This is a genomic window from Vibrio sp. 10N.247.311.12, assembly GCF_041467515.1.
GTDB classification, from domain to species: domain Bacteria; phylum Pseudomonadota; class Gammaproteobacteria; order Enterobacterales; family Vibrionaceae; genus Vibrio; species Vibrio crassostreae_C.
The window spans coordinates 1-57,671 of record NZ_JBFSUV010000025.1 but is presented as its reverse complement, the minus strand read 5'-3'; the positions used below and the strand labels follow the sequence as shown (position 1 = coordinate 57,671).

Sequence of the window (57,671 nt, the reverse complement as noted above, 5' to 3'; positions counted from 1 at the left end):
GTTTCGACTCTGGCTGAACTTGAACTGACTACCAGTCGTGGTGCGATTACTCGTCGTAACGGGCAGCGTGTGAATACCATTGAGGGCTACATTGAAGCGGGAGTCTTGCCTCAAACCGTGCTTAATGAATTCCAAAAACGCCTAGAAAACTATCAGATGCCATCGGGTTACACGATTGGTTTTGGTGGTGAATCCGCTGAGCGTGACAATTCAGTTAACAGCCTTATCTCGAATGTCGCCGTTGTGGTGGTATTGATGGTGTTGGTGGTGGTGATGTCATTCAACTCGTTCCGAATGAGCAGCATCATCTTCATGGTAGCAGGGTTGGCTGGTGGACTAGGGCTGTTGTCGGTATGGATCTTCGGTTATCCGTTCGGCTTTACGGTGATTATCGCGATGCTTGGGATTGCGGGCTTAGCCATTAACGCGGCCATTGTGATTTTGACCGAATTGAAACTCGATAAAGAGGCTTCCTCCGGGAATGTAGATGCAGTCGTTGAAGCTGTGATGTCGTGTACTCGCCATATCAGCTCAACCACGATAACGACTGTTGGCGGCTTTATGCCATTGATCATCGCTGGCGGTGGTTTCTGGCCTCCGTTCGCGGTCGCGATTGTTGGCGGTACCGTATTAACCACGCTTATTTCGTTTTACTTTGTGCCGGTGGTTTATCATTTAATGACTAAAAATCAGCGAAAAACCATCGCGACTCAAGCGGCATAACTGTTTTTCAATTTAACGCATCTTTAATTTAACTACTCTTCAATTTAGCTACTCTTTAATTGCCCATAATCGAGCCGTATCTGGCTCGATTATGGTGTTGTTATTCTCGATAAATTCATCCCAATTCCTACCATTGTGTTGTTCTTTTCACCGCTATAACGTTCTCAATTAGTCAAATTATCCTTTCTGTTAGTCATAATATTCTTTCAATTCGTCACAGTAGTACATCGATGAATGCTTGGTTATCTTGCTGGTGAATGAGTGGGTATTTTGAATAATCTAACCAGTGAATACCTTGTAAATGGTATGTGAATTCACAATCTTGATGGGCGTCACACTTCTATTTATTCGCTCTTTCTAATGTACCTTGAGCTTGCCCCGAGCTTTAGTGGTGAGTGAGTGTTTATCTACTTTTTCTAAATCCCTTGTCAGTACTGGCTCTATCCGTGTAGCACGCTATTGATGTGTGTCTTAATCGCTTACTGCTTCTTAGTTTTCGTCTTCATAAATGGAAGGTTAGTTTCCAAGTTTGTTTGGTGAGCTTTCAATTTCGACTCCTCATAATGCGCCAAATGTAACAATGCATTTCAAAGTGTAACAATTAAGTCATATTTTTTGTGTGGTTTTAACCCAGCAGTAACGGGCTTTATTGCATTGCTTTTTGAGATGCGGCGTTTCACATGCTCAACACATAAATATTCTAATGATCATGACAACCAGTACTTAGGCATTCGTTCTGAGGCTGGATAACCATCGAGAAAGTTAATGGAAGCTTCAAGATATAAACGCATTTTATCGAGGACAAATTTGTCGAAGATTGGTTTGGTGGGAACCGTCCTGATGCTCGAAGGATGTAACTCCGCATTGCTCGACCCAAAAGGTAGCGTTGGCGTTCAGGAAAAGGAGCTGATTATTACGGCTCTGTTGCTGATGCTGATTGTCGTCATCCCCGTGATCCTGATGACCATCTACTTTGCTTATAGATACCGTGAAAGCAACACCACAGAAGAGTATGCACCTGACTGGGCGCACTCAACCAAGATTGAAGTGGTGGTATGGACGATTCCAATCATCATCATCGCGATTCTAGCCACCATCACTTGGCGAACAACACACGAATTAGAGCCATCAAAGCCTTTGGTGAGTGACGTTAAGCCTATGGTGATCGAAGTGGTCTCTCTGGACTGGAAATGGCTGTTCATCTATCCGGAGCAAAACATTGCGACGGTTAACTATGTTGCGTTCCCGAAAGATGTACCGGTGACGTTTAAGCTAACTTCAGACAACATCATGAACGCGTTCTTTATCCCGCGTCTTGGCTCGCAGATCTACGCGATGCCGGGAATGGTGACCAAGCTGAATTTGATCGCGAACCACGAAGGTGACTTTAAAGGTTTTGCATCGAACTACAGTGGTAAAGGGTTCTCTCAAATGAAATTCACCGCATCAGCCATGCCTGATCAAGTGGCGTTTCTAAACTGGGTGGAAAAAGTGAAAGCAAGCCCGGACCGTATTGAAGATTGGGAGCAATTCCGTTCTTTGGCTGCGCCGAGTGTGGCTGAGCCTGTGACTCTGTTCTCCAGTATCCCACCATTTTTATTCACTGATGTTGTGACCCAGCACCCTGGTTCAATGAACTGTTTGCCGGAAACCCAAGGATAATCGTCATGTTTGGAAGATTAACTCTAGACTCAATTCCCTACCACGAACCCATTATTTTGTTCACGTTAACCATGATCGCTTTAGTGGGTGGTTTAGTGGTGTATGCGGTAACAAAAGCCGGTAAGTGGCAATACCTTTGGAATGAATGGTTTACTTCTGTAGACCACAAAAAATTGGGCTTCATGTACATTGCGGTCGCGATGGTGATGTTAGTTCGTGGCTTTGCCGATGCCGTCATGATGCGTAGTCAGCAATTGCTTTCTGCAGCGGGTGAGACAGGCTATTTACCGCCACATCACTATGACCAGATCTTCACGGCTCACGGCGTGATCATGATTTTCTTCGTAGCGATGCCTTTGGTTATCGGTTTGATGAACATCTTCGTGCCGTTGCAAATCGGTGCTCGTGATGTTGCATTCCCTTACTTGAATAACCTGAGCTTCTGGCTGTTTGTGGTGGGTATTATCCTAACCAATATGTCACTGGGCTTAGGTGAGTTTGGCCGCACGGGTTGGTTGGCGTATCCGCCTTTGTCTGGCATTGAGGCGAGCCCGGGAGTCGGGGTCGATTATTGGATATGGGCGCTGCAAATATCCGGTGTGGGTACCACGTTAACGGGTGTGAACTTCTTCGCGACTATTTTGCGCATGCGTACTCCTTCTATGCCAATGATGAAGATGCCAGTATTCACGTGGGCGTCTTTGTGTGCCAACATCCTGATCATCATCTCTTTCCCAATCCTTACGGTAACCATCGCGTTACTGACTTTGGATAGATACATCGGCACGCACTTTTTCACCAATGACCTTGGTGGCAACGTGATGATGTATGTGAACCTGATTTGGGCATGGGGACACCCTGAGGTGTACATCCTAATTTTGCCTATCTTCGGTGTGTTCTCTGAAGTGACTGCAACCTTCTCACGTAAAAAACTGTTTGGTTATACCTCGCTGGTATGGGCGACGGTGGCTATCACCATCCTTGCGTTTGTGGTTTGGCTGCATCACTTCTTTACTATGGGTTCAGGCGCAAATGTGAATGCCTTCTTCGGCATCGCAACCATGATTATCTCTATCCCAACCGGGGTTAAGATCTTCAACTGGCTGTTCACCATGTACAAAGGTCGCATCCGTTTCACAACACCTATGCTGTGGACAGTTGGTTTCCTTATCACCTTTACTGTTGGTGGTATGACAGGCGTGTTGATGGCGGTACCGGGTGCAGACTTCATACTGCATAACTCAGTATTCCTGATTGCTCACTTCCACAACGTAATCATTGGTGGTGTTGTGTTCGGTTGTTTTGCTGCGATTGGTTACTGGTTCCCGAAAGCGACCGGTTTCACTCTGAACGAGCTTTGGGGTAAACGCGCATTCTACTGCTGGATCATCGGTTTCTTGATGGCGTTCTTGCCGCTTTACGCTCTGGGCTTTATGGGCATGACACGTCGTTTGAGCCAAGACATCAACCCTGAGTTCTTCCCTTTACTGGCGGTTGCGGCTGCAGGTACAGGCGTAATTGCGATGGGTGTGGTGTGTCAGTTCGTTCAGATTTACGTAAGTGTTCGTGACCGCGACCAAAACCGAGATCTAACCGGTGACCCTTGGGGCGGACGTACATTCGAATGGGCGACATCGTCACCACCACCGTTCTATAACTTTGCAAAATTGCCTAAGGGCGATGAGATCGATTCGTTCTGGTATCAAAAGCAAAGTGGTGAGTTTGATCCAACTCAGGAAGAAGAATACGAACGTATTCACATGCCGAAGAACACACCGACAGGCATTTATGTGTCTGCATGGGCGTTGGCATTTGGCTTCGCAATGATCTGGTACATCTGGTGGTTAGCAGCTGCAAGCCTAGTGGGCATCGTGGTGACGTGTATTCAACACAGCTACAACGACGATGTGGACTACTACGTGGAAGTTGAAGAGATCAAAGCGATTGAAGCGGCTCGACGTGCACAGCTTGAAGAAGCGAAGAAACAGTCAGTGAAAAGCGACAATTCTAGTCGTGGTAACAGCGCTGACGGTGACAGTGATAACAACGAAAATAAAGATGATTTGGAGACGACGTATGCAAGCTAATACTCCGTCACACACTTATGATCTTGCACACTCGCATGATCATCACCACGAAGCCGCGGGCAACAAGTTGTTTGGTTTCTGGGTTTACTTGATGAGTGACTGTGTCCTGTTTGCCACGCTTTTCGCGACTTATGCCGTGCTTGAGAGTGGCTCAATCGCTGGGCCGACAGGTAAAGACATCTTTGAACTGCCGTTCGTGTTTGTCGAAACCATGATGCTGCTGTTCAGTAGTATCACCTTCGGCTTTGGCATGATTGCGATGAAGCGCAAAGACGTGACCGGACTGAAGCGATGGATCAAAGTGACTTTCGTATTGGGCTTAGCCTTTATCTGTATGGAAGTGTATGAGTTCCACCACTTGATTGCAGAAGGTTATGGTCCTCAAGAGAGTGCGTTCCTTTCAGCGTTCTTTACCTTGGTTGGTACACACGGTTTGCACGTAACGTTCGGTCTTATCTGGATGGCGGTGGCGTATCACCAACTTTCAACCAAAGGCTTGAACGACAACATGTCGATGCGTTTCCAGTGCTTAAGTTTGTTCTGGCATTTCCTTGATATCGTTTGGATTTGTGTATTTACCATCGTGTACTTAATGGGGGTGATGTAATGGAACAGCATCTAGACAGCGGTGCAACGGATTACGTGAAAGGCTTTATTGCTTCACTAATTCTCACCATTATTCCGTTCTACATTGTGTGGGCACATGCGCTACCAAACACGGAAACTTACGTGATCTTGTTCGGTTGTGCGCTGGTGCAAATCTTTGTGCACTTTAAGTACTTCTTACATATGGAAGCGAAATCTTCCGATGGGCGTTGGAACTTAGTGTCACTGATGTTTACTGCCATTGTTGTATTGATTCTTATCGCTGGCTCGGTATGGATCATCTACAACATGAACGTCAACATGAAGTTGTAGGCCAAGGTATGCTGAAAAAATATTTGTCTATTACCAAACCGGGCATCATTTTCGGCAACCTGATTTCTGTTGCGGCGGGGTTCTTCCTCGCCGCAAAAACAGAACCAGCCAGTGCGATGTTGTTACTGACGACTTTAGCGGGTGTAGGGCTTGTGATTGCATCAGGTTGTGTTGTGAACAACATCTTTGATCGAGACATCGACCAAAAGATGAAGCGCACACAAAATCGAGAATTGGTTCAAGGAAACATCAATACAGATGTAGCGTTCGTCTATGCCTTGGTTTTACTGCTAGCAGGCACAGCGCTGCTGTTTCAGTTCGCTAATCCGATCTCTGCGGTCATGGTGTTGCTTGGCTATGTGTTTTACGTCTTTTTCTACACCATGTGGTACAAGCGTACATCGGTTTACGGCACTTTAGTCGGCAGTATTTCGGGAGCCGTTCCGCCGTTAGTGGGTTACTTGGCGGTGACGAATTACATCAGCCTTGAAGCGGTTTTGTTGTTCGCGATGTTCTGTTTATGGCAAATGCCGCACTCGCACGCGATCGCGATGTTCCGCCTTCAAGATTATCGAGATGCAGGCATTCCTGTGTTACCGGTGAAAGAGGGCGTCGACAAAGCGCATCAGCACATGAAAGCCTATGTGGTAGCGTTTGGCGCAGTCTCGTTGGCGCTGTTCCTACTCGGAGATGCGGGCTATGAATACCTAGCGGTGTCGGCGGCAGTCTGTTTTATGTGGACTAAAGTGACGTTTCGTAAGGTTGATTGCCTCAACTACATCCAGTGGTCAAAGACTGTCTTTAAAGTGTCTCTGCTGGTGGTGATGAGTATCAGTGGTGTGCTGGGACTGGAGTTGATTCCGTTGCCTACGCTTTTTTGATTTAAGTTTGTCGTTGAACCCTCAATGTTCTGAAGTCCGAGGGTTTGACGACTTTTTATCTGTCCCGCTTTAAGCTATTACCCTTCAAAAATATCACTAAGCCAATCTTCAAGCTGCTCTCGTTTGTCTTGAGGGCCATTGATTACCACTAATCCATTCAGTGTCGCTTGATCCCAAGAGATCGTTCCGTTCGCTAATGCATCGAACACGTCGAGCTCTGTAATAAGCAATAAATCGTTCTCTGTCGGCAAAGTGTCTCTTCCTGAAATGTTCACGCCTTTTTCAATGCTGATTTGGCTGTAGTGACCTTTAATCGCTTCAAATAAGTTGAATTCAATCTTACTCGGATGCGCCTTTGCGAGTGCTGACTTTATCGAAAACAGTTTGAAATGATCCGGTTTATCTAGGTTTCCGAACTCGTCATCTTGCCTTGCTGTGATGACATTGCCAAATACCTCCAGTGAACCGGGCTCTGTCACTAAACTAAATCCGGTTTCTTGGTGTAATCCGCAAGCTAATACCAGAGAAGAACTGAGTGAAAGCAAAAGAACAAAACGTTTTAGCATGTGTGAACCTTAAAAGAAGCGGGGCAGTTTCCTTACTCCAACAATAGACCTAGATCGTTGAGTTAAGGTTGCGAACTGTACCAATAAATAAACGATAAAGGGACCACAATGGGTCCCTAAGTTATCGACTCGCCATCCTTAGCAGCCTTTGATTATTAGCGAACGATGAGCATGATCTCTTCTGGAGTCATTGCCTTATCGAAGTAGCTCATGAATTGACCGAAGCCTTTGATGTCGCCATTCGAGAACTTGAATGCACCAGACTGTAGGTTAGTACCAATCACTTGTTGAGCGTTTGGACCCGCAATCAAGATTTGGTTCAATACTGCACGAGTGGTGTTGATTTGAACATCTGCGCCTTTCACTGCCTCTTCGTGTAACTGAGCAATGCCGTTACGAATTTCGATAGTGAATGCTTCGTTCGTATCAGAGAAGTTGTACGTTAGCATCATGTTTACGTCTAACGAGTTTTCTGCGATTAGCGTCGACGTCATCATATCGAAGATTTGCTTACTTGGTAGCGCAGTTAGTACGTCTACAGAAGCAAAGCTGATCATGTTAGAGAAATCACGAGTACCTTCTAGTTCAGCTGCAGCATTCAATGCCCAGTTGCGCCAGTTGATGTTCACTTGATCGGCAGACCATGCTTTGTAAGCTTGTGCTTTCAGTAAGCGTGCTTCCATGTCATCTTTGTTTACCGTGATTGGGTAAGAAAGAATCTCTGCTGCAAAGGTGTAGTTCTCTGCTTTCATCGCCGCTTTTGCTGTGTCGATGATGTTGTCACGACCGCCCATGACCTCTACGAAGGCTTTAGCGCGTTGCTCGTAAGCCATTGGCTCTAGCTGCCATGGGTCACCTTCGAAGAAACCGTTGTAACCTACGTAAATCTGACGCACGGCGTGTGCAACAGTGCCGTAGTGCTCACCTAACCACGGGTGTTCTGCAAGGTGCTTCGGAAGTTTAACGACTTCAACTAGCTCATCTGGCGTCATACCTTTGTTCATGTAACGGATAGTTTGATCATGAGTGTATTGAATCGCATCACGGTAAGCCGTTAGTACGTCAGCTACTGCTTCTTTACCTTCAACAGGACGACCGTGAGAGTTAATCATGATCTCAGTGTCGAACTTACGCATTACGTCGATGCCCTTGAACCACATTGATGGGTCACGGAATTTAGTACCACGGATGGTGTGAAGGTTAGGGAAGTTCTCACCTTGAAGTACTTCAGCCGCGTGTAGGATTTTCTGGTCTGGGAAATAAACCACTAGCTCATCTTTAGTTTCAGATGGCACGTTTTCGATGTGCATTTTCACGCCAGAAATTTCGATTTCGATGTGGCTTTGGCTTGGTACAAACAGGTTTGGTTCAATAAACGAGATAGCACCTTGCATGAAGCGTGGACCAAGGCCGTCGTTTACTGTGCCGTGCTCGCCTTCTTCTACGTGCTTAGCACCTGTGTAAGAAGTACGGTGACCAAATAGAGTACCTAGGTTTGAAGACCAGTTAGCCACTGCCGCGGTTAGGCCTTCTTCTGCGATGATTTTCACTTCACCTGATGCCACTTCTTCATCCGTTACCCATGCACGCACACCTGAGATGTGGTCGATGTGGTTGTGAGAGTAGATGATGGCTTTAACTGGCTTGTCTGTGATTTGACGAAACTGCTCTTTAACCGATTGAGCCATTTCTACCGACTCACCTGGATCAACAATAATGATACCGTCAGTACCTTCGATCATTACTGGTGTATCGAGACCAAAACCGTAACCAAGGTAAATGTTGTCATCAACTTTGATGATTGCTTGGTCCATTTTTCGGCCGTGCTTGGTTAGGATTGGGTGTACGTGATCAGACTCTTCTGTGAAAGCCAGTGAATCGCCCGTTTTTGAAAGCACCTTAATACGATCGCCTTTACCCCAGAACATGTTTGATTCGTGTTCGAATAGAACCTCGCTTTTGTAGCGCGCATCAAGATCGATGTTTTGGTATTGAGCTGCATTTGCGGTTTGAAGCTCTTGGCCTACCGTTGATGTTGCTTCAACAACAGGCGTTGCTGATGCAAAGCCAGAAGCAAATAGTGCACTTGCGATTGCAACTGGAAGTGCCATTTTTTTGAATGTGTTAGTCATGATAGTGACCTTATATTTGGATACAGGAATTGGATTTCTTGAGCCAAATAATAGACAGGAGAGGGGGCGCTATCTACGCGCTAATAGGATTTCAACCTATCGTTATTACGATGTTTTATTTTATTAATGATTGTATTAACGATTTTTATTTGATCTAAATCAATTAGCCAGATGAGCTTGTGACAGATACAAAAATGCCCTGACATTCAGGGCATTTAATTTGGAATTAATGGCTGTTATATAAGTTCTTACCGAGAACCTCAGTACTTACCAAGCACCTAAGTAAGACTTGTAAGATTGTAGGCGAACCGTTGCCGCACCGATTACATCAATAAAGCCCCAGAATGGATGTGGCTTCTCAGCAGAAATCCAAGCCGCGCCAGTTGAACCAATAGGGATGTTGTAACCTTCTGGTTCGATGATCTCAAGTACGATAGTACGACCTAAACCATTACCGTTTCTTACCACGTGTTGACCGACGCTTTGTGGCCCCTGAAGTGGAGAAATACTCGACTCACCGGTACCGGCATTAAAGCTGTGTACTTTTGCTCGGAACACGTGTCCTGGGTATGCATCAACGTAGAATTCCGCAAAGTCACCAACTTGAACGTAGCCGTAAGTTTGGTCTGAGATACGCATCTCAAGGAACTTTTTGCTGGTGTTGTAGAGGTGCATGTTACCCATGACAGAACCTTCAGCGATATTCACTATCGATACCTGACCGTCAAACTCAGCTTTAACGGTTTTCTTTTCTTGTGCCCAGTTTACTTTTTGTAGATCGGCTTTCAGCGACACAAGTTCAGCGTGCAGTACTCGAAGATCGGAGTCGTACTTTTCTACATCACGAGCATTGAATATCTCTGGTGATGTTTCAGTACGTTCTAAGTCGCGAGTCATTTGCTTGATCTGTTCTTCTTTTTTAACTATTGAAGATTCGATCTTTGCTTTGTCTGCGGCAGACTCAATGTCGACGAGGGTGTAAATTACATCGCCTTCTTTAACCATTTGGTTGTGCTCAACAAGCACTTGGTCGATCTGCTGGCCAAAGATAGGTGACATCACCGCGTGTGGCGCTTTGACTGTGGTTGAATTGGTTAAATCAACGGGTGCCCACAAGCGAGAGATAACCGCTAAGACTGTAAGAATCGTAACACCGCCAATGGCTGCCCAAGTGTAGTTTTTGAAGTTCTTCTTCAGTGCACCTGTCGCAAACAGTGACCATACAATTAGGATGTATGGAATCATCATCTCTTTCATTATGCGACCTCTTTTTCTGTAGGGGATGGTTTTGTTGGAGCCTTATCTTCTGAAGACTGTTCTTTTGAAGATTGTTCTACTGGAGACTGTAGTGTTTGAGACGGCTCTGTTACCGATTGTTCAGGTGATACGTGGACAGCGGCTGTCGCTCCATTAGTCGCATCTTGTTTAGGCTGAACACCACGGCGAATAACATCACTCAGTGATTGACCAATATGTTTCCAGTTCGCCAATGCGATAACCAATGCGATAACCCAGAATGTTTTGCTGATGAACAGTCCACAAAGTGACAGTGCAAACACGATCTGTACGTGAGCGCTTTTGTGCTCTTTTGCTTTATGCACTCCCAGCTCATGTAATTGCCACATGCCGTAAATACCGGCTAATACCACAGCAATGGTCACTGAGAACAAGTAACCAGAGAAGTACTCCATCTGGAAGAAGTTCATCATCATTTCATTGGGATGATTGTTGAATTGAGACATGTCGATGTCTTTAGAATGGATTGTGCCTAACGGTGCAAGAGCCCATGCACCAGCAAACATCACCGCCATAAACAGGCAGAATTTAATCAAGACCATAGCAACGGCCCAGATCTTCTGGAAAACGATTTTTATAAAGTTCATATCTCAACCTACATCAATAAGAAGAGAGAATTTGCAGCCTAGAAGTCACCTTTAATGACATCTTAAAAAGTAGATGTTTATTATGTGGGTAGATTGGAGCTCATAATAAACAAAAGTAACAGATGATATTTAAAGTGATATTGCTCAGTCCAGACAACCGATTCTCGGTATCAAGAAGCGAATATGCTCCTCTACAAATCAATTCTTATTGTTAGCCTGAAACGCAGGTTGAATGACGATGCACTGTTGAACGAAATATTAGGCTCGTTCTTTTAGCTACTGTCTTCTTTACGTGTAAAACCTCGTCTGTCGAGGGGATCTTCCATGGCAATTGACATAGTGTTGTAAAACATTTGTCAGCATTCTGTTTGGGCTAAGAATTGATTTGTTAGCAGGATAATAGGAAGAGTTTTGACCAGTATCTACCCAGAATTACGATTTGATAATATCGTAATTACGATTAGTAGTTATAACTCTAAATCGGTAGGTCGATTTATTTGAAAAGGCTCATATACAGATAGAAAACATTGTTCATTAACTTGGTTTGGATCATAGAAGTCGATGAAAAGTGCTAAAAGACTGGCCTAAAATATTAAATAAATTAGACCAGCCTGTAGGGGGATTTTAATCGATTATTTGAACGGGTTTAATGTAACAGGAGCAATAAAGAATTTCAGGTTCCAATCTGGTGCATATGGCACATACTCAGCTGGATTGGTTGTATTAACATTTGCGTCTGGTTTCATTACGTAATATTGAAGTTCTACACCCCAACGAACTGGCATTGGCCCAACCTTAAACATATCGATATAGCCTAATCCGACAGGTACAGTAAATTGGTCGGAACCATCTTTTGTCCAATCAATTTGAATATTAGGTGTCATACCAATTAACGCGGTGTTGCTGACACGATAGTTTAAGAAATACTGGATGTCCGCTTGATTGGTTGACTCAGTAACGCTGTCACTGCCGCCCACGTCCCACCATTGCTGAGCTAAGAAACCAACGTTCCAGCTTTCAATACTGGTTGGATTACCTGTTTCTTTACCAAGGCGAGCGACCATTGCCGCAGGGCCTACTTGCCATTTATCTTGGGTTAAACCATCAGTACCAGTTGGCATGATCACCGTTGGACCAACACCCCAAATCCAGCCGTCATCACGGTTAGGCGCTGCCATTGATAGAAAGACGGTGTCTCCCATGCCATTTGTACGACCTTCAAAGAAATCACCGTCTTCACGGTCACCTGGTGAACTGTAGTGGTTGGCTACCAGACGGTTCACCAAGTTCCATTCGCCATCCATGATAGGAACAGGCATTACTGGTTGAAAGCTGAAACGGTTTTGCATTTCATGGTGGCCATCTTCTTTCTCAAGAAAGGTGTAATCATTCTGAGTGATTAGCATCCATACGTCAGATACCGGGTTAGCCGATTTTTTTGCGGCTTCCTGAACTGAGAGTTGTTCCTTTTCAGCCAGCGCAGAACCAGAGTAAGCGATAGCCGCACCGCTTAAGAGTAGGGAAATTATTTTAGTGTTTTTCATATTGATACCGAGGGTCATTATTTTGGTGCCATTGTAGTATTCACAAAAGGAATGTATATGTACCGAACGGAAACTCAGTGTCATGTAATTTGAGACAATGTTGTGGTTTCAAAGCGCGTTGCATGAAGTGCGCCCCATTATTAAAGGGCTTACGGAGAAGGGAGGGCTTTATTGTCTCAATATATGAAGATTTATTGAGGGTTGATGAGTGTGAGTAAAGTCTGGTTAATATGCTATTTATTAGCAAAATAATCGATGCGTTATACCTTTAATAAATGTTTTTATTGACGATATTTAATCGTTTTTACGATAGCATGGTGTTTATGGTCGCCTAACGAGTAATGATATATGAGCAACGAAATCCCCAATTTCAACCTACTTGCTGTGTTTTCTGCGGTGATGGAGCAGGGCAGTTTAAGTAAGGCTGCGGATCAACTCAGTACCAACCAATCGACCATCAGTACCGCGTTAGCCCGCCTAAAAAAAGAGATTGGCCAAGAGCTTTTTGTTCGTAAAGGAAGAGGTGTTACGCCTACTTCTTATGCTCAAAGTTTGTATGAACAAATCAAAACGCCGATTCATGAATTGAATGATGTATTTCAGTCGATGGCTAATTTTGATGAGCAATCCTCTGAACGTAAGTTTGTGATTTCTTCACCTGAGCACTTACAGTGGGTTCTGCTCAACAGTTTCGCGGCGCTTCCTAATCAAAACTTGTCGCTAGAAGTCTTTGATCAACCAGACAGTGATGAGCGAATTTACGAAGATCTTTTGACTCAAGAGTTTGATGCGATGATCGATATTGTGGTGCCTGAACATCCAAGTATCGTCACTGAAACCTTGTATGATGGGGAGTTTGTGATCGTATGTCGATCTGATCACCCGCGAATTCAAGGGGAAATCAGCGAAGCGCAGTTCCTCAGTGAAAAACATGCTGTACTAGACAGAACCCGACGCAAAGTTCGCAGTTTGAATCACTATACGTCTTTGGATTTATCCCAACGTAAAATCGTGTTTCATGGACGCTCGCTGTTCAGTAATATCTTGCTGTGTAGCCAATCCGATTACATTACTGTAGTGCCTTTATCTATGGCCGTGCAGTTCCAAGAAAAGTTAAGTTTGCAGCTGTTCAAACCACCCTTTGAATATCAGCCGATATCTCACTACCTGATTTGGTTGAAGAAGCAGAACAGTGACCCTGCTCATAAATGGTTCAGAGAACAAGTCATCAGTACGTCAGATGCAATGTCGAAGGCGCTTAAAGATAGGCGCTTGCGGTTTTAATTGGAATCTAACCCGAAGGGAAGCATTGGCTTCCCTTTTTTGTGTCATTGAGTTCGTGTTAGTCATGAGGTTTATAACAAAAAATTATCACATTGAGAATTTTTGATAATTTCCTTAATTCTCCGATGAATCGTATTATTTAACTCAGAGATTAGTGGATAACCTCCACTTAAAATAATAACGGCGCCATGCTTGTGGTGCTAATAAGGGTGAAATATGAAATTCCTACACACAATGATCCGAGTTACTGATTTAGACAAGTCTATCGAGTTCTACACCAAGGTATTGGGAATGAAGGAACTTGAACGCCACGAAAACAAAGAGTACCGCTACACATTGGTTTTTGTTGGCTATGAGCAAGGCGGCACGACTATCGAGCTAACGTACAACTGGGATACGAATGAGTACGAGATGGGCAGCGCGTTTGGTCATCTGGCATTGGGTGTAGAAGATATTTACGCAGCATGTGACAAAATCAAATCGCTAGGTGGCAACGTCACTCGCGAAGCGGGTCCAGTGAAAGGCGGCTCAACTCATATCGCTTTTATTACTGACCCAGACGGCTACCAAATCGAACTGATTCAACTAGGTTAATCGAGGATATAACAATGACAAACGCACTATTTCAACCAATTCAACTTGGTAATATCGAGCTTAAAAACCGTATTGTTATGCCACCGATGACGCGTTCTCGCGCAACGCAACCTGGTAATTCAGCAAACGATATGATGGCGGCTTACTACGCTCAGCGTGCTTCTGCAGGTTTGATTATTGCTGAAGGCACACAAATTTCACCTATGGGTCAAGGCTATGCTTGGACTCCGGGTATCTATTCTGATGAGCAGATCGCTGGTTGGCAAAAAGTGACTGATGCCGTACATGAAAAAGAGGGCGTTATCTTCGCTCAACTTTGGCATGTAGGCCGTGTAACACATCCAGACAACATTGGTGGTGAACAGCCAATCTCGTCTTCTGCACTTAAAGCACAAAACGTAAAGGTATTCATCGATAACGGTACTGATGAACCGGGCTTTGTTGATGTGGTTGAACCTCGTGAAATGACGAAACAAGACATCAAAGAGGTGGTTGAACAGTATCGCCAAGCGGCTTTGAATGCGGTTGAAGCAGGCTTTGATGGTATCGAACTTCACGCAGCGAATGGTTACTTAATCAACCAATTCATCGATTCTGAAGCAAACAACCGCACTGACGAATACGGTGGTTCAATTGAAAACCGTTTACGTTTCCTAGGCGAAGTGGTTGAAGCTATGGTTGAAGCGATTGGTGCTGACCGTGTTGGTGTCCGCCTTGCTCCATTCACATCGTTGAATGGTACGGTTGACGCTACACCAGTAGAGACTTACACAGCGGCGGCAGCACTACTTAACCTATACAAAATTGTTTACCTACACATTGCAGAAGTTGATTGGGACGATGCACCTGAAACGCCAAAAGCATTTAAAGCAGCAGTTCGTGAAGCCTACGAGGGTGTCCTTATTTATGCGGGTAAATACGATAGCGAGCGTGGCGAAAAAGCCGTTGCTGAAGGCGTAACTGACATGGTTGGTTTTGGTCGTCCATTCGTTGCGAACCCAGATTTACCAGCTCGTATTCAAAATGGTTACCCACTTGCAGCGCACGATCCAAACACATTGTTCGGTGGTGCTGAAAAAGGTTTAACGGATTACCCAGAATACGCAGGCTAAAAACAGCTGCCTGAAGCAGAGTATTGAGATAGTATCTCGATCCTGTTGAATGTTTATAAAAAGCAACCTTGCAGAGTCGGGTTGCTTTTTTTGTTATTGGACTAAGTAAAATGATGAACGTGAAAGCGATGCGCGGAGAGCTTTACCTTCTATTTGCCACCCTGCTAGCTGGGGTGGGATGGATTGCATCTAAGCTGGTGGTATTAGAAATGCCTGGGCCAGTGTTCATTGGTGTGCGATTCCTCGTCGCGAGTCTTATTCTTCTGCCATTTTGTATTCACCATATTCGTAAGCTTTCGTTTAAGCAGATTCTGTCTCTTTGCGGCGTGGGTTTGTTGTTATCTGCCTCATTGCAGGTATGGGTGTTTGCAGTTTCGGTGACTGAAAGCTTGTCGGAAGGGGCATTCATCATGAGCTTAGCCATGATCATTGCACCGTTTGTGTCTTGGATTTTGTTTCGAGTTAAGCCTAATCGCGCGTTTTGGATGTCTTTCCCGATCGCGATTATTGGCATGCTGTTGCTGACTTTGGGTAACGGCTGGCATGTTGAGCAGAGTCAGATTTATTTCTTACTAGCATCGATGTTGTTGTCTGTTCACTTTGTGATGAACAAGCGTGTGATTACCAATATCAAGCCTATCGCATCAATCTGTGTGCAACTGTTTGTGGTGGGTGTGAGTGGTTTAGCCTTTGCTTCTATGACAGCTCAGCCGGAGTTCGAAATCACCAAAACCTTAGTCTTCTGGTTTATTGTCTCTGCGGTGATCGCAACGTCTATTCGTTACTTGCTACAAACGGTCGGTCAGCACTCCGTGAACATGGAAGTGGCGGCATTGATCATGATTCTTGAGCCTGTGTGGACGCTACTGTTAAGTGTGAGTGTGCTTGGCGAAAGTGTAGAGATGCAGAAGCTGCTCGGTGGGGCGGTGATCATTGCTTCACTATTTTGCTATATCAAATGGTCGAGACGAAAATAAAACACTCGGCGCAAGGCCGAGTGTGGGTTGTTCTTCAAGTGCTTTTCTGAGCTTTATCAGGCGAGTGTTGAACAAGACTTGTCGAGTGCAGAGCAAGGGTTAAATTCTGCGAATAAGAAGTGCAAAGGGTGTCACCGTACTTATCGTTCTCGCTGGTAACTATTCTAACAACGAGCTTTGAATACAGGTGGTAAAGTCGAACCCTTACCACCATAGTCCTATCGCACAGCCTTCTTTTCTTTATGCCATCAATTCGAATGCACTAGGGGCGGGAAAGGACGTGAATGAATTAGTCGCGAATAGTGACTTTTGTAATCACAATATCTTCGCAAGGCACATCTTCGTGTCCCCAGCGAATGGTTGTTGGTGCTTTCGCAATTTTGTTTACCACATCCATACCTGCTGAAACCTTACCGAATACCGCGTAACCCCAGCCAGCATTGGTTGTTGAGGTGTGATCTAGGAAATCGTTGTCATCAAGGTTGATGAAGAACTGCGCCGTTGCAGAATGTGGTGCATCAGTCCGAGCCATTGCCACAGAACCAATCACATTCTTCAAGCCACGGTTTGCTTCGTTGACGATTGGGGCACGAGTTGGTTTTTCTGTCATGTCGATAGTGTGACCACCACCTTGAATCATGAAACCTTCAATAACACGGTGAAATGTCGTGCCTTCGTAGAAACCGTCTTGGCAGTATTTAAGGAAGTTTTTCGACGTTACTGGCGCTTTTTCAAGGTTCAGTTCAATCTCGATATCGCCAAAGTTGGTGGTGAAAGTAATCATAGGGTTACCTAAAGTTGAAGTTTTACTGAGTCGTAATGACGAAAGTGGGTTGCAGTATAGGGAAAATAACAGCAGATACTAGTGATGGTTTTATTGTGGTTGAATTCTCATCAACCACCAAAATCACGCCTGATATTGTTTAAGGAACATCTCGACACTTGAAGTAATGATCACTTGTTTGTGCGCAGCATCCGGTGACGGCACATGACCAATGATTTGCGGCCAAAACGCAAAAGACTTAAGCAGACCAATGAACTGCGTGGAGGCGAATTGTGGGTCTAGTTCTACTAAACGACCGTCTGCCAACGCGGCTTTAATCCAGGTTGTAAGTCCACTTTCTGCTTGGGAATATTTTTCCATCGCTTGATGCGCCAGTTCGGCGTTATGGAAATACTCTGAGAACAACACGCGTGACAGGTCGATGAAGCCTTCAGACTCAAGTAACTCAAGTTCTTGATTGGCTATCGACGAAAGCTGTTCTTCAAGTGGCAGTTCTGCTTGATAAGGGAAATGCGTCGCGGCCAGAGTTTTGCTCCAAATGCTGTCTAGAATCTCATCTAAAAGCAGCTCTTTGCTGGCAAAGTGATTGTATACGGTTCGCTTTGATACTTCTGCGCGGCTCGATATTTTATCCATGCTGGTGGCCTTGTAGCCATGCTCAGTAAACTCTGCGATAGCAGCGGCAACGATCGATTCACGTTTTCTTTGGCTCAGCGTTTTTTTTACAGTCATCGGGATACTACTCAATATGTCGCGGTTAGCATTACATACGCTAATTTTACACCAGTAAGTTTACTTTTAGAACACCAATCCGCGTATTGGTAATTCGGTCGAGAGCAACTGAATCGCTTTGCAATTCACGGTGGGTATCATAGAATCGAAAGTGTATTCGAATTTTATTGATATCAACGGAAGAGAATAAACAATCAATGAGTAGTATTTTAGAGTGTATTCGTACAGTTGGACGAGGAGAAAGAGGGCGTAAGCCTTTATCGTTCGAACAAGCCTACCGCATCATGGATGAGTATTTAAGCGGAGAAGTCGGTGACGACCAAATGGCTATGCTACTGATGCTGATTCGTGTGCAGAATGAAACCAATGAAGAGATCGCTGGCTTTGTAAAAGCGTTTCAATCTCGAGTGCCAGATTTAGGCGCCGATATTGATTGGCCGTGTTACGCGGGTAAACGTAACGATAACGCCAGTGGCAAGCCTTGGAACTTGTTGGCAGCAAAAATACTCGCTGACAATGGTTATAAAGTGTTAATGCATGGCTATATGGATAAGCTGAGCGGTAGGACGCACGTTGAAAGCCATTTGCAAGATGTCGGTGTGCAAAGTGCTGAGAACCCTGAACATGCTAAGTCGATTCTTGAACAAGACGGCATTGCTTATTTACCGCTAGCTAACTTTGCGCCCGAAGCACAAACCATGATTGGTTGGAAACACCGCTACGGTTTGAGAACACCAATTAACACGGTAGTTCGAGCATTGAATCCTGGTGGTGGCCGTTTAGGTCTGCGTGGCAGTTTCCATCCTGGCTTTCCACAACTTCATGCGGAAGTTGAGCATGTTATCGGAAATAAATCCCACTCGGTGATTTCATTCAAAGGGATGAACGGTGAGTCGGAATATAATCCTAAAGTTAGCCAAACGGTATGGATGAGCTCTCCTGACAAAGTCGAATCGTTCTACTGGGAAGAGATGATGAACCTAGAGCTGCCACTTCCTAGCCAATGTGTACTTGGCACATCGGCTGAAGATATGGCGCTAATGGCGAATACCGTTGTCGACAGCATGACAGCCATTCTCTTTGCAGAAACGCACGATAAAACTGAGGCATACCAGAAAGCGGTGCGCCTGTGGCATGAGTATTGTGCGCGTTAGATGGTGGTTTGTAATCAATGAGAGAAGGTCAGCGAGCGCTGGCCTTTTTATACTTGATTTCTAGCAAGGGCTTTTCGTGAACGCCCAAACAATAAAGCTACTTCACTCGCATCAAGCGATGCATTTTGTCTTCGAACTGAATCTCAATCACCTGTGAGATTTTCATCTTATCAACACGATCAAGCATTCCCGCTTGGTAATCACGTTTTTTCATCCACTCTAGCGGTTCTTTAAAGCCATCTTCATTAATCACAAACGACTGATCGGTAATAGAGTCTTCAAAGATATGAACCACCCAAATGCGTGATTGGAAATCCAATAACTCACTAAAGTAGCTTTTTAACTTAGATAAGGAATTCGTTAGATACGTTTTAGGTGGGGTTTGGGAAGACATAGTAAACCGTATTTGGACAATGAAAATCGGCAAGGGCGCCGTCTGATCATTATAGCCTTTACCCGTTAGGCTTGTCAGGTCGAATTCGGCAGCCATTCACGGCTATTGCGCTTGCTAATGCTACTATGGCTGCCAGTTAGAGATTAACCAAATCAGTGTCGGATTCACTATTTAACGAATAGGCCGAAGTCGATCTCTTGTTCTCTTTGATATTTCACCAGCTTCACTTTTAGGTCGTGTTTTGCTGCTAAATCAATGGCTAAGCATGACATGCGTTTTATCTCATCAACGCAGCTTGATATCAGCGGTTTTTCTTGATTATCGATAGTGGCGATGAGTGTGTTTTCTGTGCCGTCGTTACCTGCGTAAATATACGCGTACATGTTGTTGTCGTGTTGCATAAACTTCCTAAAACGGGATTTCTAATTATTAGTGAGGTGAAGATTACAGGGTTTATTTACGCAGGCTAGCTCGGCTAAGTAAGGTTAAGCAAGGGAAAGTAAGGCTTTGTAAGGGCTCTTTTTTTTTCTTTTTTCTGGCGTTCGAAAACGTGCTCAACCCTTTGTTTGTCTCACTTTTTTGTCTTGTTAGGTTTTGCCTATCAATAAAATTGTTGAAATCCATTTAGTAAAATCAAGATTTTAGACAACAATTAACTTAACAAGATAGAAAATATATGACGCAAAGTATTTAGGGAGAACGCAATGCATTCTATTAAAGTGAAAGATTACATGACGCAGCAGGTTGTGACATTTACTCCTGATATGCCGTTAAGTCTAGCGTTAGACAAAGTGATGCGTAGCCACCATATGGGTGGGCCCGTAATCGATGATAACGAACAAGTGATTGGCTTCCTTTCAGAGCAGGATTTACTCGAGAAACTTGTGAAGGTCAGTTACTTCTGCCAAGACACACACCTTGTGGGTGACTGTATGTACCAAGAAGTGCTGTCGGTGTCACCTGACTTATCCATTATTGAATTGGCGGACATGATGCAGGTTGGAAAACCTAAAGCATACCCTGTGATCGATAATCGAAAACTGGTGGGTATTATCACCAGAACTGATGTTTTGAGAGCAATTGGCAAGAACTTGGAAGAATGCTTCAAACATCAGGTATAGTAGCGTGTTAAGAACGATTATTTTTCTCAATACCCTCAATTGAAAAAAGGCGCACTAGCGCCTTTTTTCCGTATAGCGCTTTTCTTGGTCGATCCTCTCTTTTTGGATCCCTAGCCAGTTGAACAGTTGAACAGTTGAACAGTTGAACAGCTGATTAGGCTTTAGCTCTTGGGTATTCCAACTTTTGGAGGTTTCATGTCAAATCAAACGGCAAAGTTTGTTGAAGGTTCAACGATGCGCCACATATTGGTGATGTCGGGGGCTGGCTCTGTCGGTTTGATGGCGTTATTTGTGGTCGATCTGCTCGACATGCTGTTTATCAGTATGCTCGGACAGGTTGAATTGGCTGCTGCGGTAGGATTTGCAGGTACGCTGACTTTCTTTTCTACCTCCGTTTCTATCGGTACTTCCATTGCCATGGGCGCATTAGTGTCCAAAGCCATCGGCTCCAAGAATCAAGAGCACGCTCGAAACCTAAGCACCAGTATCATGCTGACTGCGTTTGTTATCAGTTCAACCATAACTGCAATCATGTTCGCTTATATTCCAGAGCTGCTAGCCGCGATAGGCGCCAAAGGCATTGCTGCCGAACGCGCTCAAGCTTACCTACAGATTTTGCTACCTAGTGGTCCATTTTTGGCGTTAGCGATGGCAGCGGGTGCGGGCTTAAGAGCGGCAGGTGATGCTAAGCGTTCGATGTGGGCAACTTTGTCTGGCGGCATTGTTAACGCGATTCTCGATCCTCTGTTTATTTTTGGTTTTGGTTGGAACATCGAAGGGGCGGCTATCGCTTCGGTTGTCGCTCGTTTCTCGGTGCTATTCTTTTCGCTTTATCCTCTTATTCGCAGCCATCAGCTGGTAGCTCCGCCTTCTTTTGTGCAATGGCGCATTAATATTCGACCAATATTGGCGATTGCGCTGCCTGCGATTATCACCAATACCGCAACGCCTATCGGTAATGCGATTGTAACAACGGGTATCGCACAATATGGTGAGGATTTTGTCGCGGGCTTTGCCGTGATAGGTCGTCTGACGCCAGTTTGTTTTGCGGTTATCTTTGCCTTGTCTGGCGCTGTGGGGCCAATCATTGGTCAGAACTTTGGTGCTGAACGCATGGACCGAGTAAAAGAAACACTCAATAACTCATTGCTGGTTACTACGGCATACACCATCGCTGTTTGTATTCTGTTGTACTTCGTTCAAGGTTATGTCATTCAAGGCTTTAGCTTACAAGGTGATGCAGCAATCATTGTGGCGGCTTTCTGTACCTATGTGGCGTTAACCTTCACCTTTAACGGTGCACTATTTGTTGCCAACACGTCTTTCAACAACCTAGGTAAACCGCTTTACTCGACAGCATTGAATTTGGGTAAAGCGACGTTAGGTACTCTGCCGTTCGTATATCTAGGTTCGCAATGGTATGGCGCTTTGGGTGTTCTCTATGGTCAAGCTTTGGGTAATGTTTTGTTCGGAATTTTAGGTATCTTGGTGCTTCGACATCATATCGCTGAACTGATGCAAGGATCTCAAGTTGATCCAGTGGAAGATGATGTGTCGATTGTCAGCTTGAACACTCAGCCATTCTGTTCACACGATGCGGTTCTTATTGATGATGTATCCGCTAACCGTGAAGAGTGTGCGGAGCTTAAATCTCAGTAAGCCATCGGCGCTGGCATAATATTTTTGTTTTCTTGAAAACTTCTTCTTGACCTTGGAGTAGCCTCCAAGGTTTATACTTTTGATGAACTTAAGGTTCTGTTGCTCGTAAGTTAGCAACAACCTCAAGGCTTTTGAGTATTAAGGAGATACATTATGTGCGCAAAACATGCAGCGTGCCGCTCAGCAAAAGTGGACGTTCAACCTCAAGCGGCAGGAGCAAGTTGCTCTAGCCCTAAAATTTCAAGCATCACAGCAGCAGGCACTTCATCTGGTTGTTGTAGCTCTTCGGCTGCTCCGTCATCGTCTGGAGATGATTGTTGTAGCTCGTCGGACAGTGGAGAAGAAGACAGTCAGTCCTCAACTTTATCTCTCGATGCCAAATTTTCGAAAAGTTGGCTGGTTGCCGGAATGGACTGCCCAGCTTGTGCAAGAAAAATAGAAAACGCGATCAGCAATATTGACGGTGTTATTCAAGCGAAGGTTCTCTTTGCTACCGAAAAGCTGGTTGTGAAATTCGATAATGAAAGCATTGCTGACACCATTGAACAGGTCTCTATCAAAACGGGTTTCCCTCTTACGGAAGTCGGTTCAAAGAAAGAAAAACAACAACCTGAGACTTTTTGGCAAGCTCATATCCAACCTAATTTACAGATTATCGCGATTGCAGCGGCAATGCTGTTTGCAGTGCTTGTGAAAAGCACCTCACCTCAATTAAGTGAAGGCTTGTTTACGGTAACTTGTCTGCTTGGTTTATATCCGGTGGCGAAAAAAGCGGTTCAGTTGGCACGCTCAGGAACACCATTTGCTATTGAAACCTTAATGAGTGTTGCCGCGCTGGGTGCTTTGTACCTTGGCGAAACTGTGGAAGCTGCGATGGTTCTATTGTTGTTCTTGATTGGTGAGCGCTTAGAAGCGTTTGCTTCATCTCGAGCAAGAAGTGGCGTTCAAGCGCTAATGGCATTGGTACCAGAAAACGCGACTAAGATCATCAACGGCGAACGTGTAGAAGTTGCCGTCAGTGAACTGGTTCCAGGTGATGTGATTGAAGTGGCTGCGGGCTCTCGTTTACCTGCTGACGGACAATTGATTACAGACGCGGCAAGCTTTGATGAAAGTGCGTTAACCGGTGAATCTGTTCCTGTTGAACATATCGAAGGTAACAGCATCATGGCTGGCGCTGTGGTGGTCGATAAAGTGGTTCGTATCACCATCACTTCAAAACAGGGTGAGAACGCGATCGATCGTATTCTTCATCTGATTGAAGAAGCAGAATCACGTAAAGCACCACTAGAGCGATTCCTCGATAAGTTCAGCCGTTGGTACACACCGTTAATGATGGTAGTGGCTCTGTTGGTCATCATCACGCCACCATTGTTGTTTGCGCAGCCATGGGAAACATGGGTATACCGTGGCCTAGCGCTGTTATTGATTGCTTGTCCGTGTGCCTTGGTGATCTCGACTCCTGCAGCGATTACCTCTGGCTTAGCAGCAGCTGCGAAACGTGGCGCGCTCATTAAAGGCGGCGCAGCGCTAGAGCAGCTTGGCAAAATCCAAACCATCGCCTTCGATAAGACAGGCACACTGACCGAAGGTAAGCCTCAGGTTACGGATATTCAACCTCTATCGGGTTGGCAACAAGACGCGATGCTGCGTGTGGTTGGGGCGATTGAAGTTGGCTCTACTCACCCGTTGGCGCAGTCACTTGTCGCTAAAGTAAAAGACCTGAATATTGAGATTCCTGAATCACACAACAAGAAAGCGTTGATTGGTAGTGGTGTTGAAGGGGATGTTGATGGTGTTAAGTATCAGGTTCTGTCACCGTCTAAAGTCACGTTCAAACTTGGTGCCGATGTGGTTTCTCAGGTAGAAGCATTAGAAGGTGAGGGCAAGACGGTTGTGGTTGCTCTTGAGGTTAAAGATCAAGAAGAATCAACAGAGCAAGCTACGACGGTGATTGGTCTGATTGCTTGGCAAGATACGTTACGCAGTGACGCTAAGCTTGCGATTGAACAACTTAATGAATTAGGTATTCAATCTATCATGTTGACCGGCGATAATCCGCGCAGTGCAGCAGCGATCAGTAGCAAGATTGGTATGCAGTACAAGGCAAGCCTATTGCCAAGCGACAAGGTATCTTACGTTGAGGAGTTATCTCAACAGTCGCACGTGGCGATGGTCGGTGATGGCATTAATGATGCACCAGCAATGAAAACGGCGAATGTAGGCATCGCAATGGGTGGTGGTACGGATGTCGCTTTGGAAACGGCGGATTCAGCACTGACTCATAACCGTTTAACTGAGCTGCCAGCGATGATTGAACTGTCGCAAGCGACCATGAACAACATCCGTCAAAACGTAGCCCTTGCGCTTGGTTTGAAGGTCGTATTCTTGGTGACAAGCTTGTTAGGTATTACCGGTTTGTGGGTGGCAGTTTTAGCGGATAGTGGTGCAACTGCATTGGTGACATTGAACGCATTGCGTCTGCTTCGATTTAAATCTAAAGCGGACTAAATCGAGCTCACCGACATAGAGCATTCTTAATATAAAAGCGCCTTTAGCGGTAATACGTTAAAGGCGCTTTTTGTCTCATTAGTATGCAACATAGGCGTGCGGATTGCTTATTTTTGTGATGCCAATCGGTTTTTTGTGAAACTTGAATTATTGTTGCGATCATTCATGTGACATGCGTCACTTCATTTTGTAATGAGCTTGGTTAGAGTGTGTTCGTACCCCACGAATTTACTATGAGCTTAAATAAGGGTAAAAAGCCCAATAAGCCAAAAGGAGCGAACTATGTCTCAAGCTGTTTTCCACTTAGGTGTTACTGAAGCAGATCTTAACGGTGCTACTCTTGCGATCATCCCTGGTGATCCTGCTCGTGTGCAAAAAATTGCAGAAGAGATGGAGAACCCAGTATTCCTTGCTAGTCACCGTGAATACACGCTTTACCGCGCAGAGCTAGACGGCAAACCAGTTGTTGTATGTTCAACAGGTATTGGTGGTCCATCGACTTCTATCGCAGTTGAAGAGCTTGCTCAACTTGGTGTTCGCACTTTCCTACGTGTTGGTACGACTGGTGCTATCCAACCTCACGTAAACGTGGGTGACATGATTGTTTCTACAGGTTCTGTTCGTCTAGACGGCGCTAGCCTACACTTTGCTCCTATGGAGTTCCCAGCAGTGGCTGACTTTGAAGTTGCAACAGCAATGAAAGCGGCAGTTGATGAATCAGGTGCAACAGTTCACATGGGCGTAACGGCATCAAGCGATACGTTCTACCCAGGTCAAGAGCGTTACGACACGTTCTCTGGTCGCGTTGTTAAGCGCTTCCAAGGCTCTATGCAAGAATGGCAAGACATGGGCGTTCTAAACTTCGAGATGGAATCTGCAACACTGCTAACTATGTGTGCAAGTTCTGGTCTGAAAGCAGGTTGTGTTGCTGGTGTAATCATCAACCGTACTCAAAAAGAGACGCCTGATCACGACACTCTAAAAGTAACAGAAGCACGTTCAATCAAAGTGGTTGTAGAAGCCGCTCGTAAAATGCTTTAAGTCTTAAAGTGCTCTGAGTTTTAGAGAGCATTAAGTCTTCAAGTGACATTAAATTTTGAAAATGGCCGCATCGTATGATGCGGCCATTTTTTTGTGCCGTCTGAAAGTAATCAATAGAGAAAACAGACAACAAAAAAGGCGAGTGATTTAATCGTCATTCGCCTTTTTAACAATCTGCTTAAGAGCATTGAGCTCTCATGAGCTTATTGGTTTTTAGCACTCTAGATCTTCACTGCCACCCGCAGCTGTAAACCATGCCGTTAGGTGTGTTTTAAGATCTTTCAATTCGTCAGGGCCAATCAATGCAAGGCCAAGATCTTCAGCTCGTGTGATGTCGTTATGGCGAAGAGGGCGGAAGCTCACTAACATTGCACGTGCTTGTAGGCCACCTAGCAGGTCTCTAAGCGATTCCAGTTTGTACAAGGTGTCATCACCATCATCACGCATGCCTTTGGTCTTACATTCGATGATGTGCAGCTTATTGTTCACCACAGAGGCAACATCAAGCTCGTTACGAACCTCACGTTCACCCAGTTGACGGTATACCTGAACATTCAAAGAACGGTCTTGAATGGTCGGCATGTCATCTTGGATCTGCTTAACTGTGCTGTGAACCAATGTTTCAAGCCATTCACCGTTTGAGAAGCGGCGCGCGTCTTCGTTGGCAAAGGTCAAAATACCATTGTCGTAAGTCGCAATTTTAGCTTCAACCAAATCGCTCAACAGCATGTTGAGCTCGCGATAGCCTTGTTGCTTCTCAGATAGACCTACATCAAGTTTTTGTTCTTTACGGCAGGTCGTTGCTAGGTAGTTCAATGTCGCAAGGCCAGGGCCTAGTTCGAGTGCGTTACTTGCCCAACGTTCACCCAGTTCATAAAGTTTCTGATCCAGTTGCGGAGACAGCTGAACATCGCTGAATTCACCGCGAGCACCGAACACAGTCAGGTAGTCGTCGATGGTGATGCGGTCTTGAACTTGTGCATCTTCTTTACCATTTGGGTACAACCAACACAGCTTGTCACTGTTTGGTTCAACCACGAAGATTGGCCAGTGGTAAGTACGGAATACTTCGTACACAGAAAGTAGGCGGTGACGAAGGCCACAACTTGCGTTGAGCTTCACTTCTTGACCGCGTGCTTTGAGGTCTTCGGCAAGGGTTTGGATAGATTCTTTAATGACGGACGTATTTACGATGGTCGGAATTTCGAAAAACTCACTCGTAATGTCGCGCTTATGCAAAACGCTGTCTAAACGTTTGTACATACTGACTTGATTCTTGTCGCCGATAAACACGATGTGGGTGCTGACCGTTCGGTTATCAAGTAATGGGGTGAGCAAGCGAATGGGGTCTTGATCGATAATGCCAACATGAACAGCCATATAAATTCCTTAATAGCGGCTCGCTCATAAAGGTGAAAGAAAAAACGGGAAGCAGCAAGCCTTAATAATCATATAATGACAAAGCTCATAAAAAACAAGGGCAACCCTTGATAAAAGTTGCCCTAGCTCAATTAGTTACCACTATTGGGTAAGAAGTCTCAACAATCTCACTAAATATCTATCGATTCTTCATTTATCTATAGTTTGAATTGATGTACTAAATCACCTTGCTGATTCGCCAAAATTGTTAGGTTTTGGCTGGCTTCTGCAATTGAAGACATCGCTTGGTAACTCTTATCTGCGATATGGTTGATGTCTTCGATGTTGCGTGCAATATCACCAGACGTTTCACTCTGCTCAGCGGCTGCTTGAGAGATGTGTGTACTCATGTGGCTGATCTCTAGAATCAAGGCTTGGATCTCTTCCATCGCACTGTTTGCACTTGAAGCTTGTTGAACCGACATGTCCATATCGCTCATACAGCTTTCAATAACGTTGCTTGCCGTTTTCGAGCTTGATTGCAGATTGCTGATCATAGTCTCGATTTCAGAGGTTGATTGAGTGGTCTTCTGTGCTAGCACTCGTACTTCATCGGCAACGACTGCAAAACCACGACCTTGTTCACCTGCACGCGCTGCTTCGATTGCCGCATTAAGTGCAAGTAGGTTGGTCTGTTCAGCAATACCACGAATAACGTCAAGGATTGAACCAATCTGGCTACTCATCTGTTGTAGCTCGCCTACAGCGCCCACTGATTCAGTAAGGCGAACTTCAAGCTGATTAATGGTGCTGATGTTGGTGTTCATGATCTGACGACCAGACTCAGAAGCCGATTCTACTTGTTGAACCATGGTGAGTGAGCTTTGCGCGCTGTTCGCCACTTCTTGTACAGAATGAGACATCTCTGTCATTGCGGTCGCAACAGTCGCGGTTTGCTCACGTTGGCTGTTCAATTGAGCCTGCGTTTCAGATGACGTCTTCTGGTTGACGCTTGCAGTCTTAGTTAAGTCATCTGAAGCATCATTCAACTTCACAAGGATATTGTGCAGGTTGTCAGCCAAGGTGTTGATGTGACGGCTCACGCGGCTGAATTCGTTGTCGTAGCGAATATCGATACGCTGAGTCATATCACCTTCAGTTAGACCTTCTAATGTACCGAGGATGCGAGTTAATGGCTCTCGTACGCTGTGTGCAATGTGGTAACCAATCGCAGCAGCGAACACAGTCACAACAATGCCAATGGCAATCGCGTTGAATAGGCCTTTGTCGTAGATGCTGCTTGCGTCAGCGAGTGATGAGTTAAGTTGCTCTTCAGCGGTCACGTTGAATGAGTCCAAAACAGCCATCGCTTGGTCAACTTCTAGAGCTAGGTTAGCGATGTTCACGTACAACGCTTGTTTGGCTTGTAGGTAGTTATTGTGTTTGTCTAGTACGCCACCTTTCTGACCAACGTCTTTGGTGAACTTCTGAACCGACTCATCGAAGACATTTTTAAGTGCTGGTAGTTGTGTTGATAGACCTCGATAAGCGTAGTTAAGATGAGTAACGGCCTTTTTGTTTTGGTTAAGGGCTTTTTGAACGAAGGCAACATCAGAGCTAGCAAGTGCATCAGAGGTAATAACTTCTGCGTCTTGCAGTTTGATGAAGTAGCTCTTTGCCATCACTTTTACAGAGATGCTTTTTTGGTCGGCAACGTACTCTTTCATACCAACGGTTAATTCTGAATGTAAGCGTTGGAAGTCACGAGACGCTTTTTGTACTTGTTCTTGTGCTTCGAACATCGCGACGTAGTTGTTCATCGCTTCGTCAGCTTCGGCGAAGTAGCGTTCTTCCATTGCTCTTAATTGCGCGATACGTTCAACAAGTGAAGCATTGTTTTGGCTTGCCGCTTCTAAACTACCGAGAACTTCTGAAAACGAGTTTTGTGATGCAGCAAATTCTGTACGCATTGCAGACATGCGTTCAGCGTTTTGTGTGGTTAAGAAATCTTTGAATGACTTATCAGCAGAAAGCAATTGAACACTCGTTTGATTTGAAAGCGCGACAAGTGGTAATGAGGTTTCTGAGACACTCTCAAAATTGCTGTGTATCTGATTCATGCTGTTCATCATGATGGTTATCGTGACTGCGAACATGATGATGATCAGTGCGAAACCAGCGTACATACGCTTGATCACAGATCCCTTCATGGCTTTCTCCCTAAATAAAAATGCAGACCTAATGTCAGGTCAAAGTAAAACTAACAAAATTATCAGCATTCTATTGAGCTCGGCTTACGCATTTTATGACGCACACGTCAAAAATAGCGCTCAGTTATAACCAACATGCCATTCTTGAGAGCTAAGGCTCGTTTTCTTTGATTTGAACGGTGTTTTTTATTATGCTTTAAAGCAGATTTATTGTGGTTTGATGCGGCATAGCGCATACTCAAAGCATTAAAAAATAAATGTTTTATCGGAGAGAAACATGGCTGAAGAAACCATTTTTACTAAGATCATCAACAAAGAAATCCCAGCAGATCTACTATACCAAGACGATTTAGTAACCGCATTTCGCGATATTAACCCTCGCGCGCCAAGCCATATCCTAATCATCCCAAACAAGCTGATTCCGACAACTAACGATGTTGAAGTCCAAGATGAAGCGATGATGGGGCGCATGTTTACTGTTGCTCGCAAGTTAGCAAAAGAAGAGGGCATTGCAGAAGATGGCTATCGTCTTATCGTGAACTGTAACTCTCACGGTGGCCAAGAGGTTTATCATATTCACATGCACTTGGTTGGCGGCCGTCCACTTGGCCCCCTATTAATGAGCTAATAAAAAGTTAATGAGCTAATGAAAAGCTAACGAGTTAATGAAAGCTAATGAGCTAGTTTAAACGCGCTCATTAGTGGGTTAACACAAGTAGTTAGTTGGAAAATTTGTAGTTTGTATGCCAACTTTAAGTTCTATCTGTTGTCTGAACATCGGCATCGCCTAGGCAGAGGCTAAATCAGTAGGGTTTCAACTGGCTTGAGATCCTTTTTACAACGCGTTTCGTTTTGATAATGAGACCATTAAAGGTCATCAGACCCTAATAAAGTAGGCATTTTAAACATGCACGGAGACGATAAGTGAAGCAACAGTTTAGATTCGCTTCCATTGCCCTGTTATCGGCGTTGACCGTAGGTTGTGCGAGTATGTCTGCAGGAAGCCTGTTCAGTCATTACAGCGCACAAAACAAAGCGATCTACCAAGCCGTTAAATCTGGAGATTATTCAGAGGCTCAGCAAGAGCTACCAGATTACGCGGCAGGCGACATCCTTGATAACTTTGAAAGAGGCAGAATTAATCTGCTGGATCAAAAATACCCTGAGAGTAAGGCTTCGTTTGAAGTGGCTGATCAGGCGGTTACTGAGCAGCAACGCAAAGCCGTGATCTCAATCTCAGACAGTGCAACCAGTGTGGGTGCGTTGGCTGTGAATGACAATATTACCGAGTATGTGCCAGCCGATTACGAGTTGGGCTTTCTTCATCTGTATCTCGGTTTAAATTACCTCAAGAAAAACGATTTAGAAGGTGCGGTGATCGAAATGCGTCGCGCCAACCAAGTTCAAGAACAAGCGAAGAAGCAACGCGAGGCTGAGTTAGACAAAGCAGCCAGCGATGCGAAGAAGCAAGGCTTGTCTGCCAATGTGGGTAGCATCCTTGCCAATTACCCTGATGCGGGTAAGAAACTGCAGTCAGTACAGAATGCGTATCTGATGTTCTTGTCTGGTCTGCTTTATGAAGCGTCAAATGATTTAAACAGCGCCTACGTTGACTATCGTCGTGCTTTGGCTGTGATGCCAGATAACCAAGAAATCATCGATAGAACCATGGCAACAGCCGCTCGTTTAGGGATGCGACAAGATTTAGCAACATTAGAAAAACGCTATAAGCAATCTTCTAAACTTAGTGCAGGTGAAGGGCGAGTGATTGTTCTTCAAGAGCAGAGCGCTGTGCAAGCTATGGACAGTTGGCGACTGGATTTGCCTGTTTATGACAGTCGCGATCAGGGGGCAATATACTCTCTTGCGCTGCCATATTACCCAAGTCAAAACGTAGAGCGTTTTTCTGCCTTGCGAATCAGCGGACAGCCGCTACAAGAACATTTGATCACTGATGTAAACGCGATGGCGCAGAACGATCTATCGGAACGTATGACAAGCATTGTTATTCGCCAAGCGCTACGTGTAGTCGCGAAAGATCGCATTCGAAAAGAAGCAACCAAAGGCGATGATGTCGGTAATATTCTGTTCAACGTGTGGAACACACTGACAGAGCAACCAGACACTCGCAGTTGGCAATCATTACCTGCAGAGATTAAGAGCAGTACGTTTGTAGCAAATAGCGGTCAATATACGTTGGAAGCGGGCGCTAAAACGTACGACTTTGATATTCGAGAAGGGCAGACCACCTTGGTGTGGATTTCTCGACAAGGAAACAATGCAACAATGTGGCATAAACAGCTAGGGAGGCTGTAATGAAAAAGTGGTTAGTGAGCTTAGCAGCGGTTATGGCTCTGGCTGGTTGTGCTGATAATACAGCTGGCGTAAGGGTCGATAGTCTGACTCAGAACGTTTTCTTTGGTGACAAGGTATTGGGCAGCCGTTTACAGGTTGAAGATATTCGCACCGATCTGGTCGACGGTCATACGCGAGGAATCGTTCGTTTAAACAGTAACTATAAAGGCGATCAACATATTCTTTATCGTTTTTACTGGTACGACGATGCCGGGCTTGAGGTCAACCTTAAACAAGGTCCTTGGAAGCAAGCGATTGTTCGTGGTTTTGAAAGTATTTCGTTGTCGGAAGTGTCGGTAAACCCGAAAGCGACTCAGTTCAGAGTCCAGTTCCGAGAGCAGTAAGTTAGATTAAACGGGTCTCATGATTCGTAAATACAAGAATTTAAGAGTGTGGGTAACCCCGCTCAGTGATAAGTTGAGGAAACAAAATGAAAAAGAGTGTCATTGCGCTACTAGGTTTAGCGGTTATTTTAGGCGGTTGTTCAAACAAGGTAAGCTACGGTGATGCACAAGCAGTAGAAACCACGACAATCGATTTCGGTTCAACTGACCTTCAAACGATTGCGGGTGAAATGGTCGATAGCATGATGGCGTCTGGTTCTGTGTCTTACATTACTCGTGAACAGCGTCCAATCGTGTTTGTAGAGCGAATCAAGAACAAAACAAGTGAGCACATCGATACTGAGTCAATCACTGACACTATCAGTACTAAGATGCTGAACTCTGGTAAGTTCCGTTTCGTTGATATGGACCGTGTAGAGTCTGTTCGTGACCAATTGAACTTCCAAAACAACGATGAGCTTGTAAACCAAAGTTCAGCGATTCAATTCGGTAAAATGGTTGGTGCTCAGTACATGCTGTACGGCAACCTATCAAGCATCGTTAAGAAAGCGGGTAGCGATGAAGACGTATACTACAAAATGACGATGCGTCTAATGGATCTTGAGTCTGGCTTGATTGAATGGGCTGACGAGACTGAAATCCGTAAGCAACAATCTAAGAGCCTACTAGGCCTTTAATTTCGCTTACTTGCCAACTATGCGCAGCCGGATTTGACAATGTCTAGTATTGGCAGCGCTTAATCTTGACAGCGTATAGCTTGGTCACACGCCAATGCAGTGCATGATGTGCTGTTTATGAAGAGACACTGGCTTTTGGTCAGTGTCTTTTTTGTAGGGAATGAAGACGTTTATAGGGAGTAAATATGGCAATTTTTTCTTGGTCTGAGGCTAAGCTTCTTGATACCAGTTTGAGTTCGCTTGACGGTTACTTTTCTGAGCCTCCAGTTAGAGCACAGACATTAACAGGCGGTTTGACCAATCGATGTTGGAAGTTGGTCGATGCCGATGGTACTGCGTATGTTTGGCGGCCAACCACACCTATCACCAAAGCGTTCTTCATTTCTCGCCATGAAGAGTACCAAGTGCTGTCTGCCATTGAGCGACTCGGTATCGGGCCAAGCCCAATGGTAGTGAATGAGCAGGGGTTACTGGTTGAGTGGATTGCGGGTGAGACACTTTACGAAGATCTAGAACTCGATGACCTGTTGAAAACGCTGATCTCTGTTCATCTGGTTAATACTGCGCGATTACCACTGCAACCATTCAGTTTCACGGCGCGAGTCGACCATTACTGGCTGCAGCTTGATGCGATTCATAAGACCGAAGCCTGCACTAAGATTTATCAAGAGTGGCGCGTGGCTCCGAGTATTACCAATGTTGACCTGTCTTTGTGCCATTTTGACTTAGGTGGTTATAACCTAGTGAGAAACAGTGACTGCATTAAGATTATTGATTGGGAATACGCTGCGCTCGCAGACCCTAGGCTCGATTTGACATTAACCATTGCGGTTGCTGGCGCGCCAGTCACAGAAGCGGTTGAGAAGTACTGTCAGCTGCGAGGAATCCATGATGTTCAGCCTTGGCTTGATGGTGTAGAAGCATGGTTACCAAGAAGCCAGATGATGGCGATGCTATGGTATTTACTTGCTCATCAGCTTTGGGGCGATGAAAGTTATCTGCGTGAAGCGGAGGCTCTGAGTCACACTTTATGTAGCTAGGATCACGTTTAGGAAGTGAAAAATATAATTTCTCAGCTGTTACCTTTAAAACCTTGTTTTTCGTGTTAGATTGATCAAAACGTACCAATATTCAACGGGGGAGGTACAATGATTATCTATCTACATGGCTTCGACTCAACAAGCCCGGGCAATCACGAAAAAATACTGCAGTTGCAATTCATTGATGATGACGTTCGTTTCATCAACTACAGTACTTTGCATCCAAAACACGATATGCAGCATCTGCTAAAAGAAGTGCATAAGGTGATAGAGCAATCCGATGATCCGCATCCCATTATTTGTGGTGTAGGTTTAGGTGGTTTTTGGTCTGAGCGTATTGGTTTCTTATGTGGGATTAAGCAGGTGGTGTTCAACCCTAATCTGCACCCTGAGAACAACATGGTAGGTCGAATTGACCGTCCAGAAGAGTACGAAGACATCGCAACTAAATGTGTTGCTCAGTACCGTATGAAAAACAAAGGACGCTGTTTAGTGGTGCTTTCTCGTGAAGATGAAATTCACGACAATACCAAAACAGCTGCCGCGCTAGAAGATTACTATGATGTAATCTGGGATGAGAAAGAGAGTCATAAATTCAAAAAGATCTCTCAACATCTTCAAGCAATGAAAGCGTTCAAAAACGCTTAATCAATCCAGATGTTTTATAAAAGCAGTGCTCAATGAGTGCTGCTTTTTCACATCTGAATCTTAGAGATTGGTATTGATAAAGTAGTTGTATATGTTTTATCGGTCGGTTTGTGCATTTATAGATCAGTTTGCGCAAACGTTAACTAATTAGTCGCGAATCCTCATTGAGGGTAAGGATTTTTTTGTTGCGGTCATCTTTTTGCTATATATAATGTTCCCAAGCAAAATATTTTGACAAATATCAAAAAAAATTGAGAGCGAGTGAAAAAACTTGCCCATAATTTGTGTTCTGCCTCTCAGGTAGTCACCTTTTTTATCCACGTGAGCAAAGCAACAAACCATTATTTGTTGTTTGTAACCCCTCTAACTACTCGGTGAGCTGTCGTTATTCTTTTTCGCGGTAACCCAATTTGTAACAGCCTTCGCATTCAAGGCCGAGTAGATACATAGAATTTATCGGTTGGAGTAATCGAGCCGAACCCCATTTATTCATTTTGTAGAGGATTGTCATTGTGACAAAAATTATCGTAGTAGGCGGCGGTGCTGGTGGTTTAGAACTAGCAACTAAGCTAGGCCGCACTTTAGGTCGTAAGAAACGTGCCCATATTACTCTGGTAGACCGTAAAGCAAGCCACCTATGGAAACCATTACTTCATGAAGTAGCAACGGGCTCACTGGATGAAGGTGTTGATGCATTAAGCTACCGTGCGCACGCAAAAAACCATTACTTCGATTTCCAAATGGGCAGCCTGAACGACATCGATCGTGAGCGTAAAGTGATTGCACTAAGCGAGCTTACAGACGAGCACGGTGAACTGTTGATGCCAAGCCGTGAACTTGAATACGATATTCTAGTGATGGCGCTAGGCTCAACGTCAAACGACTTCAACACTCCAGGCGTTCGTGACAACTGTATTTTCCTTGATAGCCCAGAGCAAGCACACCGTTTCCGGACAGAAATGAACAATCAGTTCTTAAAGCTTCACGCTAAGAACGGTCAAGGCACGGTAGACATCGCGATTGTTGGTGCTGGTGCAACTGGTGTAGAGCTTTCTGCAGAGCTACACAACGCCGTTAAAGAACTTCGTACTTACGGCTTCGGCGACCTAGATTCAAGCAAGCTGAACGTAAACCTAGTTGAAGCGGGTGAGCGTATTCTTCCAGCTCTACCTCCTCGTATTTCAAGTGCAGCACACTCTGAGCTAACCAAGCTTGGTGTGAACGTTCGTACGAATACGATGGTGACTCAGGCGGATTCTGACGGCCTAACAACCAAAGATGGTGACAAGATCCCAGCTCAAATCATGGTATGGGCAGCAGGTATCAAAGCACCAGATTTCATGAAAGATATCGGTGGTCTTGAAACCAACCGTATCAACCAGTTGGTTGTGAAGAACACGCTGCAAACAACACTGGATGACAACATCTTTGCAATCGGTGACTTGGCGCAATGTACACAAGCAGACGGTTCATTCGTTCCGCCACGTGCACAAGCGGCTCACCAAATGGCAAGCTGTGCATTCAGCAACATCATTGCTAAGTTGAACGGTCGTGACCTGAAAGACTACATCTACAAAGACAAAGGCTCGCTAGTTTCACTTAGCCGTTTCTCTACGGTAGGTAGTTTGATGGGTAACCTGACGAAAGGCTCGATGATGGTCGAAGGTCGTATTGCTCGTGTGGTTTACATCTCTTTGTACCGCATGCACCAGATGGCGCTTCACGGCTTAATCAAAACATCACTGATGATGCTGGTTGGTCGTATTAACCGTGTACTTCGTCCAAACCTAAAGCTTCACTAATCAGGTAAGCCTTCTCAGAGCATTACGCTGATAATAAAAAAGAGCTCTTCGGAGCTCTTTTTTGATCGTGTCGATTATGGATTATCGCAGGTGTTGAACTCATTTCTGCTGTTAAGACGTTGGAGGTAGCACAGAATAAACCACGCCATCTTTCGGCTTACCGTTAAACAGAAATCGATTCTGGGCAATGGTTTCTCGCTCAGCGCCACACTTCTCGATCAACTTTTGGCTGGGTAGGTTCTCGGTATCGCAGACAATCTCCAAACGCGTTAACTTGAGTTGCGCGAAACAAAATTCAAATAGGGCGAACATCGCTTCTTTGGCGATCCCTCTCCTTTGAAAGTCATCACCGACCCAATAACCTAAACTCGCCATATTAAAGGTGTGGTAAAGCTCATTAATGGCAACCATACCGACTAACTTATCGCTTTTTCGTTCAAAGATGCCAAAGCCAAACGCATCGGCTTTCACCCAGTTCAGGCGAGTTGCCAGAATAAATTTCTCGGCCTCGACGATAGAAAACTCTTTATGACACCAGTCGACCCATGGCAGCAAGCTAGGGGAGGACTTAACCAGCTGAGAAAATTCTTGAGCATCTGAGGCCTCAATGATTTTAAGGCTAAGATTTTGTGTGTTGATCTGAAATTCAGGGCTCATAGAGCGTACCAAGTAACGTGTAAGTACTGAGCAAAGAGAGTCAGTACAGAATAAAGATAGATAGCACTTAATAAAACGCCCTCACTAGGAGGGCGGATTGAATTATTTATATAATTATAGCCGAATCGGCAAGTAATTTACTGCGCTACACGTCTAACTTGAATCACCATTCCAAGAAGTGGGTGGTCAAGGTAATGAGTTTCTGTACTGCGCATACGACGTTTTTGGTCCATGCGGTAGCTCTTAAGGAACTCTTGGACTTCAACCGTCGGAGAAATTTCAGTTAGATTGCCCACCTGGACGTTGCTTTCTGCGCCACTTACTGGTGAATCTAGCTCAATTTGTTGCTCTTGTAGAGTCACTTCACGAACGCTTGGCGCTTTTAAATCTAATGTCGTTTCAGCGTATAGGTAGTGCTGAACGTAGATTTGCAGCTTGCCGTCTAATTCGTAGAGTGGCTTATCAATGGTCTCTTCTTGGAACCCATCAGCGCTGCCTGCAGTGATTGCGCCTTTTTCAGAGCCATCAGCATTAAACTGTTTAGAGAAATCTTTACCTGCTTGAATATGGAAAACAGGTGCCGAGCTCTTACCTTGGTCGCCTTGACGCCAAGCGGTATGCATCAGAACTTCAAAGCCAGCGTGTTTACGTAGCTTGTCTTTCTGAGGCGTTAACTTGTATTCCGAGTAAGGTAGCATTTGAACGCCTTTCTTTGCTCTGTATTGGGTATCTTGAAATGAACCAACGCGTTCAAGTGAAATCTTAGGCTGTGTATTTGGCCAAGATTCGTTCACCTTCTCTGCATCAACAGCGCGCTTAAAAATGATCACTTCTATATCAAATTGTCTCTGCGCCAAACTTGGCAGTGAGACGAACAATAGTAGCAGTGGGATCAGTCTTTTCATTTTTACTCCGTCTTCCAGTCGAACTACCGGCTGGATAATTTATATGTGCAAGTGGATTGGGTCTTATGCTGAAGGCAGCAAGTTTTGTCTGAATTCGCCCAATAAATCACTAACAAATTGAATTCGTTTCCGTCTGTCGACCAATGGTATCGTAAACTTGAACTTTGTTGGTCCTTCCATTGAAAACTTTTGCGGTTGAGATTGCAACAGTTTAACAAGGTAGGTCGGGTTTATGTCAGCATCCGGGTAGAATTCTAAGAATCCACCCTTATCGTGGGCTTCAATTTTCTTCGCTTTGATAGACGCTGCGGCTAATTTTAGCTCAGAAACTGATAACAAGTTCTTGGTTGCATCAGGCAGAAGGCCGAAGCGATCAATCAGCTCGACTTTCAACTCTGCCAATTCGTCGGAGTCACTCACACTCGCAATACGCTTATAGGTAGACAAACGTGTATTGATGTCTGGGATGTAGTCATCTGGTAATAGTGCTGGCAAACGCATCTCAATTTCAGTTTGTTCACGCAGTAGGTCATCAAGCGATGGCTCTCGACCTTCCTTCAATGCTTCAACCGCTTGTTCAAGCATCTCCATGTACAAGGTGAAACCAACTGACTGGATTTGACCACTCTGTTCATCACCTAACAGCTCACCCGCACCACGAATCTCTAAATCGTGAGTTGCTAAGGTAAAGCCTGCGCCCAAGTCTTCGAGCGAAGCAATCGCATCCAATCGCTTGATCGCATCTTTGGTCATTGCTTTAGGGTGTGGCGTTAACAAGTAAGCATAAGCTTGGTGGTGCGAACGACCTACACGACCACGTAATTGGTGCAGCTGTGCTAAACCAAGGTTATCGGCTCTGTCCATCAAGATGGTATTTGCCGTTGGTACGTCGATACCGGTTTCAATGATGGTTGTACACACCAGTAAGTTGAAGCGCTGGTGGTAGAAGTCATTCATGATGCGTTCCAGTTCGCGCTCTCGCATCTGGCCATGAGCTACAGTCACGCGCGCCTCTGGAATCAGCTTTTGCAATGACTCTGCTGTTTTCTCAATCGTGTCGACTTGGTTGTGTAGGAAGTAAACCTGGCCACCACGCATGATTTCACGCAGCACCGCTTCTCTGACGATGGCATCATCACTCTCGCGAACGAAGGTTTTAATTGCCAAGCGTCGTGCGGGTGGTGTAGCGATGATCGAAAGGTCACGCATGCCACTCATTGCCATGTTCAGCGTTCGCGGGATCGGTGTCGCAGTAAGCGTTAGAATATCGACATCCGCACGCATCGCTTTCACTTTCTCTTTCTGACGCACACCAAATCGGTGTTCTTCATCGACAACCAGCAAGCCAAGGTCTTTAAACTTAATATCACTCGAAAGTAGCTTGTGAGTACCCACTAAGATATCGACCTTACCGTCGGCGACATCTTGCATGATCAACTTCTGCTCTTTAGCTGATTTGAATCGGGATAGAACCTCAACACGAATCGGCAAGTTGGCGAAACGGTCACGGAAGTTTTCGAAGTGTTGCTGAGCAAGTAGAGTAGTAGGAACTAAAACCGCTACTTGTTTGCTGTTGTCGGTACAAACGAATGCTGCACGCATCGCGACTTCGGTTTTACCAAAGCCAACATCACCACACACCAAACGGTCCATGGCTTTGGCTTGGCACATATCAGACATAACGGCATTGATGGCCATCGCTTGGTCATCGGTCTCTTCAAACGGAAAGCCAGATTTGAAAGTCGCGTATTGGCCACGGTCGAGTACAAACTTGTAGCCAGGTTTTAGCTCACGCTTAGCGTAAACATCAAGTAGCTCTGCTGCAACGTCACGTACTTTCTCCGCGGCGCGTTTACGAGCTTTTTGCCATGCTTCGCCACCGAGTTTATGCAGAGGTGCTGAATCTTCAGCGCCACCCGAGTAACGCCCGATTAAGTTCAAAGATGCTACTGGCACGTAGAGCTTGGCATCGTTTTGATACTCAAGCGTTACATATTCGGTTTTCATGCCACCGGCTTCGAGTGTTTGCAAGCCAATGTAGCGACCAATACCGTGGTCAATGTGAACAACAGGTTGACCCGGTTTAAGTTCGGCTAAGTGACGAATGACAGTGTCGCTGTTAACACTTTTTTTGTCTTTCTTACGGCGCTGAACAACGCGATCACCCAACAGGTCGCTTTCACAGATAAGGGCGATGTTTTGCTCTTCATGGATAAAACCGTGTTCAGCAGAGCCAAGGATGAGGCTGAACTTGTCTTTGCCTTTAATTGAGGCATCGAGGTTTTCAACTTCGCTTGGTCGTACTTTAATACCACGAAGCAGTTCACTCAGCGCTTCACGACGACCTTCTGATTCAACCGAAAATACTACTTTGCCGTCGAAGGCTTCTGTGAACTTTCTTAGGTTAGCTAAAGGTTCTTTATTTTGATGCTGAACGCTGAGGTCAGGTAATGACACGACAGGCAAGTTGGTGCGGCCTGCTTTCTCTTCAATCGAATCTAGACTCAGGTTAACTTGTGGCTTCTGTTTGAAGTGAGCGAACAGCTCGTCTTTCTTCAACCACAGTTGTTCAGGCGTGAGAAGTGGCCGTAATGGGTCAACACCGCGCTGTTCGTATCGGTGAGCGACATCAGTAAGGAACGAATCAACCGCGGTTTCTACGTCACCCAGAACCAAGAGTTGCGCTTCATCGGCAACATAGTCAAACAGTGTTTCTGTGTGATCGAAGAATAGAGGCTGCCAGTACTCAATACCCGCAGGCCATGTGCCTTTAGATACCTGCATGTAAACTGACTCTGGTTCACGGCGGGCATCAAACTGTTGGCGCCAGCGAATACGGAAGTCTTCAATCGCCGTTTCCGAGGTTGGGAATTCGTGCGCTGGTAACAGGCGGATCTCAGAGATGTCTTCAATAGAACGCTGGTTTTCAGGATCGAAAGTACGAATAGTGTCGATTTCGTCATCGAAAAAATCGATTCGATACGGGTCTTTACTGCCCATTGGGAACAGATCGAGAATAGAGCCACGGCTTGCGTATTCACCGGGGCCAAACACTTGGTCAACGTAACGATAGCCTGACTTTTCAAGCTGTAGACGCAGTTTCTCTAAAGAGTAGAGATCGCCCGTTTTCACCATTAACGTGTGTTGTAGCAAAAAGTCACGCGGTGACTGGCGTTGCAATAACGTGCTGATCGGAACGATCGTGATGCCATCTTTTAGTGTTGGCAGTGCGTAAAGGCGTGCGATACGATCTGAGATGATCTCTTGGTGCGGCGAGAAGCTATCGTATGGCAGCGTTTCCCAGTCAGGGAATAATGCGACTTCATGTGCCGTAAACTGTTCAATTTCAGATTGAAGCTTAAGCGCCACTTGTGGGTCGGGTACAGCCAAGACGGTATGGCTGTTGTGTTGCTCTGCGAGTTTGGCAATGGCAAGAGCGAGAGACGAACCGACTAGGTTACCGATGTGCTTTTTGTCACCGGCACCTTTAAGTTTAGGTAGTGTAAATATGGATTTTTTGGTCATGTTAATTTACTTGTTATCTCGGTCTAGAGAGCGTTGACGCAAGAGTTTCTGTTGTTGATAAAGTGCCGCTTTAATTAGCAGGTCTTGGTCGGTATCGCGAAGATGAGCGTATTTAAATTTGATTTCGAAACCTGAGTCTTTCGCCTCGCTAGCAAATACTGCTGCGTAGCAATAAATGGCTGCAGCTGGGTGCTCTAGAAAAAGTTTGGCTTTTACTAAGCGACCCGGCTCGATGTCTGCTTTTGAAAAGCAGGAAAACTGACTCGCACCAAATGAATAGGTGTGAGTGCGAAATTTCTCATCATCTTGCTGCGATAACATAAAGCTCAACAAGAGGTTTAATTTTGAGTTTTGTGCATCCAATAAACTGGTGACATTCTTCAAGTCGCTGTTTTTCAGTTCCGCTCGAGCGCTGTCAGCTAACAGATCCAATTGGCTAAATTCACTTGCCACCACAAATGGTGCTGGGATCTCAGATTCGAATTGAATTTGAGAAGGTAAAGTGAAGCCGCTGTCCATTGGTTCAATATTAGCGGTAAGGCTATGGTGAACGGTGAAAAACTCTTGTTCTGTCATGCGTTAGTTCCTTGAAGTGATCTATTGATTATCGCTATGTGGCCGCAGTAATCAAGGTCAGTTAATTGAAAGTCTCAAATAGTTGTTTGAAATTTGGCTATTTGACAAGGTTCTGTTTTTCAAGCCTAACTAATTGAGTTAATTCACTCTATATTTTCAATTAACCCCTACACAGTAACAGCAATACCCGTTACATTAACCCGCATCCCCTTTAGATGGTTCAAAGTATGTTTCATCCTATTTCGTTGTTTGTTGGCCTACGCTATTTGAAAGGCCGTTCAGGTGATCGCTTTAGCCGTTTTGTTTCTTATATGTCGACGGCAGGTATCACCATTGGTGTGCTGTCTTTGGTTACTGTTTTATCGGTAATGAATGGATTCGAAGCGCAGTTAAAAGACCGAATTCTTGGTGTTCTTCCTCAAGCGGTGGTTTATGAGCAAGGTGGCACTACCTCTCTTTCTGCCCAAGCGCCTAATTTTGCAGAGCAAATCTCGCTTAATGGTCACGTTGAACCGATTGTCCGCAGTGAGGCAGTGATTCAGAGTCCGGCTCAATTATCTGCGGGTTTGTTAATTGGCATTGAACCCAATTCAGATGACCCTCTTCAGAACCACTTGATTGCGGGCAGATTGTCTTCACTTAAAGCGGGTCAATATCAGTTGTTCCTCGGTCATACTTTGGCGAGAAATTTGAAGGTATCTATGGGTGACAAAGTTCGCTTGATGGTGACCAGCGCTAGCCAATACACCCCATTAGGTCGTATTCCAAGCCAACGAAATTTCACCGTTGCCGGTATTTTCAATACAGGTTCTGATATCGACGCTCAACTGATGGTGACAGACATCCAAGACGCTGGGCGTTTGATGCGTTATAAATCAGACACTATTTCAGGCTGGCGACTATTTTTTGAAGACCCGTTTGAAGTCGCAGAGTTATCAACTCAGCCATTACCGGAAGGTTGGTTGTGGAGCGACTGGCGAGACCAACGAGGTGAGCTATTCCAAGCCGTTCGTATGGAAAAAAACATGATGGGTTTAATGCTTGGGCTTATCATCGGTGTTGCTGCTTTCAATATTATCTCAGCACTTATCATGGTGGTGATGGAGAAGCAGTCTGAAGTCGCGATTCTTAAGACCCAAGGCATGACTGATGGTCAAGTCATGGGGATCTTCATGGTTCAAGGCGCAAGTAGTGGCGTGATTGGTGCGCTCTCTGGTGGTGTGTTAGGCGTTGCTCTAGCGATGAACCTTAATACTATTTTAGAGGCGATGGGCGTTGCTCTATTCTCCTTTGGTGGACAGTTGCCAATTCTGATTAACCCAATTCAAATCGCTGTTGTTGTGGTTTTGGCTATTGCACTTAGCCTGATTGCCACTGTATTCCCTTCTTATCGTGCATCGTCTGTGAAACCTGCTGAGGCCCTTCGTTATGAGTAATTTTCTTCAATGTAATGATATCCGTAAAACGTACCGTGAAGGCTCGTTAGATACTGAGGTGCTCAAGGGAGTCAGCTTTGAAATCGAAAAGGGTGAGCTAGTAGCAATCATCGGTACCTCTGGCTCGGGCAAAAGTACCTTACTGCATATCTTAGGCGCATTAGACGATGCTTCTGCGGGCAGTGTGAGTTTTCTTGGTCAAGATTTAGCATCTTTGAGTTCGAATAAGCAGGCGAAGCTTCGCAACCAGCATCTTGGCTTTGTGTATCAGTTCCATCATCTTCTATCTGACTTTTCAGCTTTAGAAAACGTGGCGATGCCGTTATTGATTGGCGGCGAAAAGCCCGCTAAAGCAAAGCAAGAAGCACAACGTTTGTTGGACAAAGTTGGATTGAGTCACCGCGTGGACCACCGACCTTCAGAGCTTTCTGGTGGCGAGAGGCAACGTGTGGCGATTGCTCGTGCATTGGTGAATAAGCCTGCGCTAGTGTTGGCGGATGAACCAACCGGTAACCTTGACCATAACACCGCACTGTCTATTTACGACTTAATGCGTGAACTGAACCGTGAATACGATACTGCCTTTTTGGTCGTGACTCACGATGGTGAACTTGCCGGTAAGATGGATCGCCAACTTCACATGCAAGATGGTTTACTGGTCAACGTAGAAAAAGAGGAGAGCTAAGTGTTTTCCTCTTTATCTCTATTGATAGGCGGCCGATTTAGCCGTGCGAAACAACGAGACAAGATGGTGTCGTTCATCTCATTGTCTTCGACCATTGGTATTGCGGTTGGTGTCGCGGTGATCATTATCGGCTTATCTGCGATGAATGGCTTTGAGCGAGAGCTTCAATCACGAGTACTTTCTGTCATTCCTCATGGTGAATTTGAAGGCGTGAATGAGCCTGTGACTCGTTGGGAGCACGTGATTGAGGAGTCGGTTAAGCACGATAAAGTCGTTGCTGCTGCGCCTTATGTAAAAATTACAGCGCTTGCTGAAAAGGGCAAAGAACTCAAAGCAATTGAAGTTCGCGGCGTTGACCCACAACTTGAGCAACAAGTATCGAGCCTGTCGAGTTTTATCGATAAGCAAGCTTGGAGTGAGTTTAAAGCAGGGCAACAACAAATCATCTTAGGTTCTGGTGTAGCGAATGTGCTGGGTGCGAAAGTCGGTGATTATCTGACTTTGATGATTCCAGCGGTAAACGGTTCTGTGAAGGTTCAGGCGCCAAAGCGTGTTCGAGTGAAAGTGGTTGGCTTGCTGACGCTTAATGGTCAGATAGATCACAGTTTGGCGCTAATCCCGATTGGTGATGCTCAGGTCTACGCAAACTTAGGTGAGGCGGTAACTGGGGTTTCTTTGAAAGTGACCGATGTGCTGAACGCGAACTCTATTGTGCGTGAAGTGGGCAATCAGCTTGATGTGTATGTGTATCTACGAAGCTGGCAGCAGAAGTTTGGTTTCTTGTATCGAGATATCCAACTCGTTCGTACCATCATGTATCTGGTGATGGTACTGGTTATTGGTGTGGCTTGTTTCAATATTGTCTCGACGCTAATGATGGCAGTAAAAGACAGAGCATCAGAGATCGCGATTTTAAGAACCATGGGTGCATCAGACGGCCTTGTGAAGCGCATCTTTGTTTGGCAGGGCGTATTCTCAGGCGTGTTAGGCAGTTTAGTGGGCAGTGCAATAGGTGTGCTAGTCGCTCTTAATCTCACGACACTAATCAAAGGACTTGAAAAGTTGGTCGATCACCAGTTCTTGTCCGGTGATATCTATTTTGTCGACTTCTTGCCATCACAACTTGATATGACGGATGTTGTTGTGGTTTCCGGCACTGCGATTGTGCTGAGTTTACTGGCGACATGGTACCCAGCATCACGCGCGGCGAAGTTGAATCCAGCCTCAGTGCTGAGTTCTAAATAGCATTCGCCTAAATAACAGGCCGTCAGTTTTCAGTCGATACAAGAAAGGATCCCAGTGGGATCCTTTTTTATTGAATTCAATTCGTGTTCTTTACGACTTTCGTTACATGCCAATCTTGCAGAGGTAAGTAGCTCATCCGATTTTAACTTGTGTACGTTTTAAGTGAAGCGCATACAAGGTTAGATTGAATAACAAGAAATGGCGTTCAGTGCCTTGCTTGTCGCTTCTTCCAACTTCTTACTACTGAGTAGCGCCATAAACCGCGAATACCAAAGTAGCCAATCATTGCTGAAACCACGCCACAAATCAGACAACCCAATAAGAACGGAGGCCCTATAGTGCTCATTTGCGCCAAGATGAAGTCCCAAGACAATTCGAAATGGAAGGCTTGCGGTGGCACATGCATAACAAACGCCCCGACTTTATAAGCAAAGTAGAAGAGAACAGGCATGGTAACCGGGTTACTGATCCAAACAAGTGCGACAGCTAAAGGCAGGTTAACGCCACATGCGACAGCAAGGCCTGCAGACATAATCATTTGACTTGGTAGAGGGACAAACGCCATGAATAACCCAACAGCAAACGCGCCAGCCGCAGAGCGACGATTAAGGCACCATAAGTTGGGGTTGTACAAAACATTGCCAAAAACTTTCAATGCTTTCTGACGCTTGATTAGATCATGGTCAGGCATAAATCGTTTGATAAACTTTCTTGGCATAGGAGGAAGCTACTCTCTTGTTTAACACTTGGTTCTTGATTTCATTTGCTGCGACAGTTGTGTCTGCCAGCTTCTGGCCTGTGATGCCACATTGGGTTTGGGCACCATTGATGCTGTTGTTACTGCTAGCACCAACAAAGTATAGCGTTTTCCGGAGTGCAAGAGGTCCAGTAACAGCATTGATACTAGTTATCTGCCTAGGGAATGCGATTGAAATACAAACGAGTCGCTTATTCCAATCAGGGCAGAATACTACCATAAATGCGTCGGTTGTTAGCCTTTTTAGTGAAAATAGCCACGGTTTTGAAAGCGTAATAGTAGTCAGATCAATTGGCGGCGAAAAATTAATCTTTCCTCAATTGATAAAATTGCGTTTGTTTACTCCTTTCAAGCTAACGCTTGGAGATGATGTCTATTTATCGGCCTCAATAAAGCCGATATGGGGCAAACTCAACGAAGCCGGCTTTGACCGAGAAAAGTACTTCTTTAGTGCTGGCGTGGTTGCCAATGCAACTTACAGAGCAGATACCAAGTACCGAATTCATTCTAGCACCAACTTACGCGCCCAATGGTTTGAAGCCAGCCTTGAAAGGTTAAGTCTGCTGGCAAATCAAGATCTCATTATCGCTTTGAGTTTTGGATATCGAGACCTTATTCCGCCTCAGCGGTGGGATATGCTTAAAAGCAGTGGCCTGATTCACTTGATGGCTATTTCGGGGCTGCATATTGGGATTGCCTTTGGTATCGGCTATCAGATTGGCAAGATATTAAGGTTACTTTCCCCTTCATTTCTTTGGTTACCTACAATATTCGGGCTCGGCTTGGCGTATTTCTATAGTTGGTTTGCTGGATTCACGCTGCCAACTTTGAGAGCTTTGGTGATGTGCGTTATCGCGAGTTATTTCTTGTGGCGTGGGCAAAATATCAGTTTGCTTCGGTATGTTACTTTAAGTGTGTGCGTGGTTCTGCTGATTTGGCCGTTTTCAGCTTTGTCGAGCAGTTTTTGGTTGTCCTTTGGTGCATTGGGCGCTGTTTTCTATATCGCCTGTAATACTCAGCGCTCAGCTTCAAGCTTTACATTTATCGACTACGCACTCCAACTTATTAAGCTTCAACTGATGCTGACATTCCTTATCGCGCCTTCCTCGATGTTGTTTTTCAAAGGAGTCAGTTTAGTCTCTGTTTTCTACAACTTGTTCCTTTTGCCTTGGGTATCGATGGTGACGATCCCGCTGTTGTTTCTGGCAATGTTTCTAAGCTTAATATCGGAGTCAGTGTCTGGCGTGGTTGGTATAACAGCGCTAGACAATGATTTGGTCAGTCAGCTGTGGAAGTTAGTCGACTTATCGCTTGAGCCTCTCGTATTTAGTCTTCCTTTCTCTGAGCGATTTTGGATCCAAGTCGATAATCAGACGATTGCATTATCAGTATTCCTTATCTTGTTTTTGAGCTTTGTTAGTCGGTATTTCAAGCGAACATTATCGATATTGGTAACTGCAGTGTTTGTGCTGTGGTGGGAGTTCAGCAAACCCCAGCAAGACAAACTAACTATTGATATCTTGGATGTTGGGCATGGGTTGTCTTTGGTCTTGGAAAAGAACAATCAGATTGTTGTTTATGATCTTGGCAATGCGTGGCCAGGAGGCTCGGTTGTTGAGTCTTTGTTGATTCCTACTTTGAATCAGCGGGGGATTTATGAATTAGAAGGCGTGATTGTGAGTCATTTCGATTCTGACCATGCTGGTGGTTATCCGGCATTACTTGAGAACTATACGCCAAAGTGGATAAGAACCAGTCAGAACATTATTCAAGAACGCCAATCTATCACTCAAGCCCCGTCTAATATTCAAACATGTACTATTGGAGAGGTTTGGAACTGGCAAGATGTTGTTTTTGAGGTGTTGTGGCCGCCTAAGCAAGTAAAGAGGGCGTATAACCCACATTCGTGTGTGGTCAAGATCTCAGATCATAGTGCTGATTTCTCAATGTTGCTCACTGGTGATATTGAACTGGTAAGTGAGTGGTTACTTGCTCGTGAAGGAGAACAGCTAAGGAGTGATGTTATGTTGGTTCCGCATCATGGCAGCGATTCGTCATCGATTAAGTCGTTTATTGAGGCGGTGTCTCCTCAGCTGGCGATAGCTTCTCTTGCCAAAGGCAACCAGTGGGGAATGCCGAGTGAGTTTGTTATTGAACGTTATCAGGAAGCGGGGAGTACTTGGCTAGATACTGGAGAAAGCGGACAAATAACCATCACTCTTAGCAAAGAAGGTTGGCAATATCATGCGATTAGAGAACAACAAGGCGGGCAGTGGTATAGGCAGATGCTCCGTAAGGGAGTAGAATAGATAGATTATTGTGAGAAAATTAAGCGATTCTATGTCAACACAAACAGATGAAACTACCTGGGTCACATTTAAAAGACTTTGGACTTATATTCGTTTATATAAGGCCGGCCTAGGTGTTGCGGTAATTGCGCTTATTATAAATGCCGTTTCTGATACCTATATGATTTCCTTACTAAAGCCGTTACTTGATGAAGGCTTTGGTAATGCTGAATCTGACTTTTTACGTACACTTCCACTTATTATCTTTGCCATGATGTTCGTTCGTGGCGTCAGTGGCTTTGTTTCAACCTATTGCTTGAGTTGGGTCTCTGGCAATGTGGTGATGGAAATTCGTCGTAAGATTTTCAGCCATTTCATGCACATGCCTGTTTCTTTCTTCGATAAAGAACAGACAGGCGCATTGCTATCTCGAATTACTTACGATTCAGAGCAAGTGTCTGCAGCAACCAGTAAAGCGTTAGTCAGTATTGTCCGTGAAGGTGCAAGTATTATTGGCTTGTTGACGCTGATGTTCTGGAATAGTTGGCAGTTATCTTTGGTGTTATTTGCTGTAGCGCCTTTGGTTGCTTGGGCGATCAGTATCGTATCGAAGCGATTCAGAAAGATCTCTAAGAACATGCAAACTAGCATGGGTCACGTTGCTTCTTCAGCTGAACAAATGCTGAAAGGGCATAAAGTGGTTCTAACTTACGGTGGTCAAGATCTAGAAAAACACCGCTTTGATAAAGTTAGTAACCAAATGCGCCAACAAAGCATGAAGTTAATCACTGCTCAAGCGGCCGCTAACCCGATTATTCAAATGATCGCATCAGTTGCGATTGTTGTTGTTCTATTCCTTGCTAGTGTCGATTCTATTAAAGCCGAGCTTACTCCTGGTACGTTTACCGTTGTCTTCTCTGCAATGTTTGGTCTATTACGTCCGCTAAAGGCGTTAACTAACGTAACGTCTGAATTCCAACGTGGTATGGCTGCGAGTACGACTCTATTTGGCTTGATGGATCTAGATACCGAGCAAAACAAAGGAACGTTGAAACCTGAAACTGTAACGGGTGAAGTTGCAGTAAAAGATGTCACGTTTACTTATGACGGTGCAGAAAAACCAGCACTTGATAAGGTCAGCTTTAATATACCGAAAGGTAAAACGGTTGCGCTTGTTGGGCGATCGGGTTCGGGTAAGAGTACCATTGCCAACCTATTTACTCGTTTTTATGACGTAGACTCTGGTTCAATTGAGCTTGATGGCCACGACATTCGTGATTACGAATTGAGAAATCTGCGTGAGCACTTTGCGCTCGTTTCTCAAAATGTACATCTGTTTAACGATACGGTGGCTAACAACATCGCTTACGCAGCAGAAGAACAGTATTCACGTGAACAGATCGAATACGCGGCTAAGCTTGCTCATGCAAGTGAGTTTATCGATGGTATGGAAAATGGCATTGATACGGTTGTGGGCGAGAATGGCGCGAGTCTATCTGGTGGTCAAAGACAGCGTATTGCGATTGCACGAGCGCTATTGAGAGATGCACCGGTTTTGATTCTTGATGAGGCAACGTCTGCACTGGATACAGAGTCAGAGAGAGCTATTCAATCTGCACTAGAAGAACTGCAGAAAGACAAAACAGTATTAGTTATCGCACACAGACTCTCTACCATCGAGCAAGCTGATGAAATTCTAGTGGTTGATGATGGACATATTGTAGAAAGGGGCGCACATGCTGAGCTAATCGCGCATGATGGTGCTTATGCACAATTACACCGAATTCAGTTCAGCGGATAAATTAGGTCTTGTTGTGATCGAAAAGATTTGGTTTAACAATCACCCGTTGAAATATCTTCTCTGGCCGCTTTTGTGGCCACTGAGTCTGCTGTTCAAAATGATCAGTAGTCGGCGTCGTGACGCTTATCTCTCAGGGAATAAAGAGACCTACCGCCCGCCTTTACCTGTTATTGTTGTGGGCAATATTACTGCTGGTGGAAATGGTAAAACACCGGTTGTGATTTGGTTAGTTGAGATGCTTCAGGCTCACGGCTTTAAACCCGGAGTCGTATCTCGTGGCTACGGTGCAAAAGCACCAAGCTATCCGTTGGTGTTGGATGAAAATACCCCAGCTGAGCATTCGGGTGATGAACCTCGCTTGATTCGTAAGCGAACTGGTGCGCCAGTCGCAGTCGACCCTGTGCGAGCTAACGCAGTGAAAGCATTGCTGAGCAAAGGCGTTGATGTGATTATCACTGACGATGGCCTTCAGCATTACGCGCTTGAACGCGACATTGAATTTGCAGTTATCGACGGCGCAAGACGCTTTGGTAGTGAGAGTTTGATTCCTTTAGGTCCATTACGAGAGCCGGTTTCTCGTTTAGATGAAGTCGACTTTTTGGTAAACAATGGCGGTAAAGCGCACGGTCGAGAGTTCTCGATGTCTTTGCTTCCAAGCCAAGCAGTTAACCTAAAGACTGGTCAGAAAAGGTCTGTGGCAAAATTACACAAGCTGGTGGCTTTTGCCGGTATTGGCCACCCACCGCGCTTTTTTAAAACATTGGAAGATCTTGATGGTGATGTGGTTTTCACACAGGGCTTCGCCGACCATCAAGATTTTGATAAAGATGAACTTCATGCCTTAGCTAATAAAGGTATGAATCTGATTATGACAGAAAAAGACGCTGTAAAATGCGAAGAATATGCGCAAGATAACTGGTGGTATCTTCCAGTTTCTGCGCAGTTTGATGAAGATTCGCAACAGCAAATTTTAAAAAGAATAAAAGAGGTTATGGAATACTATGGATCACCGTCTACTTGAGATCGTTGCTTGCCCTGTATGTAAAGGTAAACTAACTTTTGACAAGGATAAGCAAGAGCTTGTTTGTAAAATTGATCGCCTTGCTTACCCAATTAAAGAGGGTATTCCTGTTCTTTTAGAACCTGAAGCTCGCACCGTTTCTATGGATGAGGGTAAGTAATGTCTTATACGGTTGTTATACCTGCAAGATACCAATCGAGCCGTTTACCAGGGAAGCCACTTGCTGACATTGGTGGAAAGCCGATGATTCAATGGGTATACGAACAGTCAATGAAAGCGGGTGCCGATAACGTTATTATCGCTACCGACGACGCTCGAGTTGAAAAAGCGGCTAAAGCATTTGGCGCGACCGTTTGTATGACATCACCGAATCACGAATCGGGCACTGAACGCCTAGCTGAAGTGATTGAAGTTATGAATATTCCTGATGATCATATTATCGTGAATGTTCAAGGTGATGAGCCACTTATCCCACCTTCAATCATTAATCAGGTTGCCAACAATCTTGCTAACAGTACAGCCCCGATGGCAACGTTAGGTGTGGAAATTACTCATGCTGATGAAGTGTTTAACCCTAATGCCGTTAAAGTTGTAACCGATAAAGACGGTTACGCCTTGTATTTTAGCCGAGCAACCATCCCTTGGGATCGCGATGCTTACGCGAACAACGGTACTGCAGCGGAATCTCCTTTGCTTCGTCATATTGGTATCTATGCTTACCGAGCGGGTTTTATCAATACCTACATTAATTGGGAACCAAGCACTCTTGAACGTATTGAGTGCCTAGAGCAATTACGAGTACTTTGGTACGGTGAAAAAATCCACGTAGACGTTGCGGCGGAAGCACCGGCTGCTGGTGTTGATACGCCTGAAGACCTAGAAGCGGTTCGAGCTATTATTGGCTAAGCTTCTTTGAGCGAGCTCTTCTTTGCTCTACAAAATGAAAAATCATGAGCCTTGCTTATTGCGAGGCTTTTTTCTATCTACCGAAAAGTGCGCTATCGAAAAGCGCGTGTGTGTCTTATTGACCTAAGCAAACGGATATTGGGATAGTTGCATTGGTTTATGCATCATCAACTCGGAATTATCTGAGATTTACCTCGCTCGACTTCCAATTTTTCTCTATAATATGCCGCCTATAAAGTAGTGGCGAATCGCTAGTACAGAATAAAACTTACGACAAAACGTGGAGTAAAAGATGCCTTCTCAAAGCCCAGTGATTACGGTTGATGGACCAAGTGGTGCAGGTAAAGGTACCCTGTGTATGTTGCTAGCAGATAAGCTAGGCTTTCATCTTCTAGACTCAGGCGCGATCTATCGCGTATTGGCTTTAGCGGCAATTCACCATGGTGTGGATACTGAATCAGAGGATGCTTTAGTACCGCTTGCTACACACTTAGACGTGCAGTTTATTGCTGAAGGCGACTTAGTTAAGGTTATCCTAGAAGGTGAAGATGTGTCTGGTGAACTTCGTAAAGAAGAGACAGGCATGGCGGCTTCAAAAGTTGCTGCTTTACCTCGCGTTCGCGAAGCACTGCTTCGTCGTCAACGTGCATTCAGCGCTGCGCCTGGTTTGGTTGCAGATGGTCGTGACATGGGAACGGTTGTGTTTCCTGAAGCTGAAGCGAAAATATTTTTAGATGCAAGTGCTGAAGAGCGTGCGAGTCGCCGCCTTAAACAGTTGCAACAGAAGGGGTTAGATGTTAAATTTGACGACCTTTTGAGCGAGATCCAAGAGCGAGACGACCGAGATCGTAATCGCCCAGTGGCGCCACTTCGCCCTGCAGAGGATGCTCTAGTGCTTGATTCCACCTCAATGAATATTGAGCAGGTAGTAGAAAAAGCACTACACTATATTGAATCGAAACTGGCTGGGTAATTTCGCCGAGCTAGTACGAACGTTGGTCGCAAGGATGATGACCGGCGAATTTATCAACCCCATGCGGTAGGATACCCATGGACGTTTAATTATTGAAGATTAAATAATGACTGAATCTTTTGCTCAACTCTTTGAAGAGTTTCTATCTGAAACTGAATTCCAACAAGGCAGCATCGTTAAAGGTACTGTAGTAGCTATCGAGAACGGTTTCGTTCTTGTAGACGCTGGTCTTAAGTCTGAATCTGCTATCCCTGCTGAACAATTCAAGAACGCTGCTGGCGAACTTGAAGTTGAAGTTGGTGCTGAAGTAGACGTAGCTCTAGACGCTGTTGAAGATGGTTTCGGTGAAACTCAACTTTCTCGTGAGAAAGCTAAGCGTCACGAAGCTTGGATCGTACTTGAGAAAGCTTGCGAAGAAGCTGAAACTGTTGTTGGTATCATCAACGGTAAAGTTAAAGGCGGTTTCACTGTTGAACTTAACGGTATCCGTGCTTTCCTTCCTGGTTCTCTAGTAGACGTACGTCCTATCCGTGACACTGCTCACCTAGAAAACAAAGAGCTAGAGTTCAAAGTAATCAAGCTAGACCAGAAGCGTAACAACGTTGTTGTTTCTCGTCGTGCTGTTATCGAATCTGAAAACAGTGTTGAGCGTGACGAACTTCTTGAAACTCTACAAGAAGGTACTGAAGTTAAAGGTATCGTTAAGAACCTTACTGACTACGGTGCATTCGTTGACCTTGGCGGTGTTGACGGTCTTCTACATATCACAGATATGGCTTGGAAGCGCGTTAAGCACCCATCAGAGATCGTTAACGTTGGTGACGAAATCCTAGTTAAAGTTCTTAAGTTCGATCGTGAGCGCACTCGTGTTTCACTAGGTCTTAAGCAACTAGGCGAAGATCCATGGGTAGCAATCGCTAAGCGTTACCCAGAAGGTCACAAGCTTTCTGGTCGTGTTACAAACCTAACTGACTACGGCTGCTTCGTTGAAATCGAAGAAGGCGTTGAAGGTCTAGTACACGTTTCTGAAATGGATTGGACTAACAAGAACATCCACCCTTCTAAAGTTGTTAATGTTGGCGACGAAGTTGAGGTTATGGTTCTTGATATCGACGAAGAACGTCGTCGTATCTCTCTAGGTCTGAAACAGTGTAAAGCTAACCCATGGCAGTCATTTGCAGAAATGCAAGCTAAGGGCGACAAAGTTACTGGTAAGATCAAGTCTATCACTGACTTTGGTATCTTCATCGGTCTAGAAGGCGGTATCGACGGTCTTGTACACCTATCTGACATTTCTTGGAACGCTGCCGGCGAAGAAGCTGTACGTGAATACAAGAAAGGCGACGAAATCTCTGCTGTTGTTCTAGCAGTAGATGCAGAGCGTGAGCGTATTTCTCTTGGCGTTAAGCAAATGGAAAACGACCCGTTCAACGCATACGTTGCTGACAACAAGAAAGGTGTTCTTGTAAACGGTACTGTTACTGCAGTTGACGCGAAAGGCGCTACTATCGAGCTAATCGAAGGCGTTGAAGGTTACATCCGCGCTTCTGAAGTTTCTCGCGACCGTATCGAAGATGCATCTCTAATCCTAAGCGTTGGCGACAGCGTTGAAGCGAAGTTCACTGGTGTAGACCGTAAGAACCGCGTAATCAACCTATCTATCAAAGCTAAAGATGAAGCTGATGAGCAAGAAGCAATGGCTTCACTGAACAAGTCTGAAGAAGGCGCGTTCGGTAACGCAATGGCAGACGCATTCAAAGCTGCTAAAGGCGAATAATAGCTTCTCATTAAGAGAATTATAGCTATCTAGCCAAGAAAGGAGCCGTAAGGCTCCTTTTTTTTTGCTTATTTTTCCGATAGGTCTATAATTTCTAAAAAGAAAACCAACGAGGGTAACTATGACTAAGTCTGAATTGATTGAGAGACTGTGCGCTGAGCAAACGCATCTTTCTGCAAAAGAAATTGAAGACGCTGTAAAAGACATTTTAGAGCATATGGCTTCAACACTAGAAAGTGGTGATCGAATCGAAATTCGCGGTTTTGGCAGCTTTTCTCTGCATTATCGTGAGCCTCGTGTTGGACGTAACCCAAAGACTGGTGACAAGGTTGAGTTAGAAGGTAAATACGTTCCTCACTTCAAACCAGGTAAAGAGCTGCGTGAACGAGTAAACTCAGGAATGTAGCCTACTTATCGGAATTAAGAAAAGCGGCATACTATAATGTATGCCGCTTTTTTATGACCATAATATGGTGGTCTGATTAGTAATTTTCCTGCATAATCGTACAGCTAACCAACCAATGAGTGATGAACTATGAAAATTATAAAAATAGTCGCCGTTATCGCACTTTTCCTAATTGCACTGGCTTTAGGCTCTCAAAACCAAACAACTGTGAATTTCAACTATCTGCTAGCGCAAGGTGACTTCCACCTATCAAGTTTATTAGGTGTTGTATTCGTTTCAGGCTTCGCCCTTGCTTGGTTAGTCTTTGGTAATATGCACATGCGGTCTCAGCTAAAAATTCATCGCTTGAAGAAGCAACTCAATAAGCAATCAAAGCAGGTCGCTGCTGATACTAAAGCTTAAAGGCTATATTTGATGTTAGAGTTACTGTTCTTACTTTTGCCCATCGCAGCCGCTTATGGTTGGTATATGGGTAATCGTAACGCTCAGCAAGAAAAACAAAAGCAATCACACCAGATCTCCCGTCAATACGTGACGGGTTTGAACCTATTACTGTCAGATCAATCTGACAAAGCGGTTGATCACTTTATTGAACTGCTTCAAGTAGACAATGAAACCATCGATACTCACTTGGCTTTGGGCAACTTGTTCCGCTCAAGAGGCGAAGTCGACCGCGCTATTCGTATTCACCAAAATCTCATCTCTCGTTCGGGGCTTACCCTCGATCAGAAAAATCTCGCACTGCAACAATTAGCTAAAGACTACATGGTCTCTGGCTTCCTTGATCGCGCTGAAAAAATCTTTGAACAACTTGTAGAAGAACCTGACCATAAAGAGGGCGCTTTACAGCAGTTGGTGGCTATTTATCAGCAGACCCGTGAGTGGAACAAGGCTATCCATTACGGAAATATCTTAGTTAAGCTCGGCAAGAAAAAAATGAAGATGCGTGCCACAGTCGCGCATTTCTGGTGTGAGCTTGCAATGCAAGAACAAGCCGATGGTAATCGTTCTAAAGCGCTTCAGCATTTTAAGAAGGCGCTTTCTGAAGACCCTAAATGTGTTCGCGCAAGTATCGCACTAGGGAAGTTCCACTTAGCGAACGAAGATTACCAAAAGACAATTGATTGTCTTGAATCGGTACTTGAACAAGATATCGATTTTATCAGTGAGGTGTTGCCAACCCTTGCTGAGTGTTACCACAAGCTTGGACAAGAAGCTCAATTGGTCGAGTTCCTCAAAGCGTGTATTCAGAAGAAAGCCGGTGTATCTGCCGAACTGATGCTGGCGCAATTGGTTGCTCACCATGAAGATGTAGGCTCTGCTCAAGAGTTACTGACAAAGCAGCTTGTTAAAAATCCAACCATGAAAGGTTTTTATCGATTAATCGATTACCACCTAGCGGAAGCAGAAGAAGGCCGAGCAAAAGACAGCTTAACCACACTTCAATCTATGGTTGGTGAACAGCTTAAGGTTAAGCCTCATTACCGTTGTCGTCAGTGTGGTTTCTCGACACACTCTTTGTATTGGCACTGCCCTTCATGTAAAGGGTGGGGGACGATCAAGCCTATTCGTGGGCTTGATGGTGAATAGATTTGTGGTCACTTTAAGACCAAATTATTAATTGCAGCTTTCGGGCTGCATTTTTATGACTGTTATTTATCACCTGCTTAGGTGATTAGAAATTTTTAGAAAGTTAACTGCGTTAGGAGATGAAATGAACGACCAAAAAATCATTGTAGCCTTGGATTATGATAATCAAGCGGATGCGTTAGCCTTTGTCGATCGAATTGACCCAGCATCTTGCCGCCTAAAAGTGGGCAAAGAGATGTTTACCCTGTTTGGCCCTGAATTTGTTCGTGAATTACATAAGCGTGGTTTCTCAGTATTTTTAGACCTTAAATTCCACGACATCCCGAACACATGTTCAAAAGCAGTCCGTGCTGCCGCTGAACTGGGTGTTTGGATGGTGAACGTACACGCAAGTGGCGGTGAGCGTATGATGACGGCTTCTCGCGAAATCTTAGAACCTTATGGCAAAGATCGTCCACTGTTAATCGGTGTAACGGTACTCACCAGTATGGAGCAATCTGACTTAGCGGGTATCGGTCTGGATCTTGAACCACAACAACACGTGATGCGCTTGGCTTCTCTAACGAAAAACTCTGGCTTAGACGGTGTTGTATGTTCTGCACAAGAGGCTTCTTTGCTTAAAGGTGCACTTGGTCAAGAGTTCAAGCTAGTTACTCCAGGTATTCGTCCTGTCGGCGCAGATGTTGGTGACCAGAAGCGCATCATGACGCCTTCTAAAGCGATTGAATCAGGTTCAGACTACCTTGTTATTGGTCGTCCGATTACGCAAGCGATAGACCCTGCTGCTGTACTTGCAGAGATCAACGGTACGCTTGCTTAAGTCTATATTTGGATTGAGATATAAATAAAGAAGGCCAGCAAATTGCTGGCCTTAATTTTTGTGCGCCGAGCATGGCGTTGATCTAGGAGGTGAAAGTCCTCTACGGGCT

The 57,671-nt window shown here is 44.9% G+C and carries 52 protein-coding genes and 1 pseudogene (1 of these 53 running past the window's edge); 37 read left to right on the top strand and 16 right to left on the bottom strand.

Translation table 11 applies throughout. The features are described from left to right. The 6 genes from AB6E30_RS12635 to cyoE form a co-directional block, all read left to right on the top strand. Positions 1-723: the final stretch of an efflux RND transporter permease subunit gene (locus tag AB6E30_RS12635; protein WP_372103803.1), read on the top strand. It extends 2,376 nt beyond the left edge of the window; only the last 723 of its 3,099 coding nucleotides appear in the window; its start codon lies off the left edge, out of view; the stop codon is at positions 721-723. A 765-nt stretch (positions 724-1,488) separates the two neighbouring features. After that, positions 1,489-2,385: a ubiquinol oxidase subunit II gene (gene cyoA / locus AB6E30_RS12630; protein ID WP_108155498.1), complete on the top strand. Its 897-nt coding sequence runs from the start codon at positions 1,489-1,491 to the stop codon at positions 2,383-2,385. Between the two features lie 5 nt (positions 2,386-2,390). Further along, a complete protein-coding gene (gene cyoB / locus AB6E30_RS12625) occupies positions 2,391-4,472 on the top strand; it encodes a cytochrome o ubiquinol oxidase subunit I (RefSeq protein ID WP_372103800.1) in 2,082 nt (693 codons plus the stop codon). Continuing rightward, a complete protein-coding gene (cyoC, locus tag AB6E30_RS12620) occupies positions 4,462-5,079 on the top strand; it encodes a cytochrome o ubiquinol oxidase subunit III (RefSeq protein WP_010439790.1) in 618 nt (205 codons plus the stop codon). The genes cyoB and cyoC overlap by 11 nt, the downstream gene beginning before the upstream one ends. Continuing rightward, entirely contained in the window at positions 5,079-5,390 is a 312-nt protein-coding gene (cyoD, locus tag AB6E30_RS12615; protein WP_372103797.1) for a cytochrome o ubiquinol oxidase subunit IV, read from the top strand. The genes cyoC and cyoD overlap by 1 nt, the downstream gene beginning before the upstream one ends. Next, the gene (cyoE, locus tag AB6E30_RS12610) at positions 5,351-6,271 is read left to right on the top strand and encodes a heme o synthase (protein ID WP_372103794.1); all 921 of its coding nucleotides are present in this window, start codon (positions 5,351-5,353) and stop codon (positions 6,269-6,271) included. Before cyoD ends, cyoE begins: the two co-directional genes overlap by 40 nt. A 77-nt stretch (positions 6,272-6,348) precedes the next feature. Here the strand turns inward: cyoE and AB6E30_RS12605 are convergent, their stop codons facing one another. The 5 genes from AB6E30_RS12605 to AB6E30_RS12585 all read right to left on the bottom strand — a co-directional run bounded on the left by AB6E30_RS12605 (position 6,349) and on the right by AB6E30_RS12585 (position 12,414). Next, entirely contained in the window at positions 6,349-6,837 is a 489-nt protein-coding gene (locus AB6E30_RS12605; protein WP_017060200.1) for a hypothetical protein, read from the bottom strand. A gap of 155 nt (positions 6,838-6,992) precedes the next feature. Then, a complete protein-coding gene (locus tag AB6E30_RS12600) occupies positions 6,993-8,969 on the bottom strand; it encodes an alkyl sulfatase dimerization domain-containing protein (RefSeq protein ID WP_372103791.1) in 1,977 nt (658 codons plus the stop codon). A 267-nt stretch (positions 8,970-9,236) separates the two neighbouring features. Next, positions 9,237-10,226 (bottom strand): efflux RND transporter periplasmic adaptor subunit, encoded by a 990-nt coding sequence (locus AB6E30_RS12595; RefSeq protein WP_065679596.1) that lies wholly within the window; start codon positions 10,224-10,226, stop codon positions 9,237-9,239. After that, entirely contained in the window at positions 10,226-10,852 is a 627-nt protein-coding gene (locus AB6E30_RS12590) for a magnesium transporter (protein ID WP_136979437.1), read from the bottom strand. The genes AB6E30_RS12595 and AB6E30_RS12590 overlap by 1 nt, the downstream gene beginning before the upstream one ends. A gap of 632 nt (positions 10,853-11,484) precedes the next feature. After that, entirely contained in the window at positions 11,485-12,414 is a 930-nt protein-coding gene (locus tag AB6E30_RS12585; RefSeq protein WP_372103788.1) for a hypothetical protein, read from the bottom strand. 330 nt (positions 12,415-12,744) lie between these two features. On the opposite strand from AB6E30_RS12585, the gene AB6E30_RS12580 reads away from it, so the two are divergent. The 5 genes and pseudogenes from AB6E30_RS12580 to AB6E30_RS12560 form a co-directional block, all read left to right on the top strand. Next, positions 12,745-13,680, top strand: a complete 936-nt coding sequence (locus AB6E30_RS12580) for a LysR family transcriptional regulator (RefSeq protein WP_372103785.1) — start codon at positions 12,745-12,747, stop codon at positions 13,678-13,680. A gap of 216 nt (positions 13,681-13,896) precedes the next feature. Further along, on the top strand, positions 13,897-14,274 hold the full coding sequence (gloA, locus tag AB6E30_RS12575; protein ID WP_017066787.1) for a lactoylglutathione lyase: 378 nt from the start codon (positions 13,897-13,899) through the stop codon (positions 14,272-14,274). Positions 14,275-14,288: 14 nt separating this feature from the next. Continuing rightward, positions 14,289-15,386, top strand: coding sequence for an alkene reductase (locus tag AB6E30_RS12570; RefSeq protein WP_372103782.1), 1,098 nt, complete (start codon positions 14,289-14,291; stop codon positions 15,384-15,386). Positions 15,387-15,496: 110 nt separating this feature from the next. Beyond that, on the top strand, positions 15,497-16,363 hold the full coding sequence (locus AB6E30_RS12565; protein ID WP_017060207.1) for a DMT family transporter: 867 nt from the start codon (positions 15,497-15,499) through the stop codon (positions 16,361-16,363). A 42-nt stretch (positions 16,364-16,405) separates the two neighbouring features. After that, positions 16,406-16,522: pseudogene (locus tag AB6E30_RS12560) on the top strand (cytochrome c); the annotation flags it as partial. 130 nt (positions 16,523-16,652) lie between these two features. Here the strand turns inward: AB6E30_RS12560 and AB6E30_RS12555 are convergent. Beyond that, positions 16,653-17,147, bottom strand: coding sequence for a peptidylprolyl isomerase (locus AB6E30_RS12555; protein WP_017060208.1), 495 nt, complete (start codon positions 17,145-17,147; stop codon positions 16,653-16,655). 123 nt (positions 17,148-17,270) lie between these two features. Further along, the gene (locus AB6E30_RS12550) at positions 17,271-17,879 is read right to left on the bottom strand and encodes a TetR/AcrR family transcriptional regulator (protein ID WP_017065287.1); all 609 of its coding nucleotides are present in this window, start codon (positions 17,877-17,879) and stop codon (positions 17,271-17,273) included. A 167-nt stretch (positions 17,880-18,046) separates the two neighbouring features. On the opposite strand from AB6E30_RS12550, the gene AB6E30_RS12545 reads away from it, so the two are divergent. Continuing rightward, on the top strand, positions 18,047-19,033 hold the full coding sequence (locus tag AB6E30_RS12545; protein WP_372103780.1) for a glycosyl transferase family protein: 987 nt from the start codon (positions 18,047-18,049) through the stop codon (positions 19,031-19,033). 97 nt (positions 19,034-19,130) lie between these two features. Here the strand turns inward: AB6E30_RS12545 and AB6E30_RS12540 are convergent, their stop codons facing one another. Then, complete coding sequence (locus AB6E30_RS12540) at positions 19,131-19,427, bottom strand: hypothetical protein (RefSeq protein ID WP_372057198.1); 297 nt, start codon at positions 19,425-19,427, stop codon at positions 19,131-19,133. Positions 19,428-19,594: 167 nt separating this feature from the next. Further along, a complete protein-coding gene (locus AB6E30_RS12535) occupies positions 19,595-19,828 on the bottom strand; it encodes a hypothetical protein (RefSeq protein ID WP_017060212.1) in 234 nt (77 codons plus the stop codon). A 303-nt stretch (positions 19,829-20,131) separates the two neighbouring features. Here AB6E30_RS12535 and AB6E30_RS12530 point away from each other — a divergent pair, with 303 nt between their 5' ends. From AB6E30_RS12530 to udp, 4 genes are all read left to right on the top strand, one after another. After that, a complete protein-coding gene (locus tag AB6E30_RS12530) occupies positions 20,132-20,548 on the top strand; it encodes a CBS domain-containing protein (protein ID WP_017060213.1) in 417 nt (138 codons plus the stop codon). Between the two features lie 195 nt (positions 20,549-20,743). Next, entirely contained in the window at positions 20,744-22,207 is a 1,464-nt protein-coding gene (locus AB6E30_RS12525; protein ID WP_017065289.1) for an MATE family efflux transporter, read from the top strand. Between the two features lie 153 nt (positions 22,208-22,360). Next, entirely contained in the window at positions 22,361-24,718 is a 2,358-nt protein-coding gene (locus AB6E30_RS12520; RefSeq protein ID WP_372103778.1) for a zinc/cadmium/mercury/lead-transporting ATPase, read from the top strand. 282 nt (positions 24,719-25,000) lie between these two features. Further along, positions 25,001-25,759 carry a uridine phosphorylase gene (udp, locus tag AB6E30_RS12515; protein WP_017065292.1) on the top strand — a complete coding sequence of 253 codons (759 nt, stop codon included), beginning with the start codon at positions 25,001-25,003 and terminating at the stop codon, positions 25,757-25,759. A gap of 213 nt (positions 25,760-25,972) precedes the next feature. On the opposite strand, the gene AB6E30_RS12510 is transcribed toward udp, so the two are convergent. Both AB6E30_RS12510 and AB6E30_RS12505 read right to left on the bottom strand, forming a co-directional pair. Beyond that, complete coding sequence (locus tag AB6E30_RS12510; RefSeq protein WP_017060218.1) at positions 25,973-27,139, bottom strand: DUF1887 family protein; 1,167 nt, start codon at positions 27,137-27,139, stop codon at positions 25,973-25,975. 197 nt (positions 27,140-27,336) lie between these two features. Continuing rightward, the gene (locus AB6E30_RS12505; protein ID WP_017068093.1) at positions 27,337-29,328 is read right to left on the bottom strand and encodes a methyl-accepting chemotaxis protein; all 1,992 of its coding nucleotides are present in this window, start codon (positions 29,326-29,328) and stop codon (positions 27,337-27,339) included. A 277-nt stretch (positions 29,329-29,605) separates the two neighbouring features. Here AB6E30_RS12505 and hinT point away from each other — a divergent pair, with 277 nt between their 5' ends. From hinT to AB6E30_RS12470, 7 genes are all read left to right on the top strand, one after another. Further along, complete coding sequence (gene hinT / locus AB6E30_RS12500; protein ID WP_017060220.1) at positions 29,606-29,956, top strand: purine nucleoside phosphoramidase; 351 nt, start codon at positions 29,606-29,608, stop codon at positions 29,954-29,956. Between the two features lie 296 nt (positions 29,957-30,252). Beyond that, entirely contained in the window at positions 30,253-31,644 is a 1,392-nt protein-coding gene (locus AB6E30_RS12495; protein ID WP_017065296.1) for a COG3014 family protein, read from the top strand. Next, a complete protein-coding gene (locus AB6E30_RS12490; RefSeq protein ID WP_017060222.1) occupies positions 31,644-32,027 on the top strand; it encodes a YcfL family protein in 384 nt (127 codons plus the stop codon). The genes AB6E30_RS12495 and AB6E30_RS12490 overlap by 1 nt, the downstream gene beginning before the upstream one ends. A gap of 86 nt (positions 32,028-32,113) precedes the next feature. Next, the gene (gene lpoB / locus AB6E30_RS12485; protein WP_017060223.1) at positions 32,114-32,704 is read left to right on the top strand and encodes a penicillin-binding protein activator LpoB; all 591 of its coding nucleotides are present in this window, start codon (positions 32,114-32,116) and stop codon (positions 32,702-32,704) included. Positions 32,705-32,889: 185 nt separating this feature from the next. Then, entirely contained in the window at positions 32,890-33,744 is an 855-nt protein-coding gene (locus tag AB6E30_RS12480) for a phosphotransferase (protein WP_017060224.1), read from the top strand. Positions 33,745-33,852: 108 nt separating this feature from the next. Continuing rightward, a complete protein-coding gene (ycfP, locus tag AB6E30_RS12475; RefSeq protein WP_009847155.1) occupies positions 33,853-34,392 on the top strand; it encodes an alpha/beta hydrolase YcfP in 540 nt (179 codons plus the stop codon). Between the two features lie 512 nt (positions 34,393-34,904). Further along, on the top strand, positions 34,905-36,194 hold the full coding sequence (locus tag AB6E30_RS12470; protein ID WP_050646877.1) for an NAD(P)/FAD-dependent oxidoreductase: 1,290 nt from the start codon (positions 34,905-34,907) through the stop codon (positions 36,192-36,194). 111 nt (positions 36,195-36,305) lie between these two features. Here AB6E30_RS12470 and AB6E30_RS12465 read toward each other — a convergent pair whose 3' ends face one another. The 4 genes from AB6E30_RS12465 to AB6E30_RS12450 all read right to left on the bottom strand — a co-directional run bounded on the left by AB6E30_RS12465 (position 36,306) and on the right by AB6E30_RS12450 (position 41,857). Further along, entirely contained in the window at positions 36,306-36,851 is a 546-nt protein-coding gene (locus AB6E30_RS12465; protein WP_017060225.1) for a GNAT family N-acetyltransferase, read from the bottom strand. A 137-nt stretch (positions 36,852-36,988) separates the two neighbouring features. Then, positions 36,989-37,756 carry a peptidoglycan binding protein CsiV gene (locus AB6E30_RS12460; protein WP_017065298.1) on the bottom strand — a complete coding sequence of 256 codons (768 nt, stop codon included), beginning with the start codon at positions 37,754-37,756 and terminating at the stop codon, positions 36,989-36,991. Positions 37,757-37,819: 63 nt separating this feature from the next. Next, the gene (gene mfd, locus AB6E30_RS12455) at positions 37,820-41,281 is read right to left on the bottom strand and encodes a transcription-repair coupling factor (RefSeq protein WP_137001568.1); all 3,462 of its coding nucleotides are present in this window, start codon (positions 41,279-41,281) and stop codon (positions 37,820-37,822) included. Between the two features lie 6 nt (positions 41,282-41,287). Beyond that, positions 41,288-41,857, bottom strand: coding sequence for a PilZ domain-containing protein (locus AB6E30_RS12450; RefSeq protein WP_137001567.1), 570 nt, complete (start codon positions 41,855-41,857; stop codon positions 41,288-41,290). Between the two features lie 227 nt (positions 41,858-42,084). Here AB6E30_RS12450 and lolC point away from each other — a divergent pair, with 227 nt between their 5' ends. From lolC to lolE, 3 genes are read left to right on the top strand one after another with little or no spacing between them, the layout of a single operon-like run. Beyond that, on the top strand, positions 42,085-43,293 hold the full coding sequence (lolC, locus tag AB6E30_RS12445; protein ID WP_102429154.1) for a lipoprotein-releasing ABC transporter permease subunit LolC: 1,209 nt from the start codon (positions 42,085-42,087) through the stop codon (positions 43,291-43,293). Then, on the top strand, positions 43,286-43,978 hold the full coding sequence (lolD, locus tag AB6E30_RS12440) for a lipoprotein-releasing ABC transporter ATP-binding protein LolD (protein ID WP_048614550.1): 693 nt from the start codon (positions 43,286-43,288) through the stop codon (positions 43,976-43,978). The genes lolC and lolD overlap by 8 nt, the downstream gene beginning before the upstream one ends. Then, positions 43,979-45,223, top strand: a complete 1,245-nt coding sequence (gene lolE / locus AB6E30_RS12435; protein WP_017060231.1) for a lipoprotein-releasing ABC transporter permease subunit LolE — start codon at positions 43,979-43,981, stop codon at positions 45,221-45,223. 205 nt (positions 45,224-45,428) lie between these two features. On the opposite strand, the gene AB6E30_RS12430 is transcribed toward lolE, so the two are convergent. Further along, the gene (locus AB6E30_RS12430; protein ID WP_017060232.1) at positions 45,429-45,941 is read right to left on the bottom strand and encodes a DUF2062 domain-containing protein; all 513 of its coding nucleotides are present in this window, start codon (positions 45,939-45,941) and stop codon (positions 45,429-45,431) included. A gap of 17 nt (positions 45,942-45,958) precedes the next feature. On the opposite strand from AB6E30_RS12430, the gene AB6E30_RS12425 reads away from it, so the two are divergent. The 11 genes from AB6E30_RS12425 (at position 45,959) to pyrF (ending at position 57,562) form a co-directional block, all read left to right on the top strand. Then, positions 45,959-48,289: a DNA internalization-related competence protein ComEC/Rec2 gene (locus tag AB6E30_RS12425; RefSeq protein WP_372103776.1), complete on the top strand. Its 2,331-nt coding sequence runs from the start codon at positions 45,959-45,961 to the stop codon at positions 48,287-48,289. A 31-nt stretch (positions 48,290-48,320) separates the two neighbouring features. Continuing rightward, positions 48,321-50,069 (top strand): lipid A ABC transporter ATP-binding protein/permease MsbA, encoded by a 1,749-nt coding sequence (gene msbA / locus AB6E30_RS12420; protein WP_102321278.1) that lies wholly within the window; start codon positions 48,321-48,323, stop codon positions 50,067-50,069. Positions 50,070-50,082: 13 nt separating this feature from the next. Further along, positions 50,083-51,090 (top strand): tetraacyldisaccharide 4'-kinase, encoded by a 1,008-nt coding sequence (gene lpxK / locus AB6E30_RS12415; RefSeq protein WP_102321280.1) that lies wholly within the window; start codon positions 50,083-50,085, stop codon positions 51,088-51,090. After that, positions 51,071-51,250 carry a Trm112 family protein gene (locus tag AB6E30_RS12410; protein ID WP_004736429.1) on the top strand — a complete coding sequence of 60 codons (180 nt, stop codon included), beginning with the start codon at positions 51,071-51,073 and terminating at the stop codon, positions 51,248-51,250. Before lpxK ends, AB6E30_RS12410 begins: the two co-directional genes overlap by 20 nt. Further along, positions 51,250-51,996: a 3-deoxy-manno-octulosonate cytidylyltransferase gene (gene kdsB, locus AB6E30_RS12405; protein WP_017060236.1), complete on the top strand. Its 747-nt coding sequence runs from the start codon at positions 51,250-51,252 to the stop codon at positions 51,994-51,996. Before AB6E30_RS12410 ends, kdsB begins: the two co-directional genes overlap by 1 nt. 292 nt (positions 51,997-52,288) lie before the next feature. After that, positions 52,289-52,969, top strand: coding sequence for a (d)CMP kinase (gene cmk / locus AB6E30_RS12400; RefSeq protein WP_017060237.1), 681 nt, complete (start codon positions 52,289-52,291; stop codon positions 52,967-52,969). Between the two features lie 106 nt (positions 52,970-53,075). Then, the gene (gene rpsA, locus AB6E30_RS12395) at positions 53,076-54,746 is read left to right on the top strand and encodes a 30S ribosomal protein S1 (protein WP_010439921.1); all 1,671 of its coding nucleotides are present in this window, start codon (positions 53,076-53,078) and stop codon (positions 54,744-54,746) included. Between the two features lie 121 nt (positions 54,747-54,867). Next, on the top strand, positions 54,868-55,152 hold the full coding sequence (gene ihfB, locus AB6E30_RS12390) for an integration host factor subunit beta (RefSeq protein ID WP_017060238.1): 285 nt from the start codon (positions 54,868-54,870) through the stop codon (positions 55,150-55,152). A gap of 129 nt (positions 55,153-55,281) precedes the next feature. Beyond that, positions 55,282-55,554 (top strand): LapA family protein, encoded by a 273-nt coding sequence (locus AB6E30_RS12385; RefSeq protein ID WP_017066774.1) that lies wholly within the window; start codon positions 55,282-55,284, stop codon positions 55,552-55,554. Between the two features lie 12 nt (positions 55,555-55,566). Continuing rightward, positions 55,567-56,742 carry a lipopolysaccharide assembly protein LapB gene (gene lapB, locus AB6E30_RS12380; protein ID WP_017060240.1) on the top strand — a complete coding sequence of 392 codons (1,176 nt, stop codon included), beginning with the start codon at positions 55,567-55,569 and terminating at the stop codon, positions 56,740-56,742. Positions 56,743-56,866: 124 nt separating this feature from the next. Beyond that, complete coding sequence (pyrF, locus tag AB6E30_RS12375; protein ID WP_017060241.1) at positions 56,867-57,562, top strand: orotidine-5'-phosphate decarboxylase; 696 nt, start codon at positions 56,867-56,869, stop codon at positions 57,560-57,562. Positions 57,563-57,671: the final 109 nt, after the last annotated feature.

Bases quoted from the DNA above. Each gene is read 5' to 3' on its own strand.
- cyoA (WP_108155498.1), top strand. From the start codon at position 1,489: ATGGAAGCTTCAAGATATAAACGCATTTTATCGAGGACAAATTTGTCG.
- cyoB (WP_372103800.1), top strand. From the start codon at position 2,391: ATGTTTGGAAGATTAACTCTAGACTCAATTCCCTACCACGAACCCATT.
- cyoC (WP_010439790.1), top strand. From the start codon at position 4,462: ATGCAAGCTAATACTCCGTCACACACTTATGATCTTGCACACTCGCAT.
- cyoD (WP_372103797.1), top strand. From the start codon at position 5,079: ATGGAACAGCATCTAGACAGCGGTGCAACGGATTACGTGAAAGGCTTT.
- cyoE (WP_372103794.1), top strand. From the start codon at position 5,351: ATGGATCATCTACAACATGAACGTCAACATGAAGTTGTAGGCCAAGGT.
- AB6E30_RS12605 (WP_017060200.1), bottom strand. From the start codon at position 6,837: ATGCTAAAACGTTTTGTTCTTTTGCTTTCACTCAGTTCTTCTCTGGTA.
- AB6E30_RS12600 (WP_372103791.1), bottom strand. From the start codon at position 8,969: ATGACTAACACATTCAAAAAAATGGCACTTCCAGTTGCAATCGCAAGT.
- AB6E30_RS12595 (WP_065679596.1), bottom strand. From the start codon at position 10,226: ATGAAAGAGATGATGATTCCATACATCCTAATTGTATGGTCACTGTTT.
- AB6E30_RS12590 (WP_136979437.1), bottom strand. From the start codon at position 10,852: ATGAACTTTATAAAAATCGTTTTCCAGAAGATCTGGGCCGTTGCTATG.
- AB6E30_RS12585 (WP_372103788.1), bottom strand. From the start codon at position 12,414: ATGACCCTCGGTATCAATATGAAAAACACTAAAATAATTTCCCTACTC.
- AB6E30_RS12580 (WP_372103785.1), top strand. From the start codon at position 12,745: ATGAGCAACGAAATCCCCAATTTCAACCTACTTGCTGTGTTTTCTGCG.
- gloA (WP_017066787.1), top strand. From the start codon at position 13,897: ATGAAATTCCTACACACAATGATCCGAGTTACTGATTTAGACAAGTCT.
- AB6E30_RS12570 (WP_372103782.1), top strand. From the start codon at position 14,289: ATGACAAACGCACTATTTCAACCAATTCAACTTGGTAATATCGAGCTT.
- AB6E30_RS12565 (WP_017060207.1), top strand. From the start codon at position 15,497: ATGATGAACGTGAAAGCGATGCGCGGAGAGCTTTACCTTCTATTTGCC.
- AB6E30_RS12555 (WP_017060208.1), bottom strand. From the start codon at position 17,147: ATGATTACTTTCACCACCAACTTTGGCGATATCGAGATTGAACTGAAC.
- AB6E30_RS12550 (WP_017065287.1), bottom strand. From the start codon at position 17,879: ATGACTGTAAAAAAAACGCTGAGCCAAAGAAAACGTGAATCGATCGTT.
- AB6E30_RS12540 (WP_372057198.1), bottom strand. From the start codon at position 19,427: ATGTCTTCCCAAACCCCACCTAAAACGTATCTAACGAATTCCTTATCT.
- AB6E30_RS12535 (WP_017060212.1), bottom strand. From the start codon at position 19,828: ATGCAACACGACAACAACATGTACGCGTATATTTACGCAGGTAACGAC.
- AB6E30_RS12530 (WP_017060213.1), top strand. From the start codon at position 20,132: ATGCATTCTATTAAAGTGAAAGATTACATGACGCAGCAGGTTGTGACA.
- AB6E30_RS12525 (WP_017065289.1), top strand. From the start codon at position 20,744: ATGTCAAATCAAACGGCAAAGTTTGTTGAAGGTTCAACGATGCGCCAC.
- AB6E30_RS12520 (WP_372103778.1), top strand. From the start codon at position 22,361: ATGTGCGCAAAACATGCAGCGTGCCGCTCAGCAAAAGTGGACGTTCAA.
- udp (WP_017065292.1), top strand. From the start codon at position 25,001: ATGTCTCAAGCTGTTTTCCACTTAGGTGTTACTGAAGCAGATCTTAAC.
- AB6E30_RS12510 (WP_017060218.1), bottom strand. From the start codon at position 27,139: ATGGCTGTTCATGTTGGCATTATCGATCAAGACCCCATTCGCTTGCTC.
- AB6E30_RS12505 (WP_017068093.1), bottom strand. From the start codon at position 29,328: ATGAAGGGATCTGTGATCAAGCGTATGTACGCTGGTTTCGCACTGATC.
- hinT (WP_017060220.1), top strand. From the start codon at position 29,606: ATGGCTGAAGAAACCATTTTTACTAAGATCATCAACAAAGAAATCCCA.
- AB6E30_RS12490 (WP_017060222.1), top strand. From the start codon at position 31,644: ATGAAAAAGTGGTTAGTGAGCTTAGCAGCGGTTATGGCTCTGGCTGGT.
- lpoB (WP_017060223.1), top strand. From the start codon at position 32,114: ATGAAAAAGAGTGTCATTGCGCTACTAGGTTTAGCGGTTATTTTAGGC.
- AB6E30_RS12480 (WP_017060224.1), top strand. From the start codon at position 32,890: ATGGCAATTTTTTCTTGGTCTGAGGCTAAGCTTCTTGATACCAGTTTG.
- ycfP (WP_009847155.1), top strand. From the start codon at position 33,853: ATGATTATCTATCTACATGGCTTCGACTCAACAAGCCCGGGCAATCAC.
- AB6E30_RS12465 (WP_017060225.1), bottom strand. From the start codon at position 36,851: ATGAGCCCTGAATTTCAGATCAACACACAAAATCTTAGCCTTAAAATC.
- AB6E30_RS12460 (WP_017065298.1), bottom strand. From the start codon at position 37,756: ATGAAAAGACTGATCCCACTGCTACTATTGTTCGTCTCACTGCCAAGT.
- mfd (WP_137001568.1), bottom strand. From the start codon at position 41,281: ATGACCAAAAAATCCATATTTACACTACCTAAACTTAAAGGTGCCGGT.
- AB6E30_RS12450 (WP_137001567.1), bottom strand. From the start codon at position 41,857: ATGACAGAACAAGAGTTTTTCACCGTTCACCATAGCCTTACCGCTAAT.
- lolC (WP_102429154.1), top strand. From the start codon at position 42,085: ATGTTTCATCCTATTTCGTTGTTTGTTGGCCTACGCTATTTGAAAGGC.
- lolD (WP_048614550.1), top strand. From the start codon at position 43,286: ATGAGTAATTTTCTTCAATGTAATGATATCCGTAAAACGTACCGTGAA.
- AB6E30_RS12430 (WP_017060232.1), bottom strand. From the start codon at position 45,941: ATGCCAAGAAAGTTTATCAAACGATTTATGCCTGACCATGATCTAATC.
- msbA (WP_102321278.1), top strand. From the start codon at position 48,321: ATGTCAACACAAACAGATGAAACTACCTGGGTCACATTTAAAAGACTT.
- AB6E30_RS12410 (WP_004736429.1), top strand. From the start codon at position 51,071: ATGGATCACCGTCTACTTGAGATCGTTGCTTGCCCTGTATGTAAAGGT.
- kdsB (WP_017060236.1), top strand. From the start codon at position 51,250: ATGTCTTATACGGTTGTTATACCTGCAAGATACCAATCGAGCCGTTTA.
- cmk (WP_017060237.1), top strand. From the start codon at position 52,289: ATGCCTTCTCAAAGCCCAGTGATTACGGTTGATGGACCAAGTGGTGCA.
- rpsA (WP_010439921.1), top strand. From the start codon at position 53,076: ATGACTGAATCTTTTGCTCAACTCTTTGAAGAGTTTCTATCTGAAACT.
- ihfB (WP_017060238.1), top strand. From the start codon at position 54,868: ATGACTAAGTCTGAATTGATTGAGAGACTGTGCGCTGAGCAAACGCAT.
- AB6E30_RS12385 (WP_017066774.1), top strand. From the start codon at position 55,282: ATGAAAATTATAAAAATAGTCGCCGTTATCGCACTTTTCCTAATTGCA.
- lapB (WP_017060240.1), top strand. From the start codon at position 55,567: ATGTTAGAGTTACTGTTCTTACTTTTGCCCATCGCAGCCGCTTATGGT.
- pyrF (WP_017060241.1), top strand. From the start codon at position 56,867: ATGAACGACCAAAAAATCATTGTAGCCTTGGATTATGATAATCAAGCG.